Source organism: Streptomyces sp. sk2.1 (assembly GCF_008120935.1).
Lineage (GTDB): Bacteria > Actinomycetota > Actinomycetes > Streptomycetales > Streptomycetaceae > Streptomyces.
Map to the genome: position 1 here is coordinate 632,463 of NZ_RDBO01000077.1, position 57,671 is coordinate 690,133.

The 57,671-nt window shown below is 72.7% G+C and carries 46 protein-coding genes and 1 pseudogene (1 of these 47 only partly in view); 28 read left to right on the plus strand and 19 right to left on the minus strand.

The window, feature by feature from the left end; translation table 11 throughout:
* From EAO76_RS30100 to EAO76_RS30110, 3 genes are all read left to right on the plus strand, one after another.
* Positions 1-1,243 (plus strand): S1C family serine protease (locus EAO76_RS30100; RefSeq protein WP_148839048.1); only part of this gene is annotated, 1,243 nt, incomplete at its 5' end.
* A gap of 99 nt (positions 1,244-1,342) precedes the next feature.
* Positions 1,343-1,828, plus strand: a complete 486-nt coding sequence (locus EAO76_RS30105) for a sec-independent translocase (RefSeq protein ID WP_148839049.1) — start codon at positions 1,343-1,345, stop codon at positions 1,826-1,828.
* A 119-nt stretch (positions 1,829-1,947) separates the two neighbouring features.
* Positions 1,948-2,607: a hypothetical protein gene (locus tag EAO76_RS30110; protein ID WP_148839050.1), complete on the plus strand. Its 660-nt coding sequence runs from the start codon at positions 1,948-1,950 to the stop codon at positions 2,605-2,607.
* Positions 2,608-2,710: 103 nt separating this feature from the next.
* Here EAO76_RS30110 and EAO76_RS30115 read toward each other — a convergent pair whose 3' ends face one another.
* From EAO76_RS30115 to EAO76_RS30130, 4 genes are all read right to left on the minus strand, one after another.
* Complete coding sequence (locus EAO76_RS30115; RefSeq protein WP_148839051.1) at positions 2,711-3,580, minus strand: IS5 family transposase; 870 nt, start codon at positions 3,578-3,580, stop codon at positions 2,711-2,713.
* A gap of 216 nt (positions 3,581-3,796) precedes the next feature.
* Positions 3,797-4,930 carry an Mrp/NBP35 family ATP-binding protein gene (locus EAO76_RS30120; protein ID WP_148839052.1) on the minus strand — a complete coding sequence of 378 codons (1,134 nt, stop codon included), beginning with the start codon at positions 4,928-4,930 and terminating at the stop codon, positions 3,797-3,799.
* A 96-nt stretch (positions 4,931-5,026) separates the two neighbouring features.
* Entirely contained in the window at positions 5,027-5,584 is a 558-nt protein-coding gene (locus EAO76_RS30125; RefSeq protein ID WP_148839053.1) for a DUF1003 domain-containing protein, read from the minus strand.
* Positions 5,574-6,848 (minus strand): magnesium transporter MgtE N-terminal domain-containing protein, encoded by a 1,275-nt coding sequence (locus EAO76_RS30130; RefSeq protein ID WP_148839054.1) that lies wholly within the window; start codon positions 6,846-6,848, stop codon positions 5,574-5,576. Before EAO76_RS30130 ends, EAO76_RS30125 begins: the two co-directional genes overlap by 11 nt.
* A 216-nt stretch (positions 6,849-7,064) precedes the next feature.
* Between EAO76_RS30130 and EAO76_RS30135 the strand changes: the two genes are divergently transcribed.
* The gene (locus EAO76_RS30135; RefSeq protein WP_148839055.1) at positions 7,065-7,829 is read left to right on the plus strand and encodes a hypothetical protein; all 765 of its coding nucleotides are present in this window, start codon (positions 7,065-7,067) and stop codon (positions 7,827-7,829) included.
* 40 nt (positions 7,830-7,869) lie between these two features.
* On the opposite strand, the gene EAO76_RS30140 is transcribed toward EAO76_RS30135, so the two are convergent.
* Both EAO76_RS30140 and EAO76_RS30145 read right to left on the minus strand, forming a co-directional pair.
* Positions 7,870-8,394 carry a hypothetical protein gene (locus tag EAO76_RS30140; protein WP_148839056.1) on the minus strand — a complete coding sequence of 175 codons (525 nt, stop codon included), beginning with the start codon at positions 8,392-8,394 and terminating at the stop codon, positions 7,870-7,872.
* Positions 8,395-8,452: 58 nt separating this feature from the next.
* Positions 8,453-9,568: a magnesium and cobalt transport protein CorA gene (locus tag EAO76_RS30145; protein WP_148839057.1), complete on the minus strand. Its 1,116-nt coding sequence runs from the start codon at positions 9,566-9,568 to the stop codon at positions 8,453-8,455.
* 411 nt (positions 9,569-9,979) lie between these two features.
* Here EAO76_RS30145 and EAO76_RS30150 point away from each other — a divergent pair, with 411 nt between their 5' ends.
* On the plus strand, positions 9,980-10,564 hold the full coding sequence (locus EAO76_RS30150; protein ID WP_148839058.1) for a suppressor of fused domain protein: 585 nt from the start codon (positions 9,980-9,982) through the stop codon (positions 10,562-10,564).
* Between the two features lie 156 nt (positions 10,565-10,720).
* Here the strand turns inward: EAO76_RS30150 and EAO76_RS30155 are convergent, their stop codons facing one another.
* Positions 10,721-11,953 (minus strand): MFS transporter, encoded by a 1,233-nt coding sequence (locus EAO76_RS30155; protein ID WP_148839059.1) that lies wholly within the window; start codon positions 11,951-11,953, stop codon positions 10,721-10,723.
* 157 nt (positions 11,954-12,110) lie between these two features.
* Here EAO76_RS30155 and EAO76_RS30160 point away from each other — a divergent pair, with 157 nt between their 5' ends.
* From EAO76_RS30160 to EAO76_RS30170, 3 genes are all read left to right on the plus strand, one after another.
* Positions 12,111-12,755, plus strand: coding sequence for a DUF6758 family protein (locus EAO76_RS30160; protein WP_148839060.1), 645 nt, complete (start codon positions 12,111-12,113; stop codon positions 12,753-12,755).
* Positions 12,756-12,918: 163 nt separating this feature from the next.
* A complete protein-coding gene (locus EAO76_RS30165; RefSeq protein ID WP_148839061.1) occupies positions 12,919-13,785 on the plus strand; it encodes a PHP domain-containing protein in 867 nt (288 codons plus the stop codon).
* Positions 13,786-13,932: 147 nt separating this feature from the next.
* Complete coding sequence (locus EAO76_RS30170) at positions 13,933-14,538, plus strand: MarC family protein (protein ID WP_148839062.1); 606 nt, start codon at positions 13,933-13,935, stop codon at positions 14,536-14,538.
* A 76-nt stretch (positions 14,539-14,614) separates the two neighbouring features.
* Here the strand turns inward: EAO76_RS30170 and EAO76_RS44890 are convergent, their stop codons facing one another.
* Positions 14,615-14,767, minus strand: a complete 153-nt coding sequence (locus EAO76_RS44890) for a hypothetical protein (protein WP_187438837.1) — start codon at positions 14,765-14,767, stop codon at positions 14,615-14,617.
* A gap of 229 nt (positions 14,768-14,996) precedes the next feature.
* Here EAO76_RS44890 and EAO76_RS30175 point away from each other — a divergent pair, with 229 nt between their 5' ends.
* Entirely contained in the window at positions 14,997-15,884 is an 888-nt protein-coding gene (locus tag EAO76_RS30175; protein WP_148839063.1) for an NYN domain-containing protein, read from the plus strand.
* A 111-nt stretch (positions 15,885-15,995) separates the two neighbouring features.
* Here EAO76_RS30175 and EAO76_RS30180 read toward each other — a convergent pair whose 3' ends face one another.
* Positions 15,996-16,841 (minus strand): alpha/beta fold hydrolase, encoded by an 846-nt coding sequence (locus EAO76_RS30180; protein ID WP_148839064.1) that lies wholly within the window; start codon positions 16,839-16,841, stop codon positions 15,996-15,998.
* A 212-nt stretch (positions 16,842-17,053) separates the two neighbouring features.
* Positions 17,054-18,883 carry a DEAD/DEAH box helicase gene (locus tag EAO76_RS30185; protein WP_187438907.1) on the minus strand — a complete coding sequence of 610 codons (1,830 nt, stop codon included), beginning with the start codon at positions 18,881-18,883 and terminating at the stop codon, positions 17,054-17,056.
* A 485-nt stretch (positions 18,884-19,368) separates the two neighbouring features.
* Here EAO76_RS30185 and EAO76_RS30190 point away from each other — a divergent pair, with 485 nt between their 5' ends.
* The gene (locus EAO76_RS30190) at positions 19,369-20,103 is read left to right on the plus strand and encodes a ferritin-like fold-containing protein (RefSeq protein ID WP_148839066.1); all 735 of its coding nucleotides are present in this window, start codon (positions 19,369-19,371) and stop codon (positions 20,101-20,103) included.
* Between the two features lie 52 nt (positions 20,104-20,155).
* Here EAO76_RS30190 and EAO76_RS30195 read toward each other — a convergent pair whose 3' ends face one another.
* The 4 genes from EAO76_RS30195 to EAO76_RS30215 all read right to left on the minus strand — a co-directional run bounded on the left by EAO76_RS30195 (position 20,156) and on the right by EAO76_RS30215 (position 22,193).
* Complete coding sequence (locus EAO76_RS30195; RefSeq protein WP_148839067.1) at positions 20,156-20,425, minus strand: hypothetical protein; 270 nt, start codon at positions 20,423-20,425, stop codon at positions 20,156-20,158.
* Positions 20,426-20,772: 347 nt separating this feature from the next.
* Positions 20,773-21,000 (minus strand): DUF3107 domain-containing protein, encoded by a 228-nt coding sequence (locus EAO76_RS30200; RefSeq protein ID WP_187438838.1) that lies wholly within the window; start codon positions 20,998-21,000, stop codon positions 20,773-20,775.
* 167 nt (positions 21,001-21,167) lie between these two features.
* The gene (locus EAO76_RS30205) at positions 21,168-21,809 is read right to left on the minus strand and encodes a TetR/AcrR family transcriptional regulator (protein WP_148839069.1); all 642 of its coding nucleotides are present in this window, start codon (positions 21,807-21,809) and stop codon (positions 21,168-21,170) included.
* A gap of 168 nt (positions 21,810-21,977) precedes the next feature.
* Entirely contained in the window at positions 21,978-22,193 is a 216-nt protein-coding gene (locus EAO76_RS30215; protein ID WP_148839071.1) for a hypothetical protein, read from the minus strand.
* Between the two features lie 109 nt (positions 22,194-22,302).
* On the opposite strand from EAO76_RS30215, the gene EAO76_RS30220 reads away from it, so the two are divergent.
* The 12 genes from EAO76_RS30220 to moeZ all read left to right on the plus strand — a co-directional run bounded on the left by EAO76_RS30220 (position 22,303) and on the right by moeZ (position 37,384).
* The gene (locus tag EAO76_RS30220; protein ID WP_148839072.1) at positions 22,303-23,268 is read left to right on the plus strand and encodes an alpha/beta fold hydrolase; all 966 of its coding nucleotides are present in this window, start codon (positions 22,303-22,305) and stop codon (positions 23,266-23,268) included.
* Positions 23,253-24,587: a DUF3152 domain-containing protein gene (locus tag EAO76_RS30225; protein ID WP_148839073.1), complete on the plus strand. Its 1,335-nt coding sequence runs from the start codon at positions 23,253-23,255 to the stop codon at positions 24,585-24,587. Before EAO76_RS30220 ends, EAO76_RS30225 begins: the two co-directional genes overlap by 16 nt.
* Positions 24,588-24,755: 168 nt before the next feature.
* On the plus strand, positions 24,756-24,851 hold the full coding sequence (locus EAO76_RS47375; protein ID WP_316248381.1) for an Ms4533A family Cys-rich leader peptide: 96 nt from the start codon (positions 24,756-24,758) through the stop codon (positions 24,849-24,851).
* Between the two features lie 218 nt (positions 24,852-25,069).
* Complete coding sequence (locus EAO76_RS30230) at positions 25,070-26,794, plus strand: ABC transporter substrate-binding protein (RefSeq protein WP_187438839.1); 1,725 nt, start codon at positions 25,070-25,072, stop codon at positions 26,792-26,794.
* 2 nt (positions 26,795-26,796) lie between these two features.
* Entirely contained in the window at positions 26,797-27,846 is a 1,050-nt protein-coding gene (locus EAO76_RS30235; RefSeq protein ID WP_148839075.1) for an ABC transporter permease, read from the plus strand.
* Positions 27,843-28,832 (plus strand): ABC transporter permease, encoded by a 990-nt coding sequence (locus EAO76_RS30240; protein ID WP_148839076.1) that lies wholly within the window; start codon positions 27,843-27,845, stop codon positions 28,830-28,832. Before EAO76_RS30235 ends, EAO76_RS30240 begins: the two co-directional genes overlap by 4 nt.
* Complete coding sequence (locus tag EAO76_RS30245; protein WP_148839077.1) at positions 28,829-30,577, plus strand: ABC transporter ATP-binding protein; 1,749 nt, start codon at positions 28,829-28,831, stop codon at positions 30,575-30,577. Before EAO76_RS30240 ends, EAO76_RS30245 begins: the two co-directional genes overlap by 4 nt.
* A 190-nt stretch (positions 30,578-30,767) precedes the next feature.
* On the plus strand, positions 30,768-32,645 hold the full coding sequence (locus EAO76_RS30250; RefSeq protein WP_148839078.1) for a DUF3492 domain-containing protein: 1,878 nt from the start codon (positions 30,768-30,770) through the stop codon (positions 32,643-32,645).
* A 94-nt stretch (positions 32,646-32,739) separates the two neighbouring features.
* Positions 32,740-34,077, plus strand: a complete 1,338-nt coding sequence (locus EAO76_RS30260; RefSeq protein ID WP_376039173.1) for a hypothetical protein — start codon at positions 32,740-32,742, stop codon at positions 34,075-34,077.
* A 259-nt stretch (positions 34,078-34,336) separates the two neighbouring features.
* Positions 34,337-35,302 (plus strand): NAD(P)-dependent oxidoreductase, encoded by a 966-nt coding sequence (locus EAO76_RS30265; RefSeq protein ID WP_148839080.1) that lies wholly within the window; start codon positions 34,337-34,339, stop codon positions 35,300-35,302.
* Positions 35,290-36,120 carry a spherulation-specific family 4 protein gene (locus tag EAO76_RS30270; protein ID WP_148839081.1) on the plus strand — a complete coding sequence of 277 codons (831 nt, stop codon included), beginning with the start codon at positions 35,290-35,292 and terminating at the stop codon, positions 36,118-36,120. Before EAO76_RS30265 ends, EAO76_RS30270 begins: the two co-directional genes overlap by 13 nt.
* A gap of 85 nt (positions 36,121-36,205) precedes the next feature.
* Positions 36,206-37,384 (plus strand): adenylyltransferase/sulfurtransferase MoeZ, encoded by a 1,179-nt coding sequence (gene moeZ, locus EAO76_RS30275; protein ID WP_148839082.1) that lies wholly within the window; start codon positions 36,206-36,208, stop codon positions 37,382-37,384.
* Positions 37,385-37,460: 76 nt separating this feature from the next.
* Here the strand turns inward: moeZ and EAO76_RS30280 are convergent, their stop codons facing one another.
* The 3 genes from EAO76_RS30280 to EAO76_RS30295 form a co-directional block, all read right to left on the minus strand.
* Positions 37,461-39,029 (minus strand): alpha/beta hydrolase, encoded by a 1,569-nt coding sequence (locus EAO76_RS30280; protein WP_148839083.1) that lies wholly within the window; start codon positions 39,027-39,029, stop codon positions 37,461-37,463.
* Between the two features lie 401 nt (positions 39,030-39,430).
* Entirely contained in the window at positions 39,431-41,026 is a 1,596-nt protein-coding gene (locus EAO76_RS30285; protein ID WP_148839084.1) for an alpha/beta hydrolase, read from the minus strand.
* Between the two features lie 363 nt (positions 41,027-41,389).
* Entirely contained in the window at positions 41,390-44,188 is a 2,799-nt protein-coding gene (locus EAO76_RS30295; protein ID WP_148839085.1) for a lysylphosphatidylglycerol synthase domain-containing protein, read from the minus strand.
* Positions 44,189-44,409: 221 nt separating this feature from the next.
* Here EAO76_RS30295 and EAO76_RS30300 point away from each other — a divergent pair, with 221 nt between their 5' ends.
* Positions 44,410-44,880 carry an MGMT family protein gene (locus EAO76_RS30300; RefSeq protein WP_148839086.1) on the plus strand — a complete coding sequence of 157 codons (471 nt, stop codon included), beginning with the start codon at positions 44,410-44,412 and terminating at the stop codon, positions 44,878-44,880.
* A 443-nt stretch (positions 44,881-45,323) separates the two neighbouring features.
* On the plus strand, positions 45,324-48,770 hold the full coding sequence (locus tag EAO76_RS30305; RefSeq protein ID WP_148839087.1) for an ATP-dependent DNA helicase: 3,447 nt from the start codon (positions 45,324-45,326) through the stop codon (positions 48,768-48,770).
* Between the two features lie 76 nt (positions 48,771-48,846).
* Here EAO76_RS30305 and EAO76_RS30310 read toward each other — a convergent pair whose 3' ends face one another.
* The gene (locus tag EAO76_RS30310; RefSeq protein WP_148839088.1) at positions 48,847-49,752 is read right to left on the minus strand and encodes an SAM-dependent methyltransferase; all 906 of its coding nucleotides are present in this window, start codon (positions 49,750-49,752) and stop codon (positions 48,847-48,849) included.
* 96 nt (positions 49,753-49,848) lie between these two features.
* On the opposite strand from EAO76_RS30310, the pseudogene EAO76_RS30315 reads away from it, so the two are divergent.
* The 3 genes and pseudogenes from EAO76_RS30315 to nudC all read left to right on the plus strand — a co-directional run bounded on the left by EAO76_RS30315 (position 49,849) and on the right by nudC (position 55,861).
* Positions 49,849-53,402: pseudogene (locus EAO76_RS30315) on the plus strand (UvrD-helicase domain-containing protein).
* A gap of 72 nt (positions 53,403-53,474) precedes the next feature.
* Positions 53,475-54,869, plus strand: a complete 1,395-nt coding sequence (locus EAO76_RS30320; RefSeq protein WP_148839089.1) for a dipeptidase — start codon at positions 53,475-53,477, stop codon at positions 54,867-54,869.
* Positions 54,870-54,913: 44 nt separating this feature from the next.
* The gene (gene nudC / locus EAO76_RS30325) at positions 54,914-55,861 is read left to right on the plus strand and encodes an NAD(+) diphosphatase (RefSeq protein ID WP_148839090.1); all 948 of its coding nucleotides are present in this window, start codon (positions 54,914-54,916) and stop codon (positions 55,859-55,861) included.
* Between the two features lie 114 nt (positions 55,862-55,975).
* Here nudC and EAO76_RS30330 read toward each other — a convergent pair whose 3' ends face one another.
* Entirely contained in the window at positions 55,976-56,230 is a 255-nt protein-coding gene (locus EAO76_RS30330) for a mycoredoxin (protein ID WP_148839091.1), read from the minus strand.
* Positions 56,231-56,576: 346 nt separating this feature from the next.
* On the opposite strand from EAO76_RS30330, the gene EAO76_RS30335 reads away from it, so the two are divergent.
* Positions 56,577-57,671 carry the start of an ATP-dependent DNA helicase UvrD2 gene (locus EAO76_RS30335; protein WP_148839092.1) on the plus strand. Its footprint extends 1,119 nt past the window's final position, so the window shows 1,095 of its 2,214 coding nt (coding positions 1-1,095); its start codon is at positions 56,577-56,579; its stop codon lies off the right edge, out of view.

The following is a 57,671-nucleotide window of genomic DNA, read 5'->3' on the forward strand; positions in this document are numbered from 1 at the left end:
GGTGGCCCCCGCCCCGCTCCAGCCGCAGCCGGCACAGCCGACGCAGTGGCTCCAGTACGACCCCTGGGGCGCGCCCCGGCAGCCGCTCACCACCAACCCGGGCCCGCCGCTCGGGGCCGACACCGGCCGCAAGAAGCAGCGGCGCGGCTCGCTCCTCGTCGGCGCGGTGCTGCTCGCCCTGGTGGCGGGCGGCATCGGCGGCGGCATCGGGGCCTACGTCGAGCGCAACGGCGGCCTCACCCGGATCGAGCTGCCGCAGGCCGGCCGCGACAGTGGCGGCCGGGCCCCCGACAGCGTCGCAGGGATCGCCGCCAGCGCCCTGCCGAGCGTGGTCACCCTGCACGTCAGCGGCACCGGCGAGTCCGGCACCGGCACCGGCTTCGTCCTCGACAAGTCCGGCCACATCCTCACCAACAACCACGTCGTCGCCCCGGCCGGTTCGTCCGGCGACATCACCGTCACGTTCAGCGGCGGCGAGACGGCGCGCGGCGAGATCGTCGGCAAGGACAGCGGCTACGACCTGGCCGTGGTCAAGGTCACCGGCGTCTCCGGCCTCAAGCCGCTGCCGCTGGGCAACTCCGACAACGTGCGGGTCGGCGACCCGGTGGTCGCCATCGGTGCCCCCTTCGACCTGTCCAACACGGTGACCTCCGGCATCATCAGCGCCAAGGACCGGCCGATCACCGCGGGCGGCGAGAAGGGCGACGGCAGCGACATCAGCTACGTGGACGCGCTCCAGACCGACGCCCCGATCAACCCGGGCAATTCCGGTGGCCCGCTCGTCGACGGCAAGGCCCAGGTCATAGGCATCAACAGCGCCATCCGCGCCGCCGACAGCGGTTCGTCGGGCGAGGGCGGCCAGGCCGGCTCCATCGGCCTCGGCTTCGCCATCCCGATCAACCAGGGCAAGCGGGTCGCCGAGGAGCTGATCGCGACCGGCCGGGCCACCCACCCGGTGATCGGCGTCACGCTCGACATGAAGTACACCGGGGACGGCGCCCGGGTCGGCACCAAGGGCGCGGGCGGCAACCCCGCGGTGACGCCCGGCGGACCCGGCGCCAAGGCCGGGATCAGGCCCGGGGACGTCATCACGGAGGTGGATGGCCGCCGGGTGCACAGCGGCGAGGAACTGATCGTGAAGATCCGCGCCCACCGTCCCGGCGACCGTCTGGACCTCGGTCTGACACGCGGTGGTAAAGACCTGTCCATCTCTTTGACCCTCGGGTCGGCAACCGGCACGTGACAGCCCCCGTGCGCTACCGCGACGGCAGTTTCGGCGGGTACCGTGGGCCGGGTCCGGACCTCGACCGACACGGCCCCGGAGAACACGAGGAGCAACAGGGTGTTCAATGACATAGGCGTACTCGAGCTGGTGACGCTCGGGATCCTGGGCGTGCTGATCTTCGGCCCGGACAAGCTGCCCAAGGTCATCCAGGACGCCTCGCGCTTCATCCGCAAGGTCCGTGACTTCTCGGAGAGCGCCAAGGAGGACATCCGCACGGAGCTCGGCCCGGAGTTCAAGGACTTCGAGTTCGAGGACCTCAACCCCAAGACGTTCGTCCGCAAGCAGCTCATGGACGGCAACGACGACCTGGGGCTGAAGGAGATCCGCGAGACCTTCGACCTGCGCAAGGACCTGAACGAGATCACCGACGCGGTGAACGGCCGGGAGAGCGCGGCCGTGGAGTCCGCCGACTCGCGCAGCGGCGTGTCGAGCAGCCCGGCGATCACCGCCGCCAACGGCTCCCCGGGCGCTCCCGACCTGCTCAAGAAGCGTGACCAGACGGCCGTGGACAAGCACCCGCCCTTCGACGCCGACGCCACCTGACCCCCCGCCAACCGGGCTCGTCCGGACGGTATGGCTATTCTCCATCTGTCCGGAAGTGAGTACGCCCGTCGGGGGGCGGGCCGCTCCGGGCCCAACGGATCGAGGAGGCGGCCGGACAGATGGGGACGACGAGTCGGGTGGGCGCGGAAGACGCGCCGAGCACAGTCACCGCAGAGGGGAGTCCGGTGGCCCGGCGCATCGTCGACGGCTACCTGGCGGCCGGATTCCCCTGGTACGGACTGGACGAGGCCTTCACCGGGCCGCGCCGGCTGATGCAGGTGGGCACCACCGCCGACGGCGCGGTGCAGCACGGTTCCGTCGGACACGGCGACGAGCCGTCGGTACGGGCGGACGCGGGCACGGAGAAGCAGCGGTTCGCCGTCGTCGTCTCGCTGGGCAGCAGCCCGGTGCGGCGCAGCGGCGACGGTACGGGGGTGCTGGACGCGACCACGGTCTCCTCCGCCGCCTGGCTGGCCGGGTCCGGCCTGCTCGCCTGCACCTGGCCGCCGCAGCTGGACCACGCCCTGCGCGACGACTGGCTGAGCCAGCAGACGGAGACGGCGTTCGACCTCGCCGACGACCTGGAGGGCCCCGCCTGGTCGGTGCTGTCCCTGCCGGTGGACGGGGTCCCGGTGCCGTTCCACTACCGCGAGTCGGAGTTCGGCTGGGTGCTGGCGGGTTCGGCGCCCGGCGGGGTGCACATCGGCGCGTACGGGCGGGGCATGAGCGCCTACGGCCTGGGCTTCGCGGTGATCGACGACATCACGTCGTACGCGTAGGCAGCGGTACGAGCGGTACGAGCGGTACGAGCGGTACGGGGCGGTGAACCGGCGGGAGGCCGGCCACCGCCCCGCGGCTCAGAGGTCGTTTTCGCCCGATGTTTCATCCTGAGATGGGATGTTCTGTGGCCTTCTTCGGGTCGCGCCAGGAGATGGTGTTCTCATGGGTGAGGCGGCGGGCCATGAGGTCGGTCATGGCAATGTGGATCACGGCTTCGGAGCGGGTGGGCAGGGTTTCGTAGTCGCGGGCCAGGCGGCGGTGGAGCATGAGCCAGCCGTAGGTTCGCTCGACCGTCCACCGTTTCGGGATCGGGGTGAAGCCCCTGCTCCCAGGCTTGCGGGCGGTGATCTCCATGTCGATGCCGAGGGTGGCGGCATGCTCGACGAGGTGCTGGCGGTATCCGCCGTCGACCCACACCTTGCGGATGCGCGGATGTTCGGCGGCGACCTGGTCGAGCAGCGCGGTGCCGGCAACGGAGTCCTGCACGCTGGCCGCGGTCACCAGTACGGCGAGGAGAAGGCCGAGCGTGTCGGTGACGATGCTTCGCTTCCTGCCGACGATCTTCTTGCCGGCGTCGATGCCCTGGCCGGTGGCGGGAACGCTGGTGGAGGTCTTGACGCTCTGGGCGTCGATCACGCAGGCCGTTGGCTCGGTGTCCCGGCCTTCCTTCTCTCGTAGAAGCTGCCTGAGCAGGCCGTTGAGCTGGGCGAACACGCCCTCGTCGGCCCATTTGGAGAAGTAGCCGTAGACGGTGTTCCAGTGCGGGAAGTCGTGCGGGAGGTACCGCCACTGGACCCCGGTGCGGTCCACGTACAAGATCGCGTCCATGATGTCGTGCAGGTCGTGCTCGGGCGGCCGGCCAAAAGCCGGGGCCCTGCCGCGGCGCTCGAAGCGCCACGCGGTCAGGACCGGCTCGATCAACTCCCAGCGGGCATCGGACAGATCACTCGGATACGGACGTCGCTTCGGCATGCTTCCGGCGTACCGCGCCGGACCGGGTGCGCCCAGGCGCACAACAATGGCGACGGAAGCACATGACCGCGGAGACCGGACATCCTGGGATGACACAGGAGTACGTAGCCCTCCGCCCCATCCGCAACCTCACCCGCCTCCACAACCTCGCCTGCACCGCACCCCAGTACTCCGAGGATCCACCAATAAGTGGGCAGGTCAGATGAAAACGACCTCTCAGAACTTGTTGCGCGGGGTGATGCCCAGCGACATGCCCGACAGGCCGCGCTTGCGGCCGCCCAGCTTGTCCGCGATGGTGCGCAGCGCCTTGCCGGCCGGGGAGTCGGGGTCGGACAGGACGACCGGCTTGCCCTCGTCGCCGCCCTCGCGCAGCCGCACGTCGATCGGGATGGAGCCGAGCACCGGCACCTCCGCGCCGACCGTCCTCGTCAGGCCCTCGGCGACCCTCGCGCCGCCGCCGGTGCCGAACACGTCGACCATCTCGTCGCAGTGCGGACACGGCATGCCCGACATGTTCTCGACGACACCGACGATCTTCTGATGGGTCTGCACGGCGATCGAACCGGCCCGCTCGGCCACCTCGGCCGCCGCCTGCTGCGGGGTCGTGACGACCAGGATCTCGGCGTTCGGCACCAGCTGGGCCACCGAGATCGCGATGTCGCCGGTGCCCGGCGGCAGGTCGAGCAGCAGGACGTCCAGGTCGCCCCAGTACACGTCGGCGAGGAACTGCTGGAGCGCGCGGTGGAGCATCGGGCCGCGCCACACCACCGGGGTGTTGCCCGGGGTGAACATGCCGATGGAGATGACCTTCACGCCGTGCGAGGACGGCGGCATGATCATGTTCTCGACCTGGGTCGGCTTCCCGTCCGCGCCGAGCATCCGCGGCACGCTGTGCCCGTAGATGTCCGCGTCCACGACTCCGACCTTCAGGCCCTCGGCCGCCATCGCCGCGGCGAGGTTCACCGTCACGGACGACTTGCCGACGCCGCCCTTGCCGGACGCGACCGCGTAGACCCTGGTCAGCGAGCCGGGCTTGGCGAACGGCACCTCGCGCTCCGCCGTGCCGCCGCGCAGCGAGGCCGCGAGCTCCTTGCGCTGCTCGTCGCTCATCACGTCCAGCGTGACGTCGACCCGGGAGACGCCCTCGACACGGGAGACCGCGTCCGTCACGTTCTTGGTGATCGTCTCGCGCATCGGGCAGCCCGAGACCGTGAGATAGACCGTGACAGCGACCGCACCGTCAGCGCCGATCTCGACGGATTTCACCATGCCGAGCTCGGTGATCGGGCGGTGGATCTCCGGGTCGTTCACTGTCGCCAGTGCCTCAAGCACCGCGTCTTCCGTAGCCATACCTCGATAGTACGGGTGCGCGCAGCACTCCTTGAGGGTGGTGGTGGGCGACGGGAAGGCGTCACGGCGCCTGTCGCTACGCGCGAGTAGCCTCCATCAGCGGTCTTCGTCACTTTCGGCCGGGAGCAGGGTCCGCCGGTCGTCCAGGTCCTTCACGAGGTCCTCCAGCTCGGAGCGGATCCAGTCGCGGGTGGCGACCTCGCCGAGCCCCATCCGCAGCGACGCGATCTCCCGGGTGAGGTACTCGGTGTCCGCGATGGAGCGCTCGTTCTGCTTGCGGTCCTGCTCGTGGGTGACCCGGTCGCGGTCGTCCTGCCGGTTCTGCGCGAGCAGGATCAGCGGCGCCGCGTACGAGGCCTGGAGCGACAGCATCAGGGTCAGGAAGATGAACGGGTACTGGTCGAACCGCCACGGCAGCGGCGCGAAGACGTTCCACAGCACCCAGACGATGATGACCAGCGTCATCCAGACGATGAACCGCCCGGTGCCCAGGAAACGGGCGATCCGCTCGGAGAACCGGCCGAACGCCTCGGGGTCGTAGTCGGGCAGCACCTTCCGGCGCGGGTCCTTCGGCTGGTCCAGCCGGTGGCGCGGCGGGCGCACGATGCCCGAGGCGCCCACCGGTGCCGTCTTCGTGCGTTCCTCAGCCGCCACGGGCCACCCCCTCCTCGCTGTGGAAATCGGTCTCCCGCCAGTCCTCGGGCAGCAGGTGGTCGAGGACGTCGTCCACCGTCACCGCGCCGAGCAGCGACCCGCTCTCGTCCACGACGGGCACCGAGACCAGGTTGTACGCGGCCAGGTAGCTCGTCACGGCCGGCAGCGGGGTGTCCGGGCCGAGGGGGACGAGATCGCTGTCCACGACCGAGCTGACCAGGGTGTACGGCGGATCGCGCAGCAACCGCTGGAAGTGCACGGTGCCCAGGTACTTGCCGGTCGGCGTCTCGTCGGGCGAGCGGCACACGTACACCTGGGCGGCGAGCGCCGGGGACAGGTCGGCCTGCCGGACCCGGGCGAGGGCGTCGGCGATCGTCGCGTCCGGCCGCAGGATGATCGGCTCGGTGGTCATCAGACCGCCCGCGGTCCGTTCCTCGTACGACATCAGGCGCCGCACGTCGGCCGCGTCGTCCGGCCGCATCAGCGTCAGCAGCCGCTCCTTGTCCTCCTCCGGCAGCTCGGACAGCAGGTCGGCCGCGTCGTCCGGGTCCATCGCCTCCAGGACGTCGGCGGCGCGCTCCTCCTGGAGCTTGCCGATGATCTCCACCTGGTCGTCCTCGGGCAGCTCCTCAAGGACGTCGGCGAGCCGGTCGTCGTCGAGCGCGGCGGCCACCTCGGCCCGCCGCTTCGGCGACAGATGGTGCAGCGCGTTGGCCACGTCCGTCGGGCGCAGCCGCTCGAAGGTGGCGACCAGGGTCTCGGCGCCCTGCCCCACCTCCTCCAGCGAGAACCCGCTGACGGCCGACCAGTCGACGGTCAGGGTCTCGCCCTTGCGGCGCAGCGCCCCGGCCTTGCCCTTGCGCACGAAGTACTTGTCGATCTCCCAGTCGCGGCGGGCCGGCAGCTGCTGGATGGCGACGTCGAGGACGGTGACCTCCTCGCCGGTCTCCACGAGCCGGACCCGCCGGTCGAGGAACTCGCCGAGCACCAGGCGTTCGGTGGGCCGCTGTTCGAAGCGCCGCATGTTGACCACGCCGGTGGTGATGACCTGACCGGACTCGACGCCCGTCACCCGGGTCATCGGGAGGAAGATCCGGCGGCGGCTGAGCACCTCGACGACCAGGCCGAGCAGCCGGGGCGGCCGTCCGCCGACCCGCAACATCGCGACCAGGTCGCGGACCCGGCCCACCTGGTCGCCGTTGGGGTCGAAGACCGGGACGCCGGAGAGGTGCGAGACGAAGACCCGGGGGGCACCTGCCGCCATGGTGCGCCTCCTTCTTCCGGGTACGACTTCCGGGTACGGCTTCCGCGTCCGGCCCGGTTGGCGGTCAATCGGTCGTTATGTCGTGATCAGGCTAGCCCGTACCGCTCGGGGCCTGCGCGGTGGATCCGTCCGTACGGCTCCCTGCCGAAGGGTCCGTACGGCACGGGTACGCTGCGGTCTGCCACCCCCGCCACGCAGATGAGAGGCAGTGCGCCCGTGACCCCTCCCGCTCCGCCCGTCCGGGCCCGACGCCGGACCGCCCTCGCCGTGGTGCTCTGCGCCGGGCTGACCGCCGCGCTCACGGCATGCGGCGGCGAGGACCCGGACGAGGGGACCAACGGCGTCGGCAAACTGACCGCCGTGCAGATCGAGAAGAAGGCGCAGAAGGCGGCGGACTCCGCCCCCGCGGTGCGCCTCGCCGGGTCGCTGGTCAGCAAGGGCGGCACCTACAAGCTCGACATGCAGCTCAAGGCGGACGGCGGCACGGGCTCGGTCGTCTCGAAGAACAGCACCTTCGAACTGCTGCGCGTCGGTGACGAGCTCTACCTGAAGGCGGACGCCGGGTTCTGGAGCCACGACGAGGGGGCCGGCGCCGACAGCGAGGCGGGCGGGGCCGCCGCCGACAAGCTCCGGGACAAGTACGTGAAGGTGCCCCAGGACGACCCGACGTACAAGCAGCTGCGCGGCTTCACGGACAAGAAGACGCTGCTGGACGGTCTGCTCACGCTGCACGGCACCCTCGCCAAGGGGGACCGGAAGGAGATCGGCGCGACCCGGACCATCCAGATCGCGGGCGACGAGGGCGCGGGCGGCACGCTCGACGTCTCGCTGGAGGGCACCGCGTACCCGCTGCGCTTCGCGCGCGGCGGCGGCGGGGGGACCGTGTTGCTGTCGGACTGGGGCAAGGACTTCACCCTGGAGGCGCCGGAGAAGGAGGACACGGTCGACTACGGGAAGCAGCTGCCCAGGACGACGTCCTGACGGCCGGCGCCCCGGCCGGGTGAACCGCGGGGCGCGCGGGTCAGCCCTTGCGGCCGCGCTTGAGGAGCAGGCGCGGCAGCCCGGCGGGCACCGGGCGGCGCGTCGTCGCGGGCGTCGGCAGGGGCGCCGCGGCCAGGGAGCCGTCCGGCAGCCCGGTACGGAAGTCGCCGGGCGTCAGCCGCAGCACCCGGCACTCCCGGGCCCATCGTTCCGTCATCCGCTCGGCGTCCGGCGCGTTCAGCCGCTTGCCCTTCAGCTCGGCGACCGCGGCCTCCCATTCCGGCGAGTGCGGCGCGAGCTCCGTCACCGCGGCCGTCCAGGCGATCAGCCGGCCGCCCTTGTCCTTGCTGCGCACGGTCACCTCGGCGGCGGCCCCGTCGCCGAGCCCGGCCGGGAACGGCTGCTCGCCGGGGCCGTCCCCGACCAGGTGCGCCGCGCCCTCGTGCCACACGTGCCACAACGCCCGTGCGGGGCCGGTGCCCCGTACCCAGATCAGGCCGGACTTCTTGGTGGCCTCCTCGACGAGGGCCCGGCCCAGCGGCAGATCGGCGGCGGCAGCAGTCATGCCCGAACTCTATGGGATCGGCCGCGGGGCGGGACCGGGGCGGCGGGCGGAGCGGTGGTCAGAGCCAGCCGTTGCGCTTGAGCATGCGGTGGATGGAGAAGCAGACCACGCCGATGACGCCCAGCACCATCGGGTAGCCGTACCGCCATCCCAGCTCGGGCATGTGCTTGAAGTTCATGCCGTAGACGCCGCAGATCATCGTCGGCACGGCGACGATGGCCGCCCAGGACGTGATCTTGCGCATGTCCTCGTTCTGCGCGACGGTCGCCTGCGCCAGGTTGGCCTGGAGGATCGAGTTCAGCAGTTCGTCGAAGCCGATGACCTCCTCGTGCACCCGCGCCAGGTGGTCGGCGACGTCACGGAAGTACTTCTGGATGTCGGGGTCGATCAGCCGCATCGGCCGCTCGCTCAGCAGCTGCATCGGCCGCAGCAGCGGCGACACCGCCCGCTTGAACTCCAGCACCTCGCGCTTCAGTTGGTAGATCCGGCCCGCGCCCGAGCCGCGCGGGCTGCCCTTCGCCGGGGTGGAGAAGACCTCGATCTCCACCTCGTCGATGTCGTCCTGGACGGCCTCGGCCACCGCGATGTACCCGTCGACGACGTGGTCGGCGATGGAGTGCAGCACCGCGGAGGGGCCCTTGGCGAGCAGTTCGGGGTCGTCCTGGAGCCGGTGGCGCAGCGCGCGCAGCGAGCCGTGTCCGCCGTGCCGCACGGTGATGACGAAGTCCCGGCCGGTGAAGCACATCACCTCGCCGGTCTCCACCACCTCGCTGGTGGCGGTGAGTTCGGCGTGCTCGACGTAGTGGATGGTCTTGAAGACGGTGAAGAGCGTGTCGTCGTACCGCTCCAGCTTCGGCCGCTGGTGGGCGTGGACGGCGTCCTCGACGGCGAGCGGGTGCAGCCCGAACTCCCGGGCGATGCCCGCGAATTCCTCTTCGGTGGGCTCGTGCAGGCCGATCCAGGCGAAGCCGCCCTCGGCCCGCACTTCGAGCATCGCCTCGTGCGGGGTGCGGCAGGTGCCGCGCTCCAGGCGCCGGCCGTCGCGGTAGACCGCGCAGTCGACGACCGCGCTGGAGGCGGACGGGTCACGGGTGGTGTCGTAGGCGTTGTGCAGGGCGTTGCTCTTGCGCAGGGACGGGCGCACGACGGCGCGCAGGTCGCGGATCATCGACATGGCTGGCTCCTCTTCACGGAGGGCCGTCGTCGGGCGCGCGGAACAACCCGGAATGGGGACGTGCGCTCACGTCCGCAAAGCGGGCGGCACCGCAGCGGCGCGATGACGGCGTTCGCTACAGGCAGGCAAGAAAGGAGTGCTCTTCCGTCGTGCGCAATGCCATGGGCCTTGACCGAGAAGGCTTCAGATCACCGAGGGAAGGTGAGATGCGGAAGAGCGGTTGGTACTGCACGGTCGACTTCGATCCATGGCAGCCCCACCTCCTCCAGCCGGTCCCCCTTGGGGGATGACGTGTCGTCGGGGCTGAGAGCGACGCTTCTGCGTGCTGCCCCGACCGGCGGCCAAGACTATCAGCCGCCTGACGGCCAATCCTTTACTTTGCCCGTTCCATACGCGTTCTATGCTCGCGGGATGGGAGAAATTCTTGCTCTGGTCGAGGCCCGGTTGCTGACGGCCCTCGGTGAACCGGACGCGCGCGCCGCAGTGACGTTTCTCGGCACGGACCGGATCGAGGTGCTCCGCTTCGTCGACGGCGACGTGGTGCGCTACGCCACACTCGGCATGTCCGCCCAGCCGATGGCCGACCCGACCGCGGTCCTCGCGGACCCGGTGAAGGGGCCGCGCGCCGAGCTGGTCCTCTCCGTGCGCGCCGGGCTCGCCGACACCGACAAGGTGCTGCGCCCGCTCGCCGTGCTGGCGGCCTCCCCGCAGGTCGAGGGGCTGGTGGTGGCGCCGGGCGCCTCGCTGGACGTCGGCGAACCGCTGTGGCCGGGGGCGCCGTTCAGCTCCGTACTGGTCGCGGAGCCGGGCGGTCTGGTCGAGGACCTGGAGCTGGACGCGCCGATGGACCCGGTCATGTTCCTGCCGCTGCTGCCGATGACGCACAACGAGGCCGCGTGGAAGCGGGTCCGGGGCGCGCAGGAACTCCAGGAGCGGTGGCTCTCGCACGGCACGGACCTGCGCGACCCGCTGCGCGGCTCGGTACCGCTTGACTGACCCCGGCCCGGGTGTCCCGGTGTCCCGGCGTCTCGGTGCCCCGGTCCCGGTTCGGGTCCCGGTGTCCCGGTCCCGCGGTTCGGGTCCCGGCCGTCCGGCGCGCGGAGAGCCCCGCCGCGCGGCCAGGAGGGGGAGCCGCGGGCGGGGCGGTACGGGTCAGTCGGCGAAGGCCGCGACCCCGTCCTCGGCGGCGTGCTTCGGCTCCAGCGCCTCCGCCTCGTGGGTCAGCGCCGAGCGCCGGACCCGTACGACGAGCGCGCCGGCCACGGCCGCGACCGCGGCGACCACGAACGGGACGTGGACGTCGCTCCATTCCTCGATCTTCGGGGCGAGGTACGGGGCGGCGGCAGCGGCGAACCAGCGGACGAAGTTGTACCCCGCGCTCGCCACCGGCCGCGGCGCGTCCGAGACGCCGAGCGCCAGCTCCGTGTAGACGGTGTTGTTCATGCCGATGAAGGCGCCGGAGACGATCGTGCAGACGATGGCGGCGGTGTGGTTGCCGTACCCCAGGACCAGCAGGTCGACGGCGAGCAGCAGCAGCGAGGCGCCGAGCACCTTCAGCGAGCCGAAGCGCTTTTGGAGCCGCGGGGCGACGAGCACCGAGAAGACCGCGAGCAGCAGACCCCAGGCGAAGAACACCGCGCCGGACCTGTACGGCGTCATGTCCAGCACGAACGGGGTGAAGGCCAGGATCGTGAAGAACGCGTAGTTGTAGAAGAACGCCGAGGCCGCGACCGAGGCCAGACCGCCGTGGCCGAGGGCCTTGATCGGGTCCAGCAGCGAGGTCTTCCGGGCGGGCCTGGGCTGTTCCTTCAGGAACGCGGTGATGCAGATGAAGCCGATCGCCATCAGCGCGGCCGTGCCGAAGAACGGGTAGCGCCAGCTGGCGTCGCCGAGCAGTGCGCCGAGCAGTGGTCCGCACGCCATGCCGAGGCCGAGCGCCGACTCGTAGAGCAGGATCGCCGCCGCGCTGCCGCCGGCCGCAGCGCCGACGATCACGGCGAGCGAGGTCGACACGAAGAGGGCGTTGCCCAGTCCCCAGCCGGCCCGGAAGCCGACGAGTTCGCCGACGGACGTGGAGGTGCCGGAGAGCGCCGCGAAGACGACGACGAGCGCCAGGCCGGCCAGCAGCGTCCTGCGGCCGCCGATCCGGCTGGACACGAAGCCGGTGACGAGCATCGCCACGGCGGTGATCAGGAAGTACGAGGTGAAGAGGAGGGACACCTGGCTGGGCGTCGCCTCCAGGCCCTTGGCGATGGACGGGAGAATCGGGTCCACCAGGCCGATTCCCATGAACGCGACGACAGAGGCGCCCGCCGTGGCCCAGACGGCCTTCGGCTGGCGCAGGATGCTGCCCGCGCCCTGATCGAACGGATCCTCTCCCTGCATGGATCTCCTCGCTCTCCACTAGGTCGTTGCGGTACACACAGAATAAGTTAGATAGACTAATGAATGCAAGCTACATCTAAATTTGCCGGTGAGGGGCGCACTACGGACGGGTGATCTTGCTTGACGCGGCGACGGTCCTGGAGGACCGTTGGTCGCTATGAGGGGCGAACCCAGTTGCCCGAAGTGTGGAGGCCGGGTCAGGGCACCCGGTCTCTTCGCCGACACCTGGCAGTGCACCCTGCACGGCAGCGTGCAGCCACTGCAGCCGGTCGTTCCGCCCAGCGTGGAAGCGCTGGGAGCGGTGGTGCGCCGTGCCCAGGTGCCGGTGTGGATGCCCTGGCCGCTGCCGGTGGGCTGGCTGTTCACCGGGGCGGCGAGCGCGGGCGACGACCGCAGCGGCGGCCGCGCCACCGTCGTCGCCTGTTCCGGCCCCGGCCCCGTCGGCGGCATCGGCGAGCTGCTGCTGGTCACCGAGGAGCTCGGGCTCGGGCTCGGCGCGCGGTACGCCGGGATCGACGGCCCCGACCCCGGCCCGTACCTGGAGGTCGACGGCCCGCCCGACGTCAAGATGCTCGCGGCCGGTCGCCCCACCCCGCTCTGGCACGTCAAGGGCGCCCCCGAGGACCGCGCGGTCTTCGCGGGCGAGGCGCGCGGACTCTGGCTCTGGGCGATCGTCTGGCCCGAGCAGTCGGGACTCCTGATGTACGACGAGCTGGTGCTCGCCGATCTGCGCGAGGCCGGGGGAGAGATGGACCTCGTGCCGTGCGGGGCGCTCACGCCGCGCCTGCTCGACACGCCCTGACCGCGGCTGTCGCCGGAGGCGTGCCGGAGCCGGGGCGCGGGCCGTCGGGGGCGTGCGCCGGGGCCGTGCGCCGGGGCCGTCCCGGGCCCGGCCGGAGGGTGTTCGAACGCCGGTTATCCTTGAACGTCCCTCTTGTCCGGCCCCGAGCACTGGAGTACGCGTCGTGCGCATCGACCTGCACACCCACTCCACCGCTTCGGACGGCACGGACACCCCCGCCGAGCTGGTGCGCAACGCCGCCGCCGCGGGGCTGGACGTCGTCGCGCTCACCGACCACGACACCGTGCGCGGTCACGCCGAGGCGGTCGCCGCCCTTCCCGAAGGACTCACGCTGGTCACCGGAGCCGAGCTCTCCTGCCGGCTGGACGGGGTGGGCCTGCACATGCTGGCGTACCTCTTCGACCCCGACGAGCCCGAGCTGGCCCGCGAACGCGAACTGGTCAGGGACGACCGGGTGCCGCGCGCCCGCACCATGGTGGGCAAGCTCCAGGAGCTCGGCGTGCCGGTCGAGTGGGAGCGGGTCGCGGGCATCGCCGGGGACGGCTCGGTCGGCAGGCCGCACATCGCCACCGCGCTCGTCGAGCTCGGCGTCGTCGAGACCGTCTCCGACGCCTTCACGCCGCAGTGGCTCGCCGACGGCGGACGCGCCTACGCCGAGAAGCACGAACTCGACCCCTTCGACGCGATCCGGCTGGTCAAGGCCGCCGGGGGCGTCACCGTCTTCGCCCACCCGGCCGCCGTCAAGCGCGGCCGGGTGCTGCCCGAGTCGTCGATCGCCCGGCTCGCCGCCGCCGGTCTCGACGGCATCGAGGTCGACCACATGGATCACGACGGGCCGACCCGGGCCCGGCTGCGCGACCTCGCCCGCGAGCTGGGGCTGCTGACGACCGGGTCCAGCGACTACCACGGCAGCCGCAAGACCATCGGGCTCGGCGAGTACACCACCGACCCCGAGATCTACGGCGAGATCACCCGGCGCGCCACGGGAGCCTTCCCGGTGCCGGGCGCCGGCGGACTCCGCATCGCGTAACGGCGCACGTCGGGGAGTACGGCTCCGCCCGTCCCCGCGTACCGTCGCCCGGACCACTTACACGTTTCATCCGCGCGTCTCCGGCTGCCCCCGCGGCCTCGCCGGTGCGCCCCTCCACCTCGTTTCTCTCCTCCCGCAAGGCTCACTGTGTTCGACGTCGCCGTCTTCGGATCCCTTTTTCTCACGCTTTTTGTGATTATGGATCCCCCGGGCATCACCCCGATCTTCCTCGCCCTCACCGCAGGCCGCCCCGCCAGGATGCAGCGCCGGATGGCGTTCCAGGCGGTCGCCGTCGCCTTCGGCGTGATCGCGGTCTTCGGTGTGCTCGGCCAGCAGATCCTCGACTACCTGCACGTCTCCGTACCCGCCCTGATGATCGCGGGCGGACTCCTCCTGCTGCTGATCGCGCTCGACCTGCTGACCGGCAAGACCGACGAGCCGACGCAGACCAAGGACGTCAACGTGGCGCTCGTACCGCTGGGCATGCCGCTGCTCGCCGGCCCCGGCGCGATCGTCTCGGTGATCCTGGCGGTGCAGCACGCCGACAGCGTGGGCAGCCAGATCTCGGTCTGGTCGGCGATCGTCGCGATGCACGTCGTGCTCTGGCTGGCCATGCGCTACTCGCTGCTGATCATCCGGGTCATCAAGGACGGCGGGGTCGTGCTGGTGACCCGGCTCGCCGGGATGATGCTGTCCGCCATCGCCGTGCAGCAGATCATCAACGGCGTCACCCAGGTCATCCAGGGCTCCTGACCGCCCCGCCGGAACCACGGCGCCCCCGTACGGATCTTCCGTACGGGGGCGCTTCGTCTTTGTGCGTCGTTGAGCGTTACGAAGCCGAGGATTCGGCCGGGCGGATGTAGATGCGCTGGCCCACGGCTGCGGCCTGCTGCACGATCCGGTTGACGGAGGCGGCGTCCACGACGGTGCTGTCCACGGCGGTACCGTCGACATCGTCGAGTCGCATGATCTCGAAGCGCATATGGCTCCCCTTCGTCTGATCCTCCTGCTGGAGAACTACTGGGAGGACGGGTGACCCGTCCGCAAGGATGTGAGCGCCCGACATCGCTGTCCCGCGCTCACACGAGGTACAACGGCTTGCCCCCTGCAAACATTCCCTACGCTAAGGAAATTTTTTGGATGTCTAAGCATCAGCAGGTCACCGCGCACGAACCGGCGACGAGGACCACGAGGTCCACGACGAGGCCCGAATGAACGAGGCAGAGATCGGCGAGCGACTGGACCGCACCAACGCGCTGCTCCAGCGGGTGCTCGCCGAGGTGTCGAAGACCCCCTCGACCCACGCCATCTTCGTGGACGCGGGCTATGTGTACGCCGCGGCCGGACTGCTCGTCACCGGAACCGAGGACCGCCGCTCCTTCGACCTCGACGCGGAAGGGCTGATCGAGGCCTTCATCGACAAGGCCCGGACGATCTTCGCGGACAGCAGACTGCTGCGCGTGTACTGGTACGACGGGGCCCGCAGGCGCATCCACACCGCCGAGCAGCAGTCCATCGCCGAACTCCCCGACGTCAAGGTCAGACTCGGCAACCTCAACGCCAACAACCAGCAGAAGGGCGTGGACTCGCTCATCCGCACCGACCTCGAATCGCTCGCCCGGCACCGGGCCATCAGCGACGCGGCCCTGGTCGGCGGCGACGAGGACCTGGTGTCGGCGGTGGAGGCCGCGCAGGGCTACGGGGCCCGGGTCCACCTGTGGGGCATCGAGGCGGGGGAGGGGCGCAACCAGGCCGAACCGCTGCTCTGGGAGGTCGACAGCCAGCGCACCTTCGACCTGGACTTCTGCCGCCCGTACGTCACCAGACGCCCCGTCACCACCTACGAGGACGACGCTCCGGTGCCCTCGCGCGAGGACGTCCGCTTCGTCGGTGCGCAGATCGCCGCGGCCTGGCTGGTCGCCCGGGGCCGCGAATCGCTCGCCGATCTGCTGCCGGGCCACCCGTATCTGCCGGGTTCCGTCGACCAGGACCTGCTGGTCGAGGCCGAACGGCTGCTCCAGCGGTCGCTGCGCGGCCACGCCCAGCTGCGGCGGGCGCTGCGGGACGGGTTCTGGCAGCACCTGCAGGCGCAGTACTGAGGCCGGGGGCCCGCGCGCGGTGCGGGGCCGGGCCGGTGAGCGTGCCCGCGTGCCGGCCGGGCCCGGGCTGCCGGGGCCCGGCGCGGGGTCTCCGGCAGCGCGCGTGATCCCCTACAGGCCGTTCCAGAACGCGACGAGCGCGGCGGCCGTCTCCTGCGGGCGGTCCGTGTTGGGCGAGTGCTCGGCGCCCGTGATCCGGGTGCGCCGGGCATCCAGCCGGATGGCCATCTCGTCGAGCAGCGGCACCGGCCAGACGTCGTCGCGTTCGCCGGAGAGCACATGGAGCGGCAGCCCCGCGGCGGCCAGTTCGGCCACCCGGTCCGGCTCGGTGGCCAGCTGGCGGCCGGTGGCGATCAGCTGGGCGGGCCGGTGGCGCAGCCAGCGCCGGCGCAGGTCCTCGCCGTCCGTCGCCGCGTCCTCGGGCGGGTCGAAGGCGCGCATCGCGTCCCACACCTGGGCCATGGTCAGCGTCGCGAGCGCGTCGCCGAGCATCTTCACCTTGAGCTGCTGGGCCTCGACGACCTCGGCGGGTCCCGACGACATGAGGGTCAGCGAACGGAACGGCGAGGCGTCGAGCAGTACGGCGGCGCGGGCGATCTGCCCGCCCAGGGAGTGCCCCAGCAGGTGCACACCGCCCTCGGCGGCTTCGAGCGCGGCGGCCTGCGCGAGCACGTCGCGGGCCAACTCGCCCTGCTCATACGCCTCCTGACGATCCGTCCCCTCGCTCTCGTACTGGCCCCGGCCGTCCACGGCGACGGTGCGGTACCCGGCGGCCGAGAGCGGTTCGAGCAGCGCGACGAAGTCCTCCTTGCTGCCCGTGTAGCCGGGCAGCAGGAGCGCGGTGCCCCGTACGGCGCCGGACGGCGGGGCGTCCAGCACGGCGAAGTCGCCGCGCGCGGTACGCAACCGGTGGGCGTGGGCGCAGGGGGGCGGGGTGAAGGTGTGCGGCCGGCTCATGGGACGAGGTTAGAGGGTGCGGTGACGGGCGGCGCGGCCGGAAGGCCGGAAGGGGCGGAAGGGCCCACCCCGCGTCCCGAACCCTGCCGATGCCCCGAGCAGTCCGGCGCCCCGGCCCCGAGGCGTTCCGGGGCCCCGGAACGCCGGACGGGCCCGAGGGAAATCCCTCGGGCCCGTCCGGCGAAATCACGCCCCTGCGTCAGGGACCGTGCTCAGCCCTCGGCCTTCGTGGCGGCCGTGCGCGGCGCCCGCCGCCTGCGCGGCTTCGCCTCGGCCCCGTCGGCCGGGGCCTCCTGGGCCACCGTCTCCGCGGCCGGCTTGGCGGCCGCACGGGTGCGGCGGCGCGGCTTGGTCTCCGACCGGGGCTCGGAGATCGGCGCGATCTGGAAGTCGACCTCGTCCTCGACCGGCTTGACGACCCGGGCGCGGCGGCGCGGCCGGGTGACCGTCTTAGCCTCGGCCACCGGCTCGGAGACCGGTGCGATCTGGAAGTCGACCTCGTCCTCGACCGGCTTCACGACCCGGGCGCGGCGGCGTCGGGGCTTGGTCTCGGCCGGAGCCTCGACGGCCTTCGGCGCGGCCTCGGCCACCGCCTCGGCGGGGGCCTGCACCGTGTTCAGCGCGGCCTCGGCCGCGACCTCCGCGGCACCGACCCGGGTACGACGGCGGCGACGCGGCGCACGCGGCTCCGCCGGCGCGTCGGCGACCTCGGCGGCCGGGGCCGGCACGGCGGCGGCGGACGCCTCGGCGGAGACGGCGGCACCGCCCCGGGTGCGACGGCGCTGGCGCGGCGTGCGCGGCGCGCGCTCCTCGCGCGCGGCGGGCGCGGCGGACTTGCGGCCGCGGCCGCCCGTCTCGCCCAGGTCCTCGATCTCCTCCGCCCGCAGGCCCGCACGGGTCCGCTCGGAACGCGGCAGGACACCCTTGGTGCCGGCCGGGATGTCGAGCTCCTCGAAGAGGTGCGGCGAGGTGGAGTACGTCTCGACCGGGTCGTTGAACTTCAGGTCGAGCGCCTTGTTGATCAGCTGCCAGCGCGGGATGTCGTCCCAGTCGACCAGCGTGATCGCGATGCCCTTGGCACCGGCCCGGCCGGTCCGGCCGATGCGGTGGAGGTACGTCTTCTCGTCCTCCGGCGACTGGTAGTTGATGACGTGGGTCACACCCTCGACGTCGATGCCGCGCGCCGCGACGTCGGTGCAGACGAGCACGTCCACCTTGCCGTTGCGGAACGCGCGCAGCGCCTGCTCGCGGGCGCCCTGGCCGAGGTCGCCGTGGACCGCGCCGGAGGCGAAGCCGCGCCGGTCCAGCTGCTCGGCGATGTCGGCCGCCGTGCGCTTCGTGCGGCAGAAGATCATCGCGAGTCCGCGGCCGTTGGCCTGCAGGATGCGGGAGACCATCTCCGGCTTGTCCATCGAGTGCGCCCGGTAGACGTGCTGCGAGATGTTCGCGACGGTCGCGCCCTCGTCGTCGGGCGAGGTGGCGCGGATGTGCGTCGGCTGCGACATGTAGCGGCGCGCGAGACCGATGACGGCGCCCGGCATGGTCGCCGAGAACAGCATCGTCTGGCGCTTCTGCGGAAGCATGGTGATGATCTTCTCGACGTCGGGCAGGAAGCCCAGGTCGAGCATCTCGTCTGCCTCGTCGAGCACCAGCGCGCGGACGTGCGAGAGGTCGAGCTTGCGCTGCCCGGCCAGGTCGAGCAGTCGGCCCGGGGTGCCGACGATCACGTCGACGCCCTTCTTCAGGGCCTCCACCTGCGGCTCGTAGGCACGGCCGCCGTAGATCGCCAGCACGCGGACGTTGCGCACCTTGCCGGCGGTCAGCAGGTCGTTGGTCACCTGCTGGCAGAGCTCACGGGTGGGGACGACGACCAGTGCCTGCGGTGCGTCGGTCAGCTGCTCGGGCGCTGCCCGGCCGGCCTCGACGTCCGCGGGGACGGTGACGCGCTCCAGCAGCGGCAGACCGAAACCGAGCGTCTTGCCGGTGCCGGTCTTGGCCTGGCCGATGACGTCGGAGCCGGAGAGCGCGACGGGGAGCGTCATCTCCTGGATGGGGAAGGGGGACACGATGCCGACGGACTCAAGGGCCTCGGCGGTCTCGGAAAGAATCCCGAGTTCTCGGAACGTAGTCAGGGTGCTGCCTCTTCTGTGAGACGCGGTCCGAGGCGAACGCTGGGGGTCGTACCGTGCCGGGGTTGGTCATCCGGCCGTGGATGGGCCGGGTGGCGCGGGACCACTGCCGTCGCTCGAGCGCTCGTGCCGCTGAGGGGGCCCCTCATCTGCGGTCGTACGGTGTCGCACGACCCGCGCGGAGGGCTGTCGGGTCGGAGCCGATCGGGCCACCGACCGGGCATCCTCATTCTTTTCACCTTTTTTCGCGCCGTAAGCACATCCAAAATACTCAGTAGGCGCAATACCACTGTACCCCGGATTCGCGCATGTGTGTCGGGCGAATTCATCGGAACGGTGTGATGTCGCGTACCGGCCGGGCCCTTACGCACCCCCGCGGGCGGGCTATTCTGCGGTCCATGGAGACGCCTGACAACGCCACTGAAACCCCTGAACCCACCGGGATCGCCGCCCAGGACTGGGCCACCGCGTCCGAGGAACCGCAGTACCGCGCCGCGGTGGTGGACCTGCTGGGAGCACTCGCGTACGGGGAGCTGGCGGCCTTCGAGCGGCTCGCCGAGGACGCCAAACTCGCGCCGACCCTGGCCGACAAGGCGGAGCTGGCGAAGATGGCCTCCGCCGAATTCCACCACTTCGAGCGGCTGACGGACCGGCTGACCGCGATCGAGGTGGAGCCGACCGGCGCGATGGAGCCGTTCGCCAAGGCGCTCGACGACTTCCACCGCCAGACCGCGCCCTCGGACTGGCTGGAGGGGCTGGTCAAGGCGTACGTGGGCGACTCCATCGCCAGTGACTTCTACCGCGAGGTCGCCGTCCGGCTCGACTCGGACACCCGCTCCCTCGTCCTCGCCGTGCTCGACGACACCGGACACGGCAACTTCGCCGTCGAGAAGGTGCGCGCCGCGATCGAGGCCGACCCGCGCGTCGGGGGCCGGCTCGCGCTGTGGGCGCGCCGGCTGATGGGCGAGGCGCTCTCCCAGGCCCAGCGGGTGGTGGCCGACCGCGACGCGCTGTCGACGATGCTCGTCGGCGGCGTGGCGGACGGCTTCGACCTGGCGGAGGTGGGCCGGATGTTCTCCCGGATCACCGAGGCGCACACCAAGCGGATGGCCGCGCTGGGGCTCGCCGCGTAGCGGGACGATCACGGTCACCCGGGGCCGCACCCGCGGCCCCGGCACCGCTCGGTCAGACGGCCGCCGACCGGCTCAGGGCGTGATTGCCGGGACGGACCAGCAACGAGAGCGTCACCACGCCGATCAGCACCGCGCCGATCAGCGTGGCCACGCCGTGACCCGGGCCCAGCACCGAGTGCGTGAGGAACATGCCGAACAGGGCTCCCAGGGCGCCGGTGGTGAACACGGCGCGACGGGACGGGAGCCGGTGGGGCAGGGAGCGGAGCGCCACCCAGGCGAGGGCGAGTCCGAGTACGACGGCACCGAGCGGTTCCAGGATCACAGATGATCACCTCGCGAGTGGCGGGGCGGGTAAAACGGTCGTAAGCGGTCCTACCCGAAGGGTGCGGAACGCAACCCTCCCCGAGCCGGTTTCGCACAGGAATCGCCTGCTGGACGCATGTGCGGACAGATCAGGCCGACTGCGGGACAGGGCCCGGTCGCGACGACGCCCCGCGGGACCCGATCCGGTCACGACGACGAGCGGTGGAACCCGTTCCGGTCGCGACGACGCCCCGCAGGACCCGTTCCGGTCGCGACGACGCATCGCGGAGCCCGTTCCGGTCACGACGCGCGGCGGCCCGGCGGGAATCCCGCCGGGCCGCCGCCTCGGTCACCGCTTCGACGTGCCTACAGCGCGCCGAACCCCACCCGGCGCGTGGTGGGCTCGCCGATCTCCACGTAAGCGATCCGGTCGGCCGGCACCAGGACCTTGCGGCCCTTTTCGTCCGTGAGGCTGAGCAGCTGCGTCTTGCCGGCGAGAGCCTCGGCGACCGTGCTCTCGACCTCTTCGGCGGTGAGCCCGCTCTCCAGAACGATCTCCCGGGGAGTGTGCTGCACCCCGATCTTGACCTCCACGGCTATGTCCCTCCGACGGTCAGTCCCTGCGCGGTGCACCGCGCCGTACGCAGCACACATTAGCCCGCTGCGGGGAGCCCTCAGTGGTCGGCGGGCAACGCCCGCAGCGAACACGGGCGGCGGCCGCCGCCCGTGCCCGGACCCGGAGCCCGCCGGGCAGCGGGTCCTCAGTGCTGGTCGATGCCGTGCAGCGGGAAGCCCGCGATGCCCCGCCAGGCCAGCGAGGTGAGCAGCTGGACGGCGGTGTCGCGCGGAATGGAGGACTGGCTGGAGAGCCAGTAGCGGGCGACCACCTGGGACACCCCGCCCAGGCCGACCGCGAGGAGCATGGACTCGTCCTTGGACAGCCCCGTGTCACCGGCGATGACGTCGGAGATCGCCTCCGCGCACTGCAACGACACCCGGTCCACGCGCTCGCGCACCGCGGGCTCGTTGGTCAGGTCGGACTCGAAGACCAGCCGGAACGCGCCGCCCTCGTCCTCGACGTAGGCGAAGTACGCGTCCATCGTCGCGGCGACGCGCAACTTGTTGTCGGTCGTCGACGCCAGTGCCGTACGGACCGCATGGAGGAGCGACTCGCAGTGCTGGTCGAGCAGGGCCAGATAGAGCTCCAGCTTGCCCGGGAAGTGCTGGTAGAGCACCGGCTTGCTGACACCGGCCCGCTCGGCGATGTCGTCCATCGCGGCGGAGTGGTAGCCCTGGGCCACGAAAACTTCCTGCGCGGCGCCCAGCAGCTGATTGCGTCGGGCGCGGCGGGGCAGGCGAGTACCCCTCGGGCGCGCCGCCTCGGTCTGCTCGATGGCTGTCACGCCGCCTCCCAAATTTGTGATCGAACACAGCCTTTCCGTGCACGCTGCGCCGTACAGCCATCGTACTTTTGGGTAACCCGGGTGTGCGCGGCGCGGACGCAGAATTTCACGGACCGGACGGCTGCGGTAGCCGTAGATTCGACGATCCGTGGGACAAAGCGGGTCGTATCAGCGGTAATCGTCCTCATCCTGTGTGACAACACGGGCCTGTTCCGCGGCATCGGCCTCGTCGGCACTGGTCCGGTCGATGTCCGTGAGCGGTTCGTCGCGTCGCTGCTGGAGATCGGTGCGCTGCTCGGCGGCGTCCGCCCGGGGCGTCTCCTGGTCCGGTTCGTCCGGCTGGATGTCCTCGAAGGTCTCCGGGTCACTGGGGTCGACCGTCATGGGGACTCCCTTCCTCGCTTCGAGCGTAGAAGCTGGGCCCCCGGGCCGCTACGCGGCCTGTGACGGCGAACACATGAACCGGGGTGTGATCGTCTCGTAACATTGCCGCATGTCTTCGACCGAGCTGCCGGGAGTCCGTGCCGTCGTCGCCGCGGCACCGCCCGTGGCGAGCGCCGTGAAGGTCGCGGAGGGGGAGGAGTTGCGCTCCGTCGCGCTGCCGGGGCTGACGCTGGCCGTGCGGTCCCGGACGCCGGGGCGCGACGGCCTGCCACCCGCGCTCTTCGTGCACGGACTCGGCGGCTCCTCGCAGAACTGGTCGGCGCTGATGCCGCTGCTCCAGGACGTGGTCGACGGGGAGGCCGTCGACCTGCCCGGCTTCGGCTGCTCGCCGCCCCCGGACGACGGGAACTACTCGGTCACCGGGCACGCCCGTGCCGTGATCCGCTTCCTCGACGCCGAGGAGCGGGGGCCGGTGCACCTGTTCGGCAATTCGCTCGGCGGCGCCGTGGCCACCCGGGTCGCCGCGGTCCGGCCCGACCTGGTGCACACCCTCACCCTCGTCTCGCCCGCGCTGCCCGAGATCCGGGTGCAGCGATCCGCCGTGCCGACGGGCCTGCTCGCGCTGCCGGGTGTGGCCGCCCTGTTCGCCCGGATGACCAGGGAGTGGACCGCGGAGGAGCGCACCCGCGGCGTCATGGCGCTCTGCTACGGGGACCCGGCACGGGTCTCCGAGGCGGGCTTCCGCGAGGCGGTGGCCGAAATGGAGCGCCGGATGGAACTGCCGTACTTCTGGGACGCGATGGCGCGCTCGGCGCGTGGCATTGTCGATGCGTACACGCTCGGCGGCCAGCAGGGACTGTGGCGCCAGGCCGAGCGGGTGCTCGCACCGACCCAGCTCGTCTACGGCGGACGGGACCAGCTCGTCTCCCACCGGATGGCGAGCAAGGCGGCCGCGGCCTTCCGCGACGCCCGGCTGCTGACCCTGCCCGACGCGGGGCACGTGGCGATGATGGAGTACCCGGAGGCGGTCGCCCAGGCCTTCCGGGAATTGCTCGACGAATGCGGCGGGAGCTGATCCGGGGCGTGGGACGACACAGTCGAAAGGGCTCCAAACCCCCGGGGTCCGGCACCGGGGCCGCCGCCGTCGACACGGGCGGCGAACGCGAGGGCGTCAGGCCCGGTCCCGGTACCGGCCGGCGGCGGAGGGCGGCGGAGGCCCCCGCCGGTACGGACGGGCACGCCCCGTTCCAGCAGACCGGCCACGTCCGCGGCGGCCACCCCGAGCAGCGGGAACCCGGCGGCGGCTGGGGGACCGGGCCGCAGCCGCGACACCGCGAGCCGGGCCACCATCCCGCGCCGCCGCCCCGGACGGCGCCCCCGCAGCAGCCCCCGGCCGGTGCCCGGCCGCTGATACCGGGACCGCGGCGCGAGTTCGTCGAAGCCTTCGACGCGCCGCCCGCCCCGCCCGCGTCCCGCGGACCGGCCGTTCCGCCGGCCCGCCCGGCCGATCCGTACGCCTCGGTCGGCGCGTGGGACGAACGGCCGCCCGATGGCGACGCCGATGCCCCGGCGGACGACAAGGACGGCAAGGGCATCCGGGGCCGCACCTTCACCGGCATCGCGGCCGCCGCGGTGACCACGGTGCTGGCCGTGGTCGTGGCCGGTCAGGTCGCCCAGGACCACGACGGCGGGGCCGCGGTCGCGCGGGCCCCGGGCGTCGAACGGGACGGCACCGACGATGCCTCCCGCTCGGACGACCGGTCCACCCCGACCCCGGCGAAGGTCAAGCCGCTCTCGTACGAGCAGAAGATGGCCCGCGCCTATCCGCTCGACCCCGAGCTCAAGGCGTCCGGAAAGTTCGAGACGGTGCCGGGCGCGGCGAAGGCGCCGGGGCGCGGGCACAAGTACCGCTACCGGATCGACATCGAGAAGGGCCTCGGCCTGGACGCCGGGCTCTTCGCCAGGGCCGTGCAGGAGACCCTCAACGACGACCGCAGCTGGGCGCACGACGGGGCGATGACCTTCGAGCGGGTCTCCTCCGGGAAGGCCGATTTCGTGATCACCCTGGCCAGCCCCGGCACCACCGGTGTCTGGTGCGCCAAGTCCGGCCTGGACACCACGCAGGACAACGTCTCGTGCGACTCCGCCGCGACCGAGCGCGTCATGATCAACGCCTACCGCTGGGCCCAGGGCTCCTCGACCTTCGGTCCGGACAAACTCTTCGCCTACCGCCAGATGCTGATCAACCATGAGGTCGGCCACCGGCTGGGTCACAACCATGTGAGTTGCCGCACGCCCGGAGCCCTCGCCCCGGTGATGCAGCAGCAGACCAAGACCCTGGACCTCGACGGGATCAAGTGCCGTCCCAACGCCTGGGTCCATCCGGGCAGTTGACCCCGATGGGGCCGGGCCCGCAGACGCGGCGGGTCGTCCCCGGCTCGTGGACGGGTCCCGGCGCGGGCCGCGCGGACGGCCGTCCACGTCCATGCGCTGTCCGAATGCTGGGACAGGCGTCTCGAATCGCGTTGACATCGGTTCGAGCGGTGATCCATATTTCTCGGCATGTCGCACAGTCCCGTCACCCCCGGTCGCACAGCCATAGAGCTGGCGCTCATCGGCGTGACCGGGCACAGTGTCGCCGACATCCACTGTTGCTGACGCCTGCCCGAGCGCGCGTCCGCCCGCCGTCCGAGCCCCGAACGGGCCGGGACGGCCACATACGACCGCCGCGCCGGGCACACCTCGCCCGCAGGCGCGGCAGTCCGGTTCCTTCCGGTTGATTCCTTCGTGTGACGACCGTCCCCGGCCGCTCTCGCCCTGCCTGCGGAATTCTTCAGTCCGTTTCTCCAGGCAGTAATCCGAGAGGTCACCTTCCGATGCGTCAACCGTCCGTCATATCGCGCCGCGTGGCAGCGGCCACCGCAGTCATCGTCGTGGCAGCGGGTGCCGCGGCCTGCGGGCCCGAGGACAGCAAAGGCGGCGACGGGAACTCCGGCGCGGCGGGCAAGCCCCAGAAGGGCGGCACCCTCACCGTCCTGAACAGCAAGCCGCAGAGCGACTTCGACCCCGCACGGCTCTACACCTCCGGCGGCGGCAACATCCCCTCCCTCGTCTTCCGCACGCTCACCACCCGCAACCGCGAGGACGGGGCCGCCGGCGCGAAGGTCGTCCCCGACCTCGCGACCGACCTGGGCACCCCCAGCAAGAACGCCACCGTGTGGACGTACACGCTCAAGGACGGCCTGAAGTACGAGGACGGCACCGCGATCACCAGTGCCGACATCAAGTACGGCATCGAGCGCTCCTTCGCCGCCGAACTCTCCGGCGGCGCGCCCTACCTGCGCGACTGGCTGATCGGCGGCGCCGACTACCAGGGCCCGTACAAGGACAAGAAGGGCCTCGACTCGATCGAGACGCCCGACGCGAAGACCATCGTCTTCCACCTCAACAAGCCGGAGGGCGAGTTCCCCTTCCTGGCCACGCAGACCCAGACGACCCCGGTGCCCGAGGCCAAGGACAAGGGCACCAAGTACGAGGAGCACCCGATCTCCTCGGGCCCGTACAAGGTCGTGAGGAACGAGGGCGACGGCGAGCGCCTGACCCTGGAGCGCAACCCGCACTGGTCGGAGGCGACCGACGAGGAGCGCAAGGCGTACCCCGACCGGATCGAGGTGCGCTCCGGCCTCGACTCCGCCGTCATCAACCAGCGCCTGTCCGCGTCCCAGGGCGCCGACGCCGCCGCCGTCACCACCGACACCAACCTGGGCCCGGCCGAACTCGCCAAGGTCACCGGCGACAAGAAGCTCGCCGCCCGGGTCGGCACCGGCCACTTCGGCTACACCAACTACATCGCCTTCAACCCGAAGGTGAAGCCGTTCGACGACCCGAAGGTGCGCCAGGCGATCTCGTACGCCATCGACCGCTCCTCCGTGGTCAACGCGGCCGGCGGCTCCTCGCTCGCCGAACCCGCCACCACCTTCCTGCCGAACCAGGCGGCCTTCGGGTACACGCCGTACGACCACTTCCCGGCGGGCAAGTCGGGCGACCCGGCCAAGGCCAAGGAGCTGCTGAAGGAGGCCGGCCACCCCGACGGGCTGACCGTCACCCTCACGCACTCCAACGACAAGGACTTCGCGACGAGCCCGGAGATCGCCACCGCGATCCAGGAGGCGCTGAAGAAGGCCGGCATCACCGTCAAGCTCCAGGGTCTGGAGAGCAACGACTACTCCGACACGGTCTACAACGTGAAGAGCGAGCCCGGCTTCTTCCTCGGCGGATGGGGCGCCGACTGGCCGTCCGGCGGCCCGTTCTTCGCGCCGATCTTCGACGGGCGCCAGATCGTCGAGTCCGGCTACAACTTCAACTCCGGCCAGCTGAACGACCCCTCGGTCAACAAGGAGATCGACGAGATCAACAAGCTGACCGACCTGGACGCCGCCGCGAAGCGTTGGGGCGCACTCGACAAGAAGGTCGGCGAGCAGGCCCTGACCGTGCCGCTGTTCCACCCGGTCTACAAGCGGCTGTACGGCGAGGCCGTCAAGAACGTCGTGATCAGTGACTGGACCGGCGTGCTCGACGTCTCGCAGGTCGCGGTCAAGTAACCATGGCCGACGCACTTCCGGCCGGGGAGGCGGGGGCCGTCGCGGCCCCCGCCTCCGGGGCCCATCCGTTCTGGCGGCGGCTGCGCGCCCGGCGCTCGGCCCTGGTGGCCGCCGCGGTCGTCGCCCTGCTGGTCCTGGCCGCGCTCGCCGCCCCGCTGCTCACGGGCATCGAGGGCCAGGACCCCACCACGTACCACCCCGACCTCGTCGACTCCGCCACCGGCGGGGTGCCGATCGGCTCCTTCGGCGGCATGAGCGCCGAGCACTGGCTCGGCGTCGAACCGCTCACCGGACGCGACCTGTTCGCCCGCGTCGTGTACGGCGCCCGGGTCTCGCTCGGTGTCGCACTGGCCGCCACCCTGCTCCAGGTGCTCATCGGCGTCGCCGTCGGTCTCGCGGCCGGGCTCGGCAACCGCTTCGTCGACCAGGCGCTGAGCCGGGTCACCGATGTCGTGGTCGCGCTGCCCGTCATGGTGATCGCGCTCGGCGCGCTGGCCGTCGTACCGGCGGGCTTCCCGCGCCCGGTCCTGATCGCGGTCATCATCGGCCTGGTCGGCTGGTCAGGCATCTCCAAGATCGTGCGCGCCCAGACGCTCGCGCTGAAATCGCTCGACCACGTGGCCGCCGCCCGGCTCAGCGGCTGGGGGCCCTGGCAGATCGCCCGGCGCGAACTGCTGCCCGCCCTGGCCGCCCCCGTCATCACGTACGCCGTGCTGCTCTTCCCGGGCAACATCGTCGTCGAGGCGGCCCTGTCCTTCCTGGGCGTCGGCATCAAGCCGCCCACCCCGTCCTGGGGACAGATGCTCAGCGACGCCGACACCTGGTACCAGGCGGCCCCCACCTACCTGCTGATCCCCGCCCTGCTGCTCTTCGTCACCGTGCTGGCGCTGACCGTCCTCGGCGAGGGCGTGCGCACCGCACTCGACCCGCGCGCCGAGTCCCGGCTGCGGATCGGCACCGGCCGGAAGCGGACCGGCGCGGGCCGGAAGGGAACCGGCACGGGCGCGGGCACCGGCACCGGCACCGGACGCGAGAAGGAGGCCGCGGCATGAAGTGGTTCCTGCTCAGACGCCTCGGCGGCGCGCTCTTCGTGCTGCTCGCCCTCAGCGTCGTCGTCTACGCGGCCTTCTACGTCGCGCCCGGCAACGTCGCGCAGATCGCCTGCGGTCCGCGCTGCTCGCCCGCGCAGGTGGCGCAGGTCAGCGAGCAACTGAACCTGGACGACCCGCTGTACGTGCAGTACGCGCACTTCCTCCAGGGGCTCCTCACCGGCCGCGACTACTCGACCGGGACCGGCGTGCTGCACTGCCAGGCCCCCTGCCTGGGACTCTCGTACCAGAGCGACCAGCAGGTCACCGAGCTGATCCTGGCCAAGCTCCCGGCCACCGCCTCGCTCGCCGTCGGCGCCTTCGTGCTGTGGATGCTGCTCGGCGTCGGGACCGGACTGCTCTCGGTGTGGCGGCGCGGCCGTCCGACCGAGCGCATCCTCACCTGGATCACCCTGGCCGGCATGGCCACCCCGGTCTTCGTCATCGGGCTGCTGTTGATCATCATCACGGTCACGGCGCTCCGGATCCTGCCGTTCCCCGACTACGTGCCGTTCACCGAGGACCCGGAGCAGTGGGCCTGGAACCTGCTGCTGCCCTGGATCTCGCTGGCCCTGGTGTCCGCCGCCCCGTACGCCCGGATGACCCGGGCCTCGATGCTGGAGACCCTGGCCGAGGACCACGTGCGCACCTTCCGGGCGTACGGGGTCGGCGAGCGGGCGATCGTCGGACGGCACGCCCTGCGCGGCGCGCTGGCGCCGGTGATCGCGCTCGGCGCGCTGGACGTCGGCTCGATGTTCGGCGGCGCCGTCCTCACCGAGTCGCTCTTCGGGATTCCGGGCGTAGGCCGGGAACTCGTCGACGCCGTGAAGCACGTGGACCTTCCGGTGGTCGTCGGCCTGGTGCTCGTCACCGGGTTCTTCGTGGTCCTCGCCAATACCGTCGCCGACATCCTGCAGGCGATGGCCGACCGACGGGTGGTGCTGGCATGAGCCTGGTCGAAGTCTCCGGTCTCTCGATCTCGTTCGGCGACGTGCGCGCGGTGGAGGACCTGTCGTTCTCGCTGGAGGCCGGCGGCGCGCTCGGCGTCGTCGGCGAGTCCGGCTCCGGCAAGAGCGCCTCGGCGTACGCCCTGCTCGGCCTGCACCGGGGGACCGGTGCCGAGGTCGGCGGCTCGGTCCGGGTCGCGGGTGTGGACGTGAACGCGGCGGACGACGCGGAACTGCGGGCGCTGCGGGGCGCGAAGGCCGCGATGGTCTTCCAGGACCCGCTGTCCTCGCTCGACCCGTACTACGCGGTGGGCGACCAGATCGCCGAGGTGTACCGGGTGCACAACCGGGCCTCCCGCCGGGCCGCGCGGGCGCGGGCCGTGGAGGTGCTGGACCGGGTCGGGATTCCCGACGCGGCGCGGCGCTCCCGGTCGAGGCCGCACGAGTTCTCCGGCGGGATGCGGCAGCGGGCGCTGATCGCGATGGCCCTGGCCTGCGAGCCCCAGCTGCTGATCGCCGACGAGCCGACGACCGCCCTGGACGTCACCGTCCAGGCCCAGATCCTGGACCTGCTGCACGGCCTGCGGCGGGAGACGGGCATGGGGCTGCTGCTGGTCACGCACGACGTGGGAGTGGCGGCGGAGTCGGTCGACGAGGTGCTGGTGATGCAGTCGGGGCGGGCGGTGGAACGGGGGCCGGTGGGCGAGGTGCTCGTGGCGCCGCGCGAGCCGTACACGCGGGCGCTGCTGGCGGCGGTGCCGCGGGTGACGCAGCCGCGGGTCGCCCCCGGGACCGAGGTGGCTCCGGACGGCTCCGGGGTCGCGGGGGCTTCCGGGATCGCAGAGGTTCCGGGGGCTGTGGGGGCTTCTGGTACCGCAGAGGTTCCGAGGGCTGTAGGGGTTTCTGGGATTGCAGAGGTTCCTGGGGGCGCAGAGGTTCCGGGTGCCGCGGGTGGCCCGGGGGAGGCGGCCGAAGCGGCCGACGTGCTCGTCGAAGCCGTCGACGTACGACAGGTGTTCGGCAGGGGGAAGTCCGCCTTCGCGGCCGTCGACGGCGTCTCCCTCACCGTCCGCCGCGGCGAGACCCTCGGCGTCGTCGGCGAGAGCGGCAGCGGCAAGACCACCCTCGGGCGGATGCTCGTCGGGCTGCGGGAGCCCACCTCGGGCCGGCTCACCCGCCGGGCCCGGGTGCAGATGGTCTTCCAGGACCCCGTCTCCTCCCTCAACCCGCGCCGCTCGATCGGCGAGTCGGTCGCCGACCCGCTGCGGGCCGCCGGGGAACGCGACGAGTCCGTGATCGGGGCCCGGGTGCGGGACCTGCTGACCCGGGTCGGCCTCGACCCGGAGAGCTACCACCGCTACCCGCACGAGTTCAGCGGCGGGCAGCGCCAACGGGTCGGCATCGCACGGGCGTTGGCCGCCGAGCCGGAGCTGATCGTCTGCGACGAGGCGGTCTCCGCGCTCGACGTGACGACCCAGGCCCAGGTGACCGCCCTGCTGGCGCGGCTGCAGCGGGAACTGGGGCTCGCCCTGGTCTTCATCGCCCACGACCTGGCCGTCGTGCGGCAGGTCAGCGACCGGGTCGCGGTCATGCGGCGGGGCCGGATCGTCGAGGAGGGCGAGGTGGACGAGGTGTACGGGAACCCCCGGGACCCGTACACCAGGCAGCTCCTGGCGGCCGTCCCCGCGCTCGATCCGGCGCTCGCGGCGGTGCGCCGCGCGGCCCGCAAGGAGCTGGCCGCCGCCTGACCCGGAGTGACGAACCGCTCTCCCGGCGCAACGAAACGCCGTCGGGGCGGGAAAGTTACGCCGGTTCACCCCTTCCGGTGGCGCGACGGACAACCGTCCGTCGCGCCACCGGCGTATCCGCTTACGGTCTTCCCGCTATGAGTCGTCGTGTCAACGGCGGCCGTCCACCGGGGAGATCGGAGGTGTGCCCGTGCGGATCGGACTCCTCACCGAGGGTGGCTACCCGTACCCGAACGGTGAGTCCGGACTCTGGTGCGACCGTCTGGTGCGCGGAATCGCGCAGCACGAGTTCGATCTCTTCGCGCTCAGCCGCTCCGCCGAGCAGGGGGAACAGGGCTGGGTCCCGCTCCCGATGCAGGTCAGCCGGGTGCGGACGGCGCCGGTGTGGACCGCGGACGAGGGCGCTCCGGACGCCCGCGGACCGCTCGGCCGGATGCGGTCGGGCAGGGGCGCGCGCCCGTACGGACGGCGCGAGCGGCGGCGCTTCACGGCGCATCTGACGGCTCTCGCCTCCGCGGTCTGCGCGGCCGACGGGGCGCGGGCCGGGAACGGGGCCGTCGACGGCGCGGGAGGCGCGGGAAGCAGCGGCGCGGGAAGCAGCGGCGCGGGCGGTGCCGGTGTCGGCGGGCCGGGCGCGGGGCGCACGGCCGGTGACGCCGTGGGCGAACGGTTCGCGCAGGGCCTCTACGGGCTCGCCGAACTGGCCCGTGAGCACGGCGGACTGGCTCCGGCGCTCCGTTCCGAGACCGCCGTGCGCGTCCTGGAAGCGGCCTGCCACGCCCCCGGGGCCGGACGCACCGTCCAGGCCGCCGCCGTCCCCGACCTGCTCGTCTTCGCCCGGGAGCTCGACCGGGCGCTGCACCCGCTCTCGCTCGACTGGTACGACGAGGAGGGCCTCGGCGCGGTCGACCTCTGCCACGCGACGTCCGGCGGCGCCGCGGCCCTGCCCGGGCTGTTGGTCAAACGCTTCTTCGGGGTGCCCCTGCTGGTCACCGAGTACGGCGCGCGGCTGCGGGCGCACCACCTCGCCGAGGCCGGAACCGGATCGAGTGCGCCGGTGCGCGCCCTGCTCGCCGGCTTCCACCGGCTGCTCGCCGCCGAGGTGTACCGGCAGGCCGCGATCGTCACCCCCGGCGACACCCACGCCCGCCGCTGGCAGGAGCGGTGCGGGGCCGGACGCGAGAAGCTGCGCACCGTCCACCCCGGCATGGAGTCCGACCGCTTCACGGAGCTGGGCGAGAGCGGCGACGGAGGTCCGGACGACACCCTGGTCTGGGTCGGCCGGATCGAACCGGCCAAGGACCTGGTCGCGCTGCTGCGCGCCTTCGCGGAGGTCCAGAGGTCCGCACCGGCCGCCCGGCTGCGGATCATCGGCACCCCGGCGGGGGGCCCGGAGGGCGCCGCCTACCTCGCGCACTGCCGGGCACTCGCCGACCGGCTGTTCCCCGCCCGGCCGCTCCCCGCCGGGGCGACGGGCGCGGACACCGCCGATGGCGGCCCGGTCTCCTTCGAGGACCCCGGCGCGGCCGGGGCGGCCGACCCCGCGAAGACGTACGGGGCGGGCGGGGTCGTCGTCCTCTCCAGCGTGGCCGAGGGCTTCCCCACCGGCCTCGTCGAGGCGATGTTCTGCGGCCGGGCCACGGTCTCGACGGACGTCGGCGCGGTCGTCGAGGTCATCGGCGGCACCGGCCTCGTGGTGCCCCCGGGCAACCCCGGGGCACTGGCCGACGCCTGTCTCGCGCTGCTGCGGGACCCCGAGCGGCGTGCACGGCTCGGAGCGGCGGCCCGCGCCCGCGCACTCGAACTCTTCACCGTCGAACAGAACCTCGCGGCATTTCGCGGCATTTACCTGGAGCTGATGGCGCACGCCCCGGTGCGCCGGAGGACCGGGGCCGGAACGACGGAGCCCGACGGCGGACCGCGTCCGTTCGCCACCCCGCCCGAAGCACACGTCATGGGCCCGTGGACGGACCCGTGCACCGTTCCGGCCGACCGCACGCCGAGCTGGGCCGCCGGGCCCCGGACCGTCTGCGCGGGGGCGCGGGGAGCGGGTGGCACGGATGCGTGAGCAGGAGCGGCGGCAGGGGCAGGAGGCGGCCGGGCCGGGCCGCGGCGCGCCGGGACGGTCCGGCACGGTCGGCGACGATCACGAAGGAGTCACCATGGGCCGCCCGACCGAGGTGCCCGACGCACCCGTCACGCCGGCCACCGGGGGAGGCGGGGACGCCCTGCCCCCGACCGCCGGAACCCTCGCCACCGGAGCGGGAGCCCCTGTTGCCGGGGTTCCTGCCGCCGAGGCCGGAGCCGGGGCTTCCGTCACCGGAGCGGGAGCCGCGACCGGAACCGGGGCCCGCCGTGCTCCCGAGATCGCCGGAGCCGTCGCGGCGCGGCGGCCCGGTACCGCGCGGCGCGGCACCGCCGACCCCGTGAAATCGCTGATGCACCGGCACCGGCAGCTGTGCGAACGGGCCGTCGACCCGCTGGAGATCGCCGCCGGCCTGGAGGCCCACGGCGTCACCGACCGGGTGGCCGCCCGCTACCGGCACCGCGACGTCTTCTCGCTCGCCGAGGAACTGTTCGCACGGATGCCCAAAACGGTCACGGAGCCCGCGGCCGGCCCCGGCGCGCCGGAGCGCGACGTCCACACGCGCGCCGCCTGGTCGCTCCGCGCCCTGCTGCCGGGCGCCGCCTGCGTCGCGACCGTCGGCGTGCTCGAACTCACCGAGGGGGCGCTCGGGGGAGGGGCCCGGCTCGCGGTCGCCCTCACCGGCGCGTTCCTCGCGCTCGCCGCCCTCGCCCTCGCCCTGCGCGACGGCCCCCTGCGCGCCGGGAGCCGCTCCCCGTTCACCGCCCCGTTGTACGGCTGCTGGCTCCTCGGCTACGTCCTGTACGGCGAACCCCTGCTCGCCCAGGTGCTCAGCGGCGGACCCGAGGGCCCCTGGGAGATCACCCCCGCGCCACTGCTGGGACTGGCCCTCTCGCTCGCCCCGGCCGCCTGGTGCGCCCACCTCTTCTCCGTGCACGCGCGCCGCAAACTCCGCGGCAGCCGCGCACTGGAGGAGTTCGCCGCCGGTGTGCGCCCCCTGCTGTTCGGCGCCGTCGCGCTCCACCTGTGCGTCCTCATCGGTCTGCTGCACCTCGCCCGCCTCGGGTACGGGAGCGGCGGGGCGTTCACCGGGGCGGCCGCGCTCGGCGTGCTGCTCCTGCTGGCCCGGCTGCTGACCGGACACGGGTACCCCGGCCCGGCCATCGCCGCGCTCGCCACCGCCTGCGCCGTCGAGGCCCTGGCACCCGCCCTGATTTTGGCCGGGCGACTGCCCGGTCTGCACTTCCTGGCCCGCCCCGTCGACCTCCTCGTCGTGGCGGGCGGCACCGGAGCGGTACCCGCCGTCGCCTGCGGCGCCTCCGCCCTCGGGCTGCTCATCACCGCCACCGTCGTCCTCTCCAGGGCATCCGCCCACACCACCGCCCGAGCCGATGAAAACGGCACCACCGGGTGACCACCGCCGTACCGCCCACCACTCACCACCCCGCGCCCGACCGCCCTGCCCCGGCCCGGGCGGCGCGCGCGGACACCCCCGCACCACCCCGAAGCCGCACCACCGTTCCACCACCCCCCACGAACCATGTGCACGCCCCGCGGAGCCGACGTCGCGGGTCGCTGCCGCATCACCCATCCCATTTCAACGAGGAGACAACGGACATGACCCCCCAATCCCCTTCCCCGGCAGGTCGCCGTCGGCGCCGAGGGGGCGCGCGATGAGGGTGCTGCTGCTCGGAGCCAACGGATTCCTCGGCCGGTTCGTGGCCGATCGCCTGCTCGCCGACCCCGCCGTGCACCTCACGGCGCTCGGCCGCGGCGACGACGCCGACGTACGGTTCGACCTGGCCAGCGGAAGCCCCGGCGCGCTGACCCGCTTCCTGGACGCCGTCCACCCCGGCGTCGTCGTCAACTGCGCGGGCGCCACCCGCGGCGGGGCGCGCGAGCTGACCCGCCACAACACCGTCGCCGTCGCCACCGTCTGCGAGGCGATGCGGCGCAGCGGCTGCACGGCCCGCCTCGTCCAGGTCGGCTGCTCCTCGGAGTACGGGCCCTCGCAGCCCGGCTCGTCCACCGCGGAGGACGCGCTGCCGCGCCCCGGCGGCCCGTACGGCGTCAGCAAGCTCGCCGCCACCGAACTCGTCCTCGGCTCCGGCCTCGACGCGGTCGTGCTGCGGGTCTTCTCCCCGGTCGGACCGGGCACCCCGGCCGGTTCCCCGCTCGGCAGGCTCGCCGAGGCGATGCGCCGGGCCATGCAGTCCGGGGACGGCGAGCTGAAGCTCAGCGGCCTCGGCGTGCAGCGCGACTTCGTCGACGTGCGCGATGTCGCGCGCGCCGTGCACGCGGCCTCGCTCTCCGCAGCCCAGGGCGTCGTCAACATCGGTACCGGACGCGCCGTGCGCCTGCGGGACGCGGCCGCCGTCCTCGCCCGGGTCGCCGGATACGCGGGCGCGCTCCACGAGCTGGACGCGCCCCCGCCCCGGCTGCCCATCGGTGCCCCGCGCACCTCCAACGAGTCGGTCATCGAGCACCTCTCGGCGACCCCGTCCCCCTACCCCGACGGCTGCGGCGCCTGGCAGCAGGCCGACGTCCGCACCGCCAGGGACCGGCTCGGCTGGCGCCCCCGGATCAATCTGGAGGAGTCCCTCGCCGACATCTGGATGGAGGCGGCGTGCCGCATCTGACCATCACCGGCACGATCCCCAGGACCGGTGGTGCCGAACGGTTCGGCTTCGGCGTCCCCGGCTGTGCGCACCCGCTGCTCGCCCCCGCCGAGTGGGCCGAACTGGCCCGCCCCGGCACCCCGCTGCACTGGGCCGTCCTCAACATCGACAACGGCCCCGGCAGCAGACCGGACCCGCACTGCCTGGAGGCCGCGGGCCGGCTGCGCAACGCGCGGGAGCGGGCCGTGCACGACGAGGACCCGCGCGAGGCGGTCCGGGCGGCGGGCGGCAGCCTGCTCGGCCACCTCGACCTGGCCCTCGGCGACCGACCCTTCGCGGAGCTGGTCGCCGACGCGCGGTCCTTCCTCGACTGGTACCGCGTCGACGGCTTCTACCTCGACCGCTGCCCGGCCGAACGCGCCGGTCTCCCGGCGGTGCGCCGTCTCACCGGCACGCTCGCCGCGCTCCTCGGCGACGGGGAGCGGCCGCCCGGCCGGGGGCGCGGGCCGCTGGTGCTCGCGCCCGACACCCACCCGTACCCCGGCTACGCGGAGGCCGCCGACCAGCTGGTGACCTTCCGCGGCCCGTGGACCGACTACCGCTGGTCGCAGGTGGCGGAGTGGACCGCGGCCTATCCGCCGGAGAAGTTCGCGCACTTCGTCCACGGGGTCCCGCGCACCCATCTCGAAGAGGCCATGCGCATCGCCCGCTGGCAGGGGGCGGGCACGATCTTCTTCACGGATCGAGACGGCCGACAGGGACGAACCGACCCATTCGTGACGCTGCCCAGGTACTGGGACGAAATCGTCTCGCGGGTCGGACCGGGTATCTCGGAATGAGAGGGGGCGTGGCAGTGTTACCGGAAGAACAACCGTACGCAGTTGAAGTACGTAGAAACCGACCACCTGCATTGTTGAGGTTCCTGTGTCGCTGCCACCCCTGGTCGAGCCAGCTGCTGAGCTCACCGTCGACGAGGTCCGCAGGTACTCCCGCCACCTGATCATCCCGGATGTCGGGATGGACGGACAGAAGCGGCTGAAGAACGCGAAGGTGCTCTGTGTCGGCGCCGGCGGTCTGGGGTCGCCGGCCCTGATGTACATGGCCGCGGCCGGCGTGGGCACGCTCGGCATCGTGGAGTTCGACGAGGTCGACGAGTCGAACCTGCAGCGCCAGATCATCCACAGCCAGTCCGACATCGGCCGCTCCAAGGCCGAGTCCGCCAGGGACTCGGTGCTCGGCATCAACCCGTACGTGAACGTGGTCCTTCACGAGGAGCGGCTCGAAGCCGACAACGTGATGGACATCTTCGCCCAGTACGACCTGATCGTGGACGGCACGGACAACTTCGCCACCCGCTATCTGGTCAACGACGCGGCCGTGCTGCTGAACAAGCCGTACATCTGGGGCTCGATCTACCGGTTCGACGGCCAGGCGTCCGTCTTCTGGTCCGAGCACGGCCCCTGCTACCGCTGCCTCTACCCGGAGCCGCCCCCGCCGGGCATGGTCCCCTCCTGCGCCGAGGGCGGCGTGCTCGGGGTGCTCTGCGCCTCCATCGGCTCCATCCAGGTCAACGAGGCCATCAAGCTGATCGCCGGCATCGGCGACCCGCTGGTCGGCCGACTGATGATCTACGACGCCCTGGAGATGCAGTACCGCCAGGTCAAGGTCCGCAAGGACCCCGACTGCGCGGTCTGCGGCGAGAACCCCACCGTCACCGAGCTCATCGACTACGAGGCCTTCTGCGGCGTCGTGTCCGAGGAGGCCCAGGAGGCGGCGGCCGGCTCCACGATCACTCCCAAGCAGCTCAAGGAGTGGATCGACGCGGACGAGAAGATCGAGATCATCGACGTCCGTGAGCCGAACGAGTACGAGATCGTCTCGATCCCCGGCGCCAAGCTGATCCCGAAGAACGAGTTCCTGATGGGCAACGCCCTCCAGGACCTCCCGCAGGACCGGCGCATCGTCCTGCACTGCAAGACCGGCGTCCGCAGCGCCGAGGTCCTCGCGGTCCTCAAGTCGGCGGGCTTCGCCGACGCGGTGCACGTGGGCGGCGGCGTGATCGGCTGGGTCAACCAGATCGAGCCCGAGAAGCCGGTGTACTGAGACACTCCGCGTACAGCACGTGGTGAGGGGGCCGGTCCGCACGGACCGGCCCCCTCACCGTGTTTCCGGAGCAGTGCTACGAGCAGGTCTTCCCGTCGTCCGGGACCTTCCCGTCGAGGAAGTACGTGTTCACGGCCGACGTCACACAGGCGTTCCCGCCGTACGCGCCGTGCCCCTCGCCCTTGTTGGTGAGCAGGACGCCGACGCCCCCGCCCAGCTCGTCCGCCATCTTCCGGGCACCCTCGTACGGCGTCGCCGGGTCACCGGTCGTGCCGACGACCAGGATCGGACCGGCGCCCGGAGCGCTCGTCTCCGGGGTGTCGTGCTCGCCCTCCACCGGCCACTGCGAGCACCAGCCCGCCGTGTCCCACGCCAGGAACGGACCGAACACCGGGGACAGCTTCCGGAACTCCGGCAGGAGCGCGCGGGCCTCGTCCGCCGTCGGCCGGAGCTTGCTGTCCGCGCAGGAGATGGCGCGCTGCGAGTGGCTCTGGGTGTCGTAGCCGCCCCTCTCGTCACGGCCGTTGTAGGAGTCGGCGAGTGCGAGCAGCCCGTTACCGGTGCCGCTCTTCTCCGCCTCGTCCAGCGCCTGCGTCAGAGCGGGCCAGCTGCTCTTGGAGTAGAGCGGCATGACGATGCCGGTGACGGCCAGCGAGTCGTTCAGCTCGCGGCCCGAGGCGGTCGGCAGCGGCTTTCGGTCGATGCGCTCCAGCAGCCGCGCGATGCGCCGCGTGCCCGCCTTCGGGTCCTGGCCCCGGTCCTCGAGGTAGTTCTCCAGGGCCCGCTGGAAGCCGGTCGCCTGGTTGCGGGCGTGCCCGATGGCGTCCGCGGTCGGGTCGACGACGGCGTCCAGGACGGTGCGCCCGACGTTCTTCGGGAAGAGGTGGGCGTAGGTGCCGCCGAGCTCGGTGCCGTACGACATACCGAAGTAGGTGAGCTTCCGGTCGCCCAGCACCTGGCGGATCAGGTCCATGTCGCGGGCGGCGTTCACCGTGCCGACGTGCGGCAGGAGCCTGCCGGAGAGGCGCTCGCACCCGGCGCCGAAGTCCGCGCCGTCCTTCAGGAACGCCTCCTCCTCCGCCGGTGTGTCCGGGGTCATGTCGACCTTCCGGAAGGAGGCCTCCTGCTCCTTGTCGGTGCGGCAGCGCACCCCCTCGCTGCCCGCGACCCCTCGTGGGTCGAAGCCCACCAGGTCGTAACGGGAGTTGAGTTCCCCGTACGCACCGGCGGCGCGCGGCAGTATCCCGACCCCCGAACCGCCGGGACCGCCGAAGTTGAACAGCATCGAACCGAGGCGCCGGCCGGAGTTCCCGGCCTTCTTGCGGATCAGCGCGATCCCGACCGTCTCGCCGTCCGGCTTCGCGTAGTCCAGCGGAACCCGGACCGTCGAGCACCGCCACTGGTCCCCGGGCGCGCTGCCGCCCTCCGGGGCCTCGCAGCGCTTCCAGTCCGGCCGCTGGGAGGTGAGGGAGGCGGGCAGCGGGGGCAGGCCGTCCGGCGCGGCCGACGGGTCACCGGCCGGGGACGCCGCGCGGTCCGTGCGGTCGGCCGGTTTCTCGTCCGTTCCCCCGCCGCAGCCCGCGAGCAGGCCCGTCAGCAGAAGTGCGGTGCCGGCCAGAGCTCCGGCGCGTGCGTGTGCGGACACGTCGTACGTCCTCCCCGTTGTCGCCCGCGCGCCACGCGGCGCACGGGGCGCTGATCGTCGTGGCGCACGGAGGTGCCTGCATCCGAGGCGTGCAGAAGTCCGCTCATGTTAGGGCCTTTCGTTTGGATCAGGCCGGGCTCGCGTGCCCCGGCATGCACGCTCGCCGCGTTGTCGTCGGTCGCCATGGCTCCTTCCCCGAGCTCTCGGCTTCGCTCGAGCAGGGGAGACCCCATCCGACTCCCTCCTCCGCCTTGCGATCGCACACACCGGACCCCGCTCACTGATCCGGCCTGATCCAAACGAAAGACCCTGAGGCTGTCCGGCGCTCTCCGCCGGGGACGGCGAAGGGGCCCGTCCGGTTCCGCTCGCCGGACGGGCCCCGGTTCCCCGGAGGGGAGTCGCTATCGGCAGACGGTCCCGGCCGCCGGAACCTTGCCTTCCAGCAGGTAACCGCCCACGGCCCTCTGCACACAGGGGTTGCCGCTGTTGTACGCGCCGTGCCCCTGGCCCTCGTACGTCATCTGCACGCCGACGCCCTCGCCCAGCGCGTTCGTCATGGCCTTGGCGCCCTCGTACGGCGTCGCCGGGTCGCCGGTGTTGCCGATGACGAGGATGGGGGCCGCGCCCGGGGCGCTGACGTCCGGGGTCTCCCAGGCGCCCGCGACCGGCCAGTCGGTGCAGCCCATCAGGCCCCAGCCGAGGTAGTCCCCGAAGATCTTCGAGGCGGACCGGAACTGCGGGAGCTTGTCCTGGGTCTGGTCCGCGGTGAACCGCTGCTTGGAGTCGGCGCAGTTGATGGCGGTGTTGGCGGCCATCGAGTTGTCGTAGCTGCCGTCCTCGGAACGGCCGTTCAGCGAGTCGGCGAGGGCGAGGAGGAGCGCGCCGTTGCCGCCCTCGGCCTCGTCCACGCCCTGCTCCAGCAGCGGCCAGGTCTGCCTGGAGTAGAGCGCGGTCGCGATGCCGGTGGTGGCCAGGGTCTGGGTCAGCCGGCGCGACCCGATGCCCGCGACCGGCTGCTTCTCCAGCGAGTCCAGCAGGTCGGAGATGCCCTGCTCGACCTCCTCGGGGGTGGCACCGGCGAGCTTGCAGTTGTCGCCGCGGTCCACGCAGTCCTGGGCGAAGTTGTCCAGCGCGAGCTGGAAGCCCTTGGCCTGGCCGAGCGAGGACTGCTCGGAGTTCTGGGTCGGGTCCACCACCGCGTCCAGCACCGACCTGCCGACGTTCTTCGGGAACAAGTGGGCGTACACGCCGCCCAGTTCGGTGCCGTACGAGATGCCGAAGTAGTACAGCTTCTTGTCGCCGAGCACCTGGCGCATCAGATCCATGTCGCGTGCGGCCTCGGTGGTGCCGACGTGGGGGAGCTGTGTGCCGGAGTTCCGCTCGCAGGCGTCCGCGAACGTCCTGGTGCTCTCGACGAGGGTCTTCACCTCCGCGGGGGTGTCCGGGGTGCCGTCGAGTTCGTAGCGGGCGTCGAGCTGCTTGTCGCTCTCGCACCGCACACCCGCGCTGCGGCCCACCCCGCGCGGGTCGAAGCTGACCAGGTCGTAGCCGGCGCGGAGCTTGTCGTAGTCCTTGCCGAAGGCGGGCAGGGTGGCGACGCCGGAGGCACCGGGACCGCCGAAGTTGAAGATGAGGGAGCCGATCCGCTTGTCCTTGTTCTCGGCCCTGGCCCGGATGAGCGCCAGCTGGATCGTCTGGCCGTCGGGGTTCGCGTAGTCGAGCGGGGCCCGCATGAACGAGCACTCCCAGGGGGTGCCGCCGGGCAGCGGGGTCGGTGCCTTCCCGCCGCCCTGCGCCGGGACCGGGGCGGGGCAGGGCTTCCACGTCAGCTGCTGGGAGGCGAGGTCGTCGGGGCCGGTCGCCGCGGCGTTCGCCGCGAGCGGCGAGCTGCGCGGCCCGGCGCCTTCCTCGGTGCCGCCGCTCGAACAGGCGGTGATGGGCAGGAGCACGGTGACGGCGGCCAGGGCGGCGGCACGCAGGGCGGGGGAGGTCCTCATGGGGCCCATCGTGCGGGGCGAACCGGAGGGGTGCACGGGGCACCGGTCCAAGCGGGTGGTCGGCGCACGGACCGTCGCCCGACTGGCCTCTCGGACTGCCCCGTCCGGGGCTGAGGAACCGTCAGGGTCCGTTCGGCCGATCGGGAGGAGAGGGGCGTCAGGGCTCCTGGGCCGGTCCCCGTTCCGATCCCGATCCCGATCCCGGTCCCGGTCCCCGTTCCGGTCCCGGTTCGGTGAGGCCGTCCGGTACCAGGCCCCCGGCCCTCGGCCCCCGGTCCCGAGGGCCGGGCCGGGGCCGAGGGCCGGGCCGGGGCCGAGGGCCGGGCCGGGGCCGAGGGCCGGGGACCGGGGCCGAGGGAGCCGTCAGAGTTCGCCCTTGCGGGTCAGATGGTTGAAGCAGAGCCAGCCGGGAAGCACCGGCAGCCAGAACGTCAGCAGGCGGTACAGCACCACGGCGGGCGCCGCGACCTCCTTCGGCAGGTTGACCGCGATCAGCCCCAGCATCAGCGCGCCCTCGACCGCGCCCATTCCGCCCGGTGTGGGCGCCGCCGACCCCAGCGCGTTGCCGGCGAGGAAGACCACCGCGATGCTGGCGTAGCTGAGCGTCGGCACGTCCGGACCGCTGAACGCCCGGATCGACGCGTCCAGGCACATCACGAACGTCCCGGTCAGCAGCAGCATCCCGCCGATGCCCGTCAGCAGCTTCTGCGGCCGCTGCACCACATCGATCATGCGCGGCACGACCCCGGCGAACAGCGACCGCACCCGCGTCACCACGAACTTCCGCAGGAACGGAACCGCCGTCACCACCAGCACCAGCACGGCGACCGTCAGCAGCCCGGCGATCACGGTCCTGGACGGGGTGAGCGAGGACGGGGTCCGCTCGGTACCGGTCAGATAGCCGAACGCCGCCAGCAGCAGGATGTGGCAGCCCAGGCCGAACAGCTGCGAGGCGCCGACGCTCGCCACGGCGAGCCCCGGCCGCACCCCGGCCCGCTGCAGGAAGCGGGTGTTCAGCGCCACGCCGCCGACCGCGGCCGGGGCGACGATCTTCACGAAGGACCCGGCGACCTGGGCCAGCACCGTCTTGCCGAACGGCACCCGCTCGGGCACGAAGCCCAGCAGGCTCATCGCGGCCGCCACGTAGCTGAGGGCGGAGAAGCCGACGGCGGCGGCCACCCAGCCCCACTCCGCCTGCTCGGAGACCGTGCCGAAGTCGGCCTGGGTGACCTGGGAGATGAGGTAGTACGCGGCGAACGCACCGGCGATGAAGCTCACCAGGGTGCGCGGCTTGATGCGTTCCAGGCGCACCGGCTCGACCGGAGCCTGCGGACGGATCCGCAGCACCTGCTGCCGCATCTGGGAGAGCAGGTCCTCCTCGCGGGCCTCTTCCAGCGCGTCGTCCAGGGCCCGCTTCTCGGCCTGCTTCTGGTTGCGGAGCGCCTTGCGGCCGGGCTTGGCGGCCTCCTCCGGGGCACCGTGCTCCTGGGCCCTGGCCCGCCTGGCCGCGTCCGACGCCTCCAGCACCGCCTCGCGCTCCCGCTGCGAACGCTCCCGGGCCAGCCGGCGCAGCGTCGCACGGGTCGAGCGGCTCAGCGCGATCGGCTGGAGCAGCGGCAGGCAGTCGGCGACCACATCGGGGCCGAGGACCTCCAGGGCCCCGGCCACGGCCCGTTCGGCGCCCACCCGCAGACCGGTGGTGGTCAGCAGCTGGGCGACGTCCATCCGCAGCACCAGGTCACCGGCCGCGATCTCGCCGCCGCGCAGATCGGTGACGAACACCTTGCCGGAACGATCCACCAGGATGGCGTCACCCGTGAGCCTGCGGTGCGCGATCCGTCGCGACTGGAGCGCCTTCACCTGGCGCCAGGCGCCGTGCAGCACCTCGTCGGTGATCTCCGAGTCCTCCAGCGCGTCCAGGGAACGGCCGCCGATGTGCTCGTACACCAGCATCACGGCGTCGGGCCCGAGCTCGGACGTGGCGATCAGCTTGGGGGCGTTGGCCCCGGCGGCGATCGCCGCGTACGCGAGCAGCGCCTCCTGCTCCAGGGCCTGGCGCAGCGACTGGATGGAACGGCGCTGGGTGATGCCGCGCAGGGTGAGTCTGCGCCACGCCCGGTAGAAGAAGCCCTGGGCCTGCTGCTCGCGGTCGACGACCGTGACGTCGAGCGGCGGCCCGTCCTCCAGGGACACCAGGTAGCGGCGCCCCCGGTCGCTCTGGTCGCCCGAGTCGGGGAAGTCCTCGGCGCGCATCGCGGTGACGGGGCGGAAGCCGACGTGGCGCAGTCCGGCCATCAGGTGCTGACCGGTCGGCCGCACGTTGGGCGAGCCGACCGTGTACAGCGTGCCGTACGCGACGGTCCAGCCGATCAGCACGGTCAGGACGATCGAGAACGGGGTCGTGTAGCCGCCGACCAGCATGGCGAACGCGTCGAGCAGCAGCACCACCCACAGCACCACCCGCCAGCGCGGCCGTCTCGCCATCCCGACCGCCGTCATGTACGCGATCACGGGGGCGAGGTAGCCGTGCACGGGGTCGGTGAGCGAACCGGCCTGGGGCTGGGTCAGCGCGTCCTTGATGGTGCCGGGGGCGTACCGGGACACCCAGAGGTCGGTGGCGAGGGTGACGCCGTGCGCCAGCACGGCGGCGAGCACCCCGTCGGCGATGCGCAGCCCGTCGCGCTTGATCAGCCGCTCGATCGCGAACGCGACCGGGACGAGCAGCACGGCGATGCTGGAGACCAGGCCGGCGATCTTGATCAGGACGTCGGGCGCCTGGCCGGTGCCCTTGTTGATGTCCTGTTCGAGACCGGCGGTGGTGCCGTGGGCGAACGCGGCGATCGCGAACAGGACGACGATCGCCAGGATCCCGATGAGGAGCCGCATGAGGTCGGAGGGGCGGTGCACCCGGGCGGGGAGCAGCGGCTCGTCCCCCGAGACGCGTTCGGCCTGCTCCTGCGCGACGGTCGAGAGCGTCGACCCGGCCGGATGCCCGGGGGCCGTCCCCCGCTCCGGGCCGGACTCCCCGGCGGGCCCGCGGGGTGCGTCCGGCCCCTTCCCGGCGGATGCGCGGGACTCGTCCGGGCGGGGCCCGGCGGGCGGCCGGGACCTGCCCGGGTGGGGCTCGGCATCAGAGGCGTCCGCCGCCTTCGGTGGCTGCACGCCCTGCTCCTTCGTCGCCTCTGATTGGTCTTCGTGGTCTCGTATCACCGGTCACCGCCCGCACGATGGTGGCACGGCCCGGCGACGGAGGGGGGCATCAGGGTGCACTGCACGGACACGCGAAGCGCAAGATACGCCCCTTTGCCCCCGCACGCACGCCCCGCGGACGGGGGCAGACGGACCGGGCCGGACTGTCGGTGGCGTACGGCAGGATGGGACGGATGAGCCAACACCGGACGAGCGGCGGCGGGACGAACGGCGGCCGGACGGGCGCCGACCGGGCGGGGAACGACCGGCCGGGCACCGGACCGACGGTCCACGAGCTGCCGGAGTACGCGGAGCGGGTGCTCGACGTCGCCGAGCTGATCCCGCCCGGCCGTGTCATGACGTACGGGGACGTCGCCGAGTGGCTGGGCGACGGCGGCCCGCGCCAGGTCGGCCGGGCCATGGCGCTGTACGGGTCCGCGGTGCCGTGGTGGCGCGTGGTGCGGTCCGACGGGGTGCTGCTGCCCGGCCACGAGCTGCGGGCACTGGATCACTACCGCGAGGAGGGCACCCCGCTGCGCGAGGCGTCGCGCGGCGCGGAGGGCCATCTGCCGCGCCTCGACATGAGGCGGGCGCGGTGGGACGGCGTCGCCGCGGACGGGGACGGCGGCGCGGACCGGGACAGGGGCGGAGGTGCTCACATCTGACAGCTTCGGCCATTCGGCGGCGCGGCGGGCGGCGTCGGGGCCGTACGACGCACCAGATGTGCGGGGGACGACGCCCGACGGGACCCGCGCCGCGGGCCGGGACAAGGCCCGCACGGCCGGACGTGCAGGTTCCTGCCGAGCGGTACGGGGCGTGCGAGCAGCGCGAGTTGTACGGGGCGGAGTGCGCGGGCCGCGCGCCGCGCGTGCCGTGTGCGGCGCACGCGATGTACGTGATGTGTGTGACGCGCGTGATGTGCACGACGTGCGTGATGTCCGACACGGTCGGGCGTACGGTGCGACGTCCGGCCGTGTCCGCGCCCCGGAACGTGACGAGGCACGCAGCGCGCACGTCCCGCACCGCGCCGCCGCTGGCGTAGCGTCGTCAGCCCGCGCACCGCACCGCATCCTCACCACCAGCACACCCACCAGGACCGGCGATCCACGTGAGTTCCTCCTCCTCCACCCGGCACAGTCCGTACCGTCAGGAACGACGGCGGACCACGGGCGCGTACCGACTGGTGCGTACTCCGCCGGGCTCCGTGGAACCCCCTCTTCTGGACGCGGCACAGCGCGCGGTGGTTGATCACCCCGGCGGCCCGCTCCTGGTGCTCGCCGGACCCGGCACCGGCAAGACGACCACGCTCGTCGAGGCGATCGCCGCCCGGATCGCACGGGGCGCCGACCCCGCCCGCCTCCTGGTGCTCACCTTCAGCCGCAAGGCGGCCGTGGAACTGCGCGACCGGATGGCCGCCCGGCTCGGTGCCGCCCGCGGCCCGCAGGCCACCACGTTCCACTCCTTCTGCTACGCGCTGGTCCGCGCCCACCAGGGCGCCGACCTCTTCGCCGAACCGCTGCGACTGCTCTCCGGGCCCGAGCAGGACGTCACCGTCCGCGAGCTGCTCGCCGGTCAGCTCGAACTGGAACGGGACGGCTTCCCCCACATCCGCTGGCCCGACGAGCTGCGGGCCTGCCTGACCACGCGCGGCTTCGCCGACGAGGTGCGCGCGGTGCTGGCCCGCAGCCGGGAACTGGGCCTGGGACCGGACGCGCTGGCCGACTTCGCCCGCCGCACCGGCCGGCCCGACTGGGGCGCCGCCGCCGAGTTCCTCGCCGAGTACCTGGACGTGCTGGACGCGCAGGGGGTGCTGGACTACGCGGAGCTGGTGCACCGCGCCGTGCTGCTCGCGGAGCGCCCCGAGGTGGCGGCGCTGCTCGCGGGGCAGTACGACGCCGTGTTCGTCGACGAGTACCAGGACACGGACCCGGCCCAGGTGCGGCTGCTGCACGCGCTGGCCGGGAACCGGGGGAGCGCCCGGGGCACCGGGGGCGGCCGGGACCTGATCGCCTTCGGTGACCCGGACCAGTCGATCTACGCGTTCCGGGGTGCCGACGTGAACGGCATCCTCGACTTCCCGGAGACGTTCCGGCGGGCGGACGGCGCCCCGGCCCCGGTCGGTGTGCTCACCACCTCGCGCCGGTCCGGGGAACGGCTGCTGGCCGCCACCCGGCTGCTGACCCGCCGAATGCCGCTGACCCGGCTCCCCGCGGAGAAGGTCCGCGCCCACCGGGAGCTGGCCGCGGTCCACGAGGGCGGGAGGGTGGAGGCGTACACCTACCCGACCGCCTCCACGGAGCTGGACAACATCGCGGACCTGCTGCGCCGGGCCCATCTGGAGGACGGCGTCCCGTGGAACGAGATGGCGGTGCTCGTACGGGCCGGGGGGCGCACGATCCCCTCCCTGCGCCGGGCCCTGACATCCGCCGGCGTGCCCCTGGAGGTCGACGGCGACGACCTTCCCCTGCGCCACGAACCGGCGGTGGCCCCGCTCCTGACCGCCCTGCGCGCGGTCGCCACGGCGGCCCTGCACCGGGGCGTGCCGGGCGGGGAGGGGACAGCGGACACGAGGGACGCGACCGGGGCACCGGAAGAGCCGGAGGAGGAGGCACCGGCGGACGGGGCTCCGGAAGAGGGGAGTGGTCGGGCACCCGACGACGGGACCCGCCGGCTGGACACCGAGACCGCCCTGACCCTCCTCGCCTCCCCCCTCGGTTCCATGGACGCGGCCGACCTGCGCCGCCTCGGCCGGGCCCTGCGCGACGAGGAGCGGGCCGCCGGGAACCGGGTACCGGCACCCTCCGGCGACCTGCTGGCCCGTGCGCTCGCCGAACCCGAACGGCTCGTCACGCACGATCCGGCGTACGCCCGCGGGGCCCAGCGGCTCGGCGCGCTCCTGCGCAAGGCGCGCGAGCTGCTCGAAGGGGGCGGCACCGCGGAGGAGGCGCTGTGGGCGCTGTGGTCCGGCACCCCGTGGCCGTCGCGGCTGGAGCGCGCCGCGCTGCGCGGCGGCGCGGCCGGGCGCAACGCCGACCGTGACCTCGACGCGGTCTGTGCCCTCTTCGACACCGCGGCCCGCGCCGAGGAACGCACCGGCGGGCGCGGCGCGCTCAACTTCCTGGAGGAGGTCGACGCCCAGGACATCGCCGCCGACACCCTCTCCCGGCGCGTGGTGCGCCCCGACGCCGTACGGCTGATGACCGCGCACCGCTCCAAGGGGCTGGAGTGGCGCCTCGTCGTCGTCGCGGGGGTGCAGGAGGGGCTCTGGCCGGACCTGCGCCGCCGGGGCTCGCTGCTGGAGGCGGACCGGATCGGCCGCGACGGCCTGGCCGAGCCGCTCACCCCCGGCGCCCTCCTCGCCGAGGAACGCCGGCTCTTCTACGTCGCGGCGACCCGCGCCCGGGAACGCCTCGTCGTCACCGCGGTGAAGGCCCCCGCCGACGACGGCGACCAGCCGTCCCGCTTCCTCGCCGAACTCGGCGCCGAGCCGCGCGACGTCACCGGCCGCCCGCGCCGCCCCCTCGCCGTCGCCGCGCTCGTCGCCGAACTGCGCGCCACCACCGTCGATCCCGAGGCGTCCGACGCCCTGCGGGAGGAGGCCGCCCGCCGTCTCGCCCGCCTCGCCGCGCTCACCGACGAGGAGGGCGCGCCGCTCGTACCGGCGGCGCACCCCCACCGCTGGTGGGGTCTGTACGAGCCGACCCGTTCCGCCGTGCCGCTGCGCGACCGGGACCGGCCCGTGGCGCTGTCCGGCAGCGCGCTCGACCAGCTCGCCAACACGTGCGCGCTCCAGTGGTTCCTCGGCCGCGAGGTGAAGGCGGACGTCCCGGCGACGGCCGCCCAGGGCTTCGGCAACGTCGTCCACGTACTCGCCGACGAGGTGGCCTCCGGGCACACCCCCGCCGATCTGGACGTCCTGATGGAACGGCTGGACTCGGTCTGGGACGGCCTCGTCTTCGACGCCCCCTGGAAGTCCCGGCAGGAGAAGGACCAGGCGCGGATCGCCCTCGAACGCTTCCTGCGCTGGCACGTCATGGACCGCACCGGCCGCACCTCCGCCGCGAGCGAGCACGACTTCGACGTGACGCTGGAGGCGGGGGAGTACGAGGTGCGCATCCGGGGCTCCATGGACCGCGTCGAGCAGGACGCCGAGGGCCGGGCCTACGTCGTCGACTTCAAGACCGGCAAGCAGGCCCCGACCAAGGACGAGGTCGCCCGCCACCCCCAGCTCGCGGTGTACCAGCTGGCCGTCCGGGAAGGGGCGGTCGACGAGGTCTTCGACGGCCGGCGCCCCGAACCGGGCGGCGCCGAACTGGTGCAGCTGCGCCAGGCCGCCGCCAAGAAGGAGGGCGGCGACGCCCTTCCCAAGGTGCAGGCGCAGCAACCGCTCGACGGCGGGGACGGCGGGGGCGAATGGGTCTCCGACCTGCTGGCCACGGCCGCGGGCCGGGTCCTGGACGAACGTTTCACGCCCTCGACCGGCCAGCACTGCGGGCACTGCGCCTTCCGCGCCTCGTGCAGCGCGCAGCCGGAGGGCCGCCACATCCTGGAGTGAGACCCGGAACGGGACAGGGCCCGGCACGTACAGGAGCCGGGCCGTGCCCGGTGCGTACGGGAACGCGGCCCGGCCGTCAGGGCTTGCGGGCCATCACTCCGTACACGCTCACGTCCGCGTCCGTGACGTCGTTGATCCGCCGGTAGCGCGTACGGTCCAGCTTGTCCAGACCCGCCACGAACTCCGGGTCCGGGTCGGCGGCCTCGGGCAGGTCCACGACCTCCTCGGGACGCCAGCGGTGCACCGGTACGACACCCGGCTCCAGCAGCTCCAGACCGTTGTCGGTGACGAAGCGCTCCACCTGGGCGCGCGAGCGGCGGACCATGGCGAAGCCGCGCTCCTCGAACGCCTTCGTCACCTGCCCGACCTGCTCGGGGTTGAGGTCCGAGCTGACGTTGCTCAGGACGAGGTAGCTGCCGGGTGCCAGGGCGCCGAGCAGCCGCTCGACGACCGGGTACGCCTCGTCGTCCTCGATGAAGTGCAGCACGGCGGCGAGCACGAGAGCGACCGGCCGGTCCAGGTCCAGGGTGCGGCGGGCCGCCTCCAGGATCGTGTCCGGATCGCGCAGGTCCGCCTCGATGTAGTCGGTGCGCCCCTCGGGACCGCTGGTCAGCAGGGCCTGCGCGTGGACGAGGACGACCGGGTCGTTGTCCACGTACACCACCCGCGAGTCCGGGGCGATCCCCTGGGCGATCTGGTGCACGTTCGCTTGCGTCGGCAGCCCCGTGCCCACGTCCAGGAACTGCCGCACCCCGGCCTCGGCGGCCAGCGTCACCGCCCGCCGCATGAAGTCCCGGTTGTGCCGCACCGTGAGGTACCCGCGCGGATTGGCGGCCAGTGCCATGGCCGCGGCCTCCCGGTCCGCCGGATAGTTGTCCTTGCCGCCCAGGAAGACGTCGTAGACCCGCGCCGGGTGCGCCTTCGTCGTGTCGATGCGCCCACGGAGTTCCGCGGCGTCCGGGGCGGGTGCGTCGGCGCTCATGTGACCTTCCTCATAAGGCTGTTGATGCGACAGGAAGTCAATGTAGACGGTGATCGGGGGCAGGGGTTGTCGGTGGGGCCGGTTAGCCTCGGTGGGGTGTCCTCACGCATCACCGATCCCGAGCAGCTCAAGGAGCTCCTCGGGATTCCGTTCACCCCCGAGCAGACGGCCTGCATCACCGCGCCGCCCGCACCGCAGGTGATCGTGGCCGGGGCCGGGTCGGGGAAGACCACGGTGATGGCGGCCCGGGTGGTGTGGCTGGTGGGGACCGGCCAGGTGGCGCCCGAGCAGGTACTCGGGCTGACCTTCACCAACAAGGCGGCCGGCGAGCTCGCCGAACGCGTCCGCAAGGCCCTGATCGCGGCCGGGGTCACCGACCCGGACGCGATCGACCCGGACGATCCCCCGGGCGAGCCCAGCATCTCCACGTACCACGCCTTCGCCGGCCGGCTCCTCACCGAGCACGGGCTGCGCATCGGGCTCGAACCCACCACCCGCCTCCTCGCCGACGCCACCCGCCACCAGCTCGCCGCCCGTGTGCTGCGCGAGGCCCCCGGCCCCTACCCGGCCCTGACCAGGTCGTTCCCCACCCTGGTCAGTGATCTGCTGGCTCTGGACGCCGAGCTCGCCGAACACCTCGTACGGCCCGAACAGCTCGCGGAGCACGACACCGGCCTCCTGCACACGCTCGAATCGGCCCGGCTCACCAACGCCGAACTGCGCAAGGTCCCCGAGACCACCGAGGCCCGTCGCGAACTGCTCCAGCTGACCCGCCGCTACCGCGAGGCCAAGCGGAGCCGCGACCTCCTCGACTTCGGCGACCAGATCGCGCTCTCCGCCGAACTGGCGCTCACCCGCCCCGAGGTCGGCGCGATCCTGCGCGACGAGTTCCGGGTCGTCCTGCTCGACGAGTACCAGGACACCTCCGTCGCCCAGCGGCTGCTGCTCTCCGCCCTCTTCGGCCGCGGTCCCGATTCCGGCCCCGGTCCCGGTCCCGATTCCGGCCCGGGCCCCGGTCCCGATTCCGGCCCGGGCCCCGGCCCCGATTCCGGCACCGAAGCGCCCCGGGGGGCGGTCGCGACCGGGCACGCGGTCACCGCCGTCGGCGACCCCTGCCAGGCGATCTACGGCTGGCGCGGCGCCTCCGTCGCCAACCTCGACGACTTCCCGCTCCACTTCCCGCACGCCGACGGCACCCCCGCCACCCGCCACTCCCTCAGCGAGAACCGCCGCAGCGGCGGCCGGCTCCTCCACCTCGCCAACGGCCTCGCCGCCCCGCTGCGCGCCATGCACGAGGGGGTCGAGGCGCTGCGCCCCGCCCCGGGCGCCGAACGCGACGGCATCGTCCGCTGCGCCCTGCTCCGTACCCACGCCGAGGAGATCGACTGGCTCGCCGACTCGATCGCCCACCTGGTGAGGACCGGCAAGGAACCCGGCGAGATCGCCGTCCTGTGCCGGACGGCGGGCGACTTCCCGGAGATCCAGGCCGCGCTCGTGGCCCGTGAGGTCCCGGTCGAGGTCGTCGGCCTGTCCGGGCTGCTGCACCTTCCCGAGGTCGCCGACCTCGTCGCGGTCTGCGAGGTCCTCCAGGACCCCGGGGCCAACGCCTCCCTGGTCCGGCTGCTCACCGGCCCCCGCTGGCGCATCGGCCCCCGCGACCTGGCCCTGCTCGGCCGCAGGGCCCGGCTCCTCGTCCACCGCGCGGCCCACGGCGACGACGAGGACTTCGACCCCGACCGCCGTCTCGCCGAGGCCGTCGAGGGCATCGACCCGGCCGAGGTGATCTCGCTCGCCGACGCGCTGGACACCTTCCTCGAATCCGGCGGGGAGGAGGACGACGGGCTTCCGTTCTCCGCCGACGCCCGGGTCCGCTTCGCCCGCCTCGCCGCCGAACTGCGCGACCTGCGCCGCTCGCTGGCCGATCCCCTGATGGACGTGCTGCACCGGGTCCTCGCCGCCACCGGCCTGGAGGTCGAGCTCTCCGCGTCGCCGCAGGCCCTGGCCGCCCGCCGCCGCGAGACCCTGGGCAACTTCCTCGACGTCGCGGCCCGCTTCTCCGCCGTCGAGGGCGACGCCACCCTCCTCGCCTTCCTCGGCTTCCTGCGCACCGCCGTCCAGTACGAGAAGGGCCTGGACAACGCCCTGCCCGGCGGGGAGAACACCGTCAAGGTCCTCACCGCCCACAAGTCCAAGGGCCTGGAGTGGGACGTCGTCGCCGTGCCCGGCCTGGTCACCGGCCAGTTCCCCAGCGGTCAGTCCCGCGACGCCTGGACCGCCCAGGCCAAGGTCCTCCCGCACGCCCTGCGCGGGGACAGGGCCACCCTCCCCGACATCCGCTCCTGGGACGCCAAGGGCCTCAAGGGCTTCAAGGAGGAGATGAAGGAGCACCAGTACACCGAGGAGCTCCGCCTGGGATACGTCACCTTCACCAGGCCCCGCAGCCTGCTGCTCGGCTCCGGCCACTGGTGGGGCCCGTCCCAGAAGAAGCCGCGCGGCCCGTCCGGCTTCCTGCACGCGCTGTACGAGCACTGCGCGGCCGGGCACGGCGAGATCGAGGTCTGGGCCGACGAACCGGCCGAGGACGAGGAGAACCCGGCGCTCGCGGAGCGGACCGCCGACCAGGCGTGGCCGCTTCCCCTCGACGACCTCGCGCTGGCCCGCCGCCGCGCCGCCGCCGACGCGGTGCTGGCACACCTGAAGACCCTGGCCACGACGGCCCCCGCCGCCGACCCGGAGCCGTACGCCGGGGAGGAGGACCCGTTGTTCCCGGACGGGGACGACCCGTTCCCCGACGAGGAGCCCCCCGAGTTCTCCGATTTCTCCGAGCCTCCTGAGTTCCCCGAGCTTCCTGACGAGGAGCTGTACGCCGACGACTGGGACGCCCTGCCGACGCGCACATCCCCGCGGCCCGGACCCCCGAGCCCGAGTCCGTGCCCGGTCCCGCCGGGGAGCGCCGTCTCACCCCCGAGGAGTCCCGCACCCTCGCCTCCTGGGACCGCGACCTCGACGCGCTCACCGGCGAACTGCGGCGCGCCCGCGCCACCGTGCGCGACGTCCTCGTCCCCGCGTCGCTCTCCGCCACCCAGCTGCTGCGCCTCGCCGACGACCCCGACGGCTTCGCCCGGGAACTGGCCCGCCCGATGCCGCGGCCCCCGCAGCCCGCGGCCCGCCGGGGCACCCGCTTCCACGCCTGGGTGGAGTCCCGCTTCGAGGAGGTGCCGCTGCCCATGCTCGGGCCCGACGAGCTGCCCGGCGGCGACGGGAGCGAGGCCGAGATCGCCGACGAGCGCGACCTCGCCGAGCTCAAGGAGGCGTTCGAGCGCACCCCGTACGCCCGCCGCACCCCGTACCGCGTCGAGACGCCGTTCCAGATCACCCTGGCCGGGCGGGTGATCCGGGGCCGCATCGACGCGGTGTACCGCACCGGGAACACGTACGAGATCGTCGACTGGAAGACCACCCGCACCAACACCGCCGACCCCCTCCAGCTCGCGGTGTACCGCCTGGCCTGGGCCGAGCTGCACGGGCTGCCGCCCACCGATGTCCTCGCCACGTTCCTCTACGTGCGCAGCGGCGAGATCGTCCGCCCCACCCGCCTCCCGGGCCGCGCGGAACTGGAACGGATCCTGCTCGACGAACAACCGGACTAGCCCCGGCCGGCCGTACCGGCCCCGTACCGCGGGCGGAAGGACCCCACCGGACGAGGCACTAGGCTCAAGGCCATGAGCGACACCCCGGACAGCGCCGTCCGTACGTACACCGAGCAGCACCGCACAGCCTTCCTCGACGACCTCGCCGCCTGGCTGCGCATCCCGTCCGTATCCGCCCAGCCGGAGCACGACGGGGACGTACGGCGCAGCGCCGAGTGGCTGTCCGCCAAGCTCGCGGAGACCGGTTTCCCGGTCGCCGAGGTCTGGGAGACGCCCGGCGCTCCCGCGGTCTTCGCCGAGTGGCCGTCCGACGACCCGGACGCCCCGACGGTTCTCGTCTACGGGCACCACGACGTGCAGCCCGCCGCCCGCGAGGACGGCTGGGCCACCGACCCGTTCGAGCCGGTGATCCGCGACGGCCGCATGTACGGGCGGGGCGCCGCCGACGACAAGGGACAGGTGTTCTTCCACACCCTCGGTGTCCGGGCCCACCTCGCCGCCACCGGCCGCACCGCACCCGCCGTCAACCTCAAGCTCCTGATCGAGGGTGAGGAGGAGTCCGGTTCCCCGAACTTCCGCGCCCTGGTCGAGGAGCGGGCCGCCCGGCTCGCCGCCGACGCCGTGATCGTCTCCGACACCGGCATGTGGAACGAGACGACCCCCACGGTCTGCACCGGCATGCGCGGCCTCGCCGAGTGCGAGATCGAGCTGTACGGCCCCGAGCAGGACATCCATTCCGGTTCGTTCGGCGGTGCCGTCCCCAACCCGGCCACCGCCGTCGCCCGGCTCGTCGCCGCACTGCACGACGCGGACGGCCGGGTCGCGATCCCCGGGTTCTACGACGGAGTGACCGAACTCACCGACACCGAGCGCGCGCTCTTCGCCGAGCTGCCCTTCGACGAGGACACCTGGCTGCGCACCGCCAAGTCCCGCGCCGCGTCGGGCGAGGCCGGCCACTCCACGCTGGAACGCGTCTGGGCCCGCCCCACCGCCGAGGTCAACGGCATCGGGGGCGGCTACCAGGGCGCCGGCAGCAAGACGATCATCCCGTCCTCCGCCATGGTGAAGATCAGCTTCCGGCTGGTCGCGGGCCAGGACCCCGACCACGTCCAGCAGGTGGTCGGGGCGTGGGCCGGCACGCAGGTCCCGGCCGGTGTCCGGCACCGGATCTCCTTCGCCCCGGCCACCCGCCCCTGTCTGACCCCGCTGGACCATCCGGCCCTGCAGGCCGTGGCCCGCGCCATGGGACGGGCCTTCGGCCAGAAGATCCTCTTCACCCGGGAAGGGGGCTCGGGACCCGCCGCCGACCTCCAGGACGTGCTCGGCGCCCCCGTCCTCTTCCTGGGCATCTCCGTACCGTCCGACGGCTGGCACGCCCCCGACGAGAAGGTCGAGCTCGACCTCCTGTTCAAGGGCGTGGAGACGACCGCGCACCTCTGGGGCGAGCTGGCCGCCGCACTCCGCTGAATCCTCTGAACACCCGATCCATCCCGGGGGAGTAGGAAGCACCTGTGAGCACCTTCGACAACGCCACCGCGGACCGTCCCATCGGTCTCACCGCGCCCAGTGGCATCGACCGCGCGGCGCACCACCGCCTCGACGAGGCGTGGCTGGCCGCCGCATGGAGCCACCCGACCACCCGCGTGTTCGTCGTCTCCGGCGGCCAGGTGCTGATCGACGACACGGCCGAGGGCGGCACGGAGATCGTCATGACCCCGGCCTTCGAGGCCCCGATCACCGAGACCCACCGCTACTTCCTCGGCACCGACGAGGACGGCGTCAGCTACTTCGCGCTCCAGAAGGACTCCCTGCCCGGCCGCATGGACCAGCCCGCCCGCCCGGCCGGCCTGCGCGAGGCCGGCCTGCTGCTCGGCCCGCGCGACGCGGGGCTGATGGCGCACGCGGTGGCGCTGGAGAACTGGCAGCGCCTGCACCGCTTCTGCTCGCGCTGCGGCGAGCGCACGGTCATCGCGGCGGCCGGTCACATCCGCCGCTGTCCGGCCTGCGGCGCCGAGCACTACCCGCGCACCGACCCGGCGGTCATCATGCTGGTGACGGACGAGAAGGACCGCGCCCTGCTGGGCCGCCAGGTGCACTGGCCCGAGGGCCGCTTCTCGACGCTCGCGGGCTTCGTCGAGCCGGGGGAGTCGATCGAGCAGTCCGTGGCGCGCGAGGTGTTCGAGGAGGCGGGGGTCACGGTCGGCGAGGTCGAGTACGTCGCCAGCCAGCCCTGGCCGTTCCCCTCCAGCCTGATGCTCGGTTTCATGGCCCGCGCCACCTCCTCCGAGATCAACGTGGACGGCGAGGAGATCGAGGAGGCCCGCTGGTTCTCCCGCGAGGACCTGACCGCCGCCTTCGAGTCGGGCGAGATCCTGCCCCCGTACGGCATCTCGATCGCGGCGCGGCTGATCGAGCTCTGGTACGGCAAGCCGCTCCCGAAGCCGGGCAGCATCGGCTGACGCACGCCGGGCCCACCCCCGGATCGGTACCGGCATCGGACGGGCGCGTACGGGAACGCCCCCTCCGCGACCGGAGGGGGCGGACGTCCCCCACGGGGGACGGGAGCCGCGGGATCAGGCGGCGAGCGCCTGCTTCACCTGCGCCAGGGACGGGTTCGTCATGACGGCCTCGGCACCCGTGGAACCGACCACCAGGACGGTGGGAACGGTCTGGTTGCCCCCGTTGGCCTTCTCGACGAAGGCCGCGGACTCCGGGTCCTGCTCGATGTTGATCTCGTTGTACGCGATGCCCTCACGGTCCATCTGGCTCTTGAGCCGACGGCAGTAGCCGCACCACGTGGTGCTGTACATCGTCACAGTGCCCGGCATGTCTTCGTGCTCCTCTGGCTCGTCCGTCTTCTCGGACTCGGTCTCGGACCCGGTCCCGTTCTCTTCGCAGTCTCATCCGTCGTGCGGAGAAGCTGGAAAGCGCGCCACCGCGGAACGCGGCACCGCCCGGAAGGGGAACGTACGCGAGCCGACCACCATTCCCGTCACTGCCCCCTGCCCCCTGCCCCCGCCGTACCGCCGCACTGCCGTACCACCGCACCCCTTGCCCTCACGGGCACCGCCCGTATCGGTCGGCCCGGTCGGTAGGGCGTGGCCGGTACGACGAATGCGGCCCCCCTGTGGACAACTTCCGCGTCCGTCTCCTGCGACCTGGCAGCATGGCGGGGTGACAGCAGCAACGCATTCCCCCCTCTTCCCGCAGGTCCCCGAGTCGGCCGATGCCGTGCTCGACGGTCTGGACCCCGAGCAGCGCGAGGTCGCCACGGCCCTGCACGGCCCGGTGTGTGTGCTGGCCGGAGCCGGTACGGGCAAGACGCGTGCGATCACCCATCGCATCGCCTACGGGGTGCGCGCGGGGATACTCCAGCCGACGAGCGTGCTCGCCGTCACGTTCACCAACCGGGCCGCGGGCGAGATGCGGGGACGGCTGCGTCAGCTCGGCGCGAGCGGTGTGCAGGCACGGACGTTCCACTCCGCCGCCCTGCGCCAGCTCCAGTACTTCTGGCCGAAGGCCGTCGGGGGCGACCTGCCCCGGCTGCTGGAGCGCAAGGTCCAGCTCGTCGCCGAGGCCGCGGCCCGCTGCCGCATCCGCCTCGACCGCAACGAGTTGCGGGACGTCACCAGCGAGATCGAGTGGGCCAAGGTCACCCAGACCGTCCCCGCCGACTACCCGGCCGCGGTCGCCAAGACCCAGCGCGACGCCCCCAGGGACCCGGCCGAGATCTCCCAGATCTACGCGACGTACGAGCAGCTGAAGCGCGACCGTTCGGTGATCGACTTCGAGGACGTGCTGCTGCTCACCGTCGCCATCCTCCAGGACCGGCACGACATCGCCGACCACGTCCGCCGCCAGTACCAGCACTTCGTCGTCGACGAGTACCAGGACGTCAGCCCGCTCCAGCAACGGCTGCTCGACCTCTGGCTCGGCGACCGGGACAACCTCTGCGTCGTCGGTGACGCCAGTCAGACGATCTACTCCTTCACCGGGGCCACCCCCGACCACCTGCTGAACTTCCGCACCCGCCACCCCGGAGCGACGGTCGTCAAACTCGTCCGGGACTACCGCTCCACCCCCCAGGTCGTCCACCTGGCCAACGGACTGCTCGGCCAGGCCCGGGGCCGCGCCGCGGAACACCGGCTCGAACTGATCTCGCAGCGCGACCCCGGCCCCGAGCCCGCCTACACGGAGTACGCCGACGAGCCCGCGGAGGCCGAGGGCACCGCCCGCCGCATCCGCGACCTGATCGCGGCGGGCGTCCCG

Coding starts and splice junctions, on each gene's coding strand:
- EAO76_RS30110 (WP_148839050.1), top strand. CDS start 1,948: ATGGGGACGACGAGTCGGGTGGGCGCGGAAGACGCGCCGAGCACAGTC.
- EAO76_RS30115 (WP_148839051.1), bottom strand. CDS start 3,580: ATGCCGAAGCGACGTCCGTATCCGAGTGATCTGTCCGATGCCCGCTGG.
- EAO76_RS30120 (WP_148839052.1), bottom strand. CDS start 4,930: ATGGCTACGGAAGACGCGGTGCTTGAGGCACTGGCGACAGTGAACGAC.
- EAO76_RS30130 (WP_148839054.1), bottom strand. CDS start 6,848: ATGGCGGCAGGTGCCCCCCGGGTCTTCGTCTCGCACCTCTCCGGCGTC.
- EAO76_RS30140 (WP_148839056.1), bottom strand. CDS start 8,394: ATGACTGCTGCCGCCGCCGATCTGCCGCTGGGCCGGGCCCTCGTCGAG.
- EAO76_RS30145 (WP_148839057.1), bottom strand. CDS start 9,568: ATGTCGATGATCCGCGACCTGCGCGCCGTCGTGCGCCCGTCCCTGCGC.
- EAO76_RS30150 (WP_148839058.1), top strand. CDS start 9,980: ATGGGAGAAATTCTTGCTCTGGTCGAGGCCCGGTTGCTGACGGCCCTC.
- EAO76_RS30155 (WP_148839059.1), bottom strand. CDS start 11,953: ATGCAGGGAGAGGATCCGTTCGATCAGGGCGCGGGCAGCATCCTGCGC.
- EAO76_RS30160 (WP_148839060.1), top strand. CDS start 12,111: ATGAGGGGCGAACCCAGTTGCCCGAAGTGTGGAGGCCGGGTCAGGGCA.
- EAO76_RS44890 (WP_187438837.1), bottom strand. CDS start 14,767: ATGCGCTTCGAGATCATGCGACTCGACGATGTCGACGGTACCGCCGTG.
- EAO76_RS30175 (WP_148839063.1), top strand. CDS start 14,997: ATGAACGAGGCAGAGATCGGCGAGCGACTGGACCGCACCAACGCGCTG.
- EAO76_RS30180 (WP_148839064.1), bottom strand. CDS start 16,841: ATGAGCCGGCCGCACACCTTCACCCCGCCCCCCTGCGCCCACGCCCAC.
- EAO76_RS30185 (WP_187438907.1), bottom strand. CDS start 18,883: ATGACGCTCCCCGTCGCGCTCTCCGGCTCCGACGTCATCGGCCAGGCC.
- EAO76_RS30190 (WP_148839066.1), top strand. CDS start 19,369: ATGGAGACGCCTGACAACGCCACTGAAACCCCTGAACCCACCGGGATC.
- EAO76_RS30215 (WP_148839071.1), bottom strand. CDS start 22,193: ATGACGGTCGACCCCAGTGACCCGGAGACCTTCGAGGACATCCAGCCG.
- EAO76_RS30220 (WP_148839072.1), top strand. CDS start 22,303: ATGTCTTCGACCGAGCTGCCGGGAGTCCGTGCCGTCGTCGCCGCGGCA.
- EAO76_RS30225 (WP_148839073.1), top strand. CDS start 23,253: ATGCGGCGGGAGCTGATCCGGGGCGTGGGACGACACAGTCGAAAGGGC.
- EAO76_RS47375 (WP_316248381.1), top strand. CDS start 24,756: ATGTCGCACAGTCCCGTCACCCCCGGTCGCACAGCCATAGAGCTGGCG.
- EAO76_RS30230 (WP_187438839.1), top strand. CDS start 25,070: ATGCGTCAACCGTCCGTCATATCGCGCCGCGTGGCAGCGGCCACCGCA.
- EAO76_RS30235 (WP_148839075.1), top strand. CDS start 26,797: ATGGCCGACGCACTTCCGGCCGGGGAGGCGGGGGCCGTCGCGGCCCCC.
- EAO76_RS30240 (WP_148839076.1), top strand. CDS start 27,843: ATGAAGTGGTTCCTGCTCAGACGCCTCGGCGGCGCGCTCTTCGTGCTG.
- EAO76_RS30245 (WP_148839077.1), top strand. CDS start 28,829: ATGAGCCTGGTCGAAGTCTCCGGTCTCTCGATCTCGTTCGGCGACGTG.
- EAO76_RS30260 (WP_376039173.1), top strand. CDS start 32,740: ATGGGCCGCCCGACCGAGGTGCCCGACGCACCCGTCACGCCGGCCACC.
- EAO76_RS30265 (WP_148839080.1), top strand. CDS start 34,337: ATGAGGGTGCTGCTGCTCGGAGCCAACGGATTCCTCGGCCGGTTCGTG.
- EAO76_RS30285 (WP_148839084.1), bottom strand. CDS start 41,026: ATGAGGACCTCCCCCGCCCTGCGTGCCGCCGCCCTGGCCGCCGTCACC.
- EAO76_RS30300 (WP_148839086.1), top strand. CDS start 44,410: ATGAGCCAACACCGGACGAGCGGCGGCGGGACGAACGGCGGCCGGACG.
- EAO76_RS30310 (WP_148839088.1), bottom strand. CDS start 49,752: ATGAGCGCCGACGCACCCGCCCCGGACGCCGCGGAACTCCGTGGGCGC.
- EAO76_RS30320 (WP_148839089.1), top strand. CDS start 53,475: ATGAGCGACACCCCGGACAGCGCCGTCCGTACGTACACCGAGCAGCAC.
- EAO76_RS30330 (WP_148839091.1), bottom strand. CDS start 56,230: ATGCCGGGCACTGTGACGATGTACAGCACCACGTGGTGCGGCTACTGC.